Annotated in this window: 40 protein-coding genes; 28 read left to right on the top strand and 12 right to left on the bottom strand. The window is 65.4% G+C overall.

The window, feature by feature from the left end; genetic code table 11:
* Positions 1-142: 142 nt before the first annotated feature.
* Positions 143-1,210, bottom strand: a complete 1,068-nt coding sequence (locus tag BO1_RS33970; protein WP_028221376.1) for a porin — start codon at positions 1,208-1,210, stop codon at positions 143-145.
* Positions 1,211-1,681: 471 nt separating this feature from the next.
* The gene (locus BO1_RS33965) at positions 1,682-2,563 is read right to left on the bottom strand and encodes a LysR family transcriptional regulator (RefSeq protein ID WP_028221375.1); all 882 of its coding nucleotides are present in this window, start codon (positions 2,561-2,563) and stop codon (positions 1,682-1,684) included.
* A 169-nt stretch (positions 2,564-2,732) separates the two neighbouring features.
* Between BO1_RS33965 and BO1_RS33955 the strand changes: the two genes are divergently transcribed.
* The 8 genes from BO1_RS33955 (at position 2,733) to metE (ending at position 10,332) form a co-directional block, all read left to right on the top strand.
* Positions 2,733-3,479 carry an SDR family NAD(P)-dependent oxidoreductase gene (locus BO1_RS33955; protein WP_028221374.1) on the top strand — a complete coding sequence of 249 codons (747 nt, stop codon included), beginning with the start codon at positions 2,733-2,735 and terminating at the stop codon, positions 3,477-3,479.
* Positions 3,480-3,543: 64 nt separating this feature from the next.
* Positions 3,544-3,690 carry a hypothetical protein gene (locus BO1_RS59675; protein WP_156992542.1) on the top strand — a complete coding sequence of 49 codons (147 nt, stop codon included), beginning with the start codon at positions 3,544-3,546 and terminating at the stop codon, positions 3,688-3,690.
* Positions 3,691-3,734: 44 nt separating this feature from the next.
* A complete protein-coding gene (locus BO1_RS33950; RefSeq protein ID WP_028221373.1) occupies positions 3,735-4,481 on the top strand; it encodes an SDR family NAD(P)-dependent oxidoreductase in 747 nt (248 codons plus the stop codon).
* 211 nt (positions 4,482-4,692) lie between these two features.
* Positions 4,693-5,538, top strand: coding sequence for an alpha/beta fold hydrolase (locus BO1_RS33945; RefSeq protein WP_028221372.1), 846 nt, complete (start codon positions 4,693-4,695; stop codon positions 5,536-5,538).
* Between the two features lie 53 nt (positions 5,539-5,591).
* The gene (locus BO1_RS33940) at positions 5,592-6,353 is read left to right on the top strand and encodes an SDR family NAD(P)-dependent oxidoreductase (RefSeq protein ID WP_043287697.1); all 762 of its coding nucleotides are present in this window, start codon (positions 5,592-5,594) and stop codon (positions 6,351-6,353) included.
* Between the two features lie 16 nt (positions 6,354-6,369).
* The gene (locus tag BO1_RS33935) at positions 6,370-6,852 is read left to right on the top strand and encodes a hypothetical protein (protein ID WP_028221370.1); all 483 of its coding nucleotides are present in this window, start codon (positions 6,370-6,372) and stop codon (positions 6,850-6,852) included.
* Positions 6,853-7,111: 259 nt separating this feature from the next.
* Positions 7,112-7,681 (top strand): cytochrome b, encoded by a 570-nt coding sequence (locus BO1_RS53855; protein WP_043287695.1) that lies wholly within the window; start codon positions 7,112-7,114, stop codon positions 7,679-7,681.
* A 341-nt stretch (positions 7,682-8,022) separates the two neighbouring features.
* Positions 8,023-10,332 (top strand): 5-methyltetrahydropteroyltriglutamate--homocysteine S-methyltransferase, encoded by a 2,310-nt coding sequence (gene metE / locus BO1_RS33920; protein ID WP_028221369.1) that lies wholly within the window; start codon positions 8,023-8,025, stop codon positions 10,330-10,332.
* Positions 10,333-10,378: 46 nt separating this feature from the next.
* On the opposite strand, the gene BO1_RS33915 is transcribed toward metE, so the two are convergent.
* Both BO1_RS33915 and BO1_RS33910 read right to left on the bottom strand, forming a co-directional pair.
* On the bottom strand, positions 10,379-11,335 hold the full coding sequence (locus BO1_RS33915; protein ID WP_028221368.1) for an alpha/beta hydrolase: 957 nt from the start codon (positions 11,333-11,335) through the stop codon (positions 10,379-10,381).
* A gap of 11 nt (positions 11,336-11,346) precedes the next feature.
* Positions 11,347-12,930, bottom strand: a complete 1,584-nt coding sequence (locus BO1_RS33910) for a BCCT family transporter (RefSeq protein ID WP_281179223.1) — start codon at positions 12,928-12,930, stop codon at positions 11,347-11,349.
* Between the two features lie 276 nt (positions 12,931-13,206).
* Between BO1_RS33910 and BO1_RS61465 the strand changes: the two genes are divergently transcribed.
* A complete protein-coding gene (locus BO1_RS61465; RefSeq protein ID WP_043287692.1) occupies positions 13,207-14,166 on the top strand; it encodes an AraC family transcriptional regulator in 960 nt (319 codons plus the stop codon).
* Between the two features lie 14 nt (positions 14,167-14,180).
* On the opposite strand, the gene BO1_RS33900 is transcribed toward BO1_RS61465, so the two are convergent.
* Positions 14,181-14,954 (bottom strand): SDR family oxidoreductase, encoded by a 774-nt coding sequence (locus tag BO1_RS33900; RefSeq protein ID WP_028221366.1) that lies wholly within the window; start codon positions 14,952-14,954, stop codon positions 14,181-14,183.
* A gap of 181 nt (positions 14,955-15,135) precedes the next feature.
* Between BO1_RS33900 and BO1_RS33895 the strand changes: the two genes are divergently transcribed.
* The 8 genes from BO1_RS33895 to BO1_RS33860 all read left to right on the top strand — a co-directional run bounded on the left by BO1_RS33895 (position 15,136) and on the right by BO1_RS33860 (position 28,290).
* The gene (locus BO1_RS33895; protein ID WP_028221365.1) at positions 15,136-16,053 is read left to right on the top strand and encodes a LysR family transcriptional regulator; all 918 of its coding nucleotides are present in this window, start codon (positions 15,136-15,138) and stop codon (positions 16,051-16,053) included.
* 198 nt (positions 16,054-16,251) lie between these two features.
* Positions 16,252-16,725 (top strand): VOC family protein, encoded by a 474-nt coding sequence (locus tag BO1_RS33890; protein WP_028221364.1) that lies wholly within the window; start codon positions 16,252-16,254, stop codon positions 16,723-16,725.
* Positions 16,726-17,285: 560 nt separating this feature from the next.
* Complete coding sequence (locus BO1_RS53845; protein ID WP_084688403.1) at positions 17,286-18,638, top strand: efflux RND transporter periplasmic adaptor subunit; 1,353 nt, start codon at positions 17,286-17,288, stop codon at positions 18,636-18,638.
* An 18-nt stretch (positions 18,639-18,656) separates the two neighbouring features.
* Positions 18,657-21,821 carry an efflux RND transporter permease subunit gene (locus BO1_RS33880; RefSeq protein WP_028221363.1) on the top strand — a complete coding sequence of 1,055 codons (3,165 nt, stop codon included), beginning with the start codon at positions 18,657-18,659 and terminating at the stop codon, positions 21,819-21,821.
* Positions 21,818-25,132: an efflux RND transporter permease subunit gene (locus BO1_RS33875; RefSeq protein ID WP_028221362.1), complete on the top strand. Its 3,315-nt coding sequence runs from the start codon at positions 21,818-21,820 to the stop codon at positions 25,130-25,132. The genes BO1_RS33880 and BO1_RS33875 overlap by 4 nt, the downstream gene beginning before the upstream one ends.
* Positions 25,129-26,769: an efflux transporter outer membrane subunit gene (locus BO1_RS33870; RefSeq protein ID WP_084688401.1), complete on the top strand. Its 1,641-nt coding sequence runs from the start codon at positions 25,129-25,131 to the stop codon at positions 26,767-26,769. The genes BO1_RS33875 and BO1_RS33870 overlap by 4 nt, the downstream gene beginning before the upstream one ends.
* 60 nt (positions 26,770-26,829) lie before the next feature.
* Positions 26,830-26,976 (top strand): hypothetical protein, encoded by a 147-nt coding sequence (locus BO1_RS59670; RefSeq protein ID WP_156992540.1) that lies wholly within the window; start codon positions 26,830-26,832, stop codon positions 26,974-26,976.
* A gap of 123 nt (positions 26,977-27,099) precedes the next feature.
* A complete protein-coding gene (locus tag BO1_RS33860; RefSeq protein ID WP_028221360.1) occupies positions 27,100-28,290 on the top strand; it encodes a BamA/TamA family outer membrane protein in 1,191 nt (396 codons plus the stop codon).
* A gap of 91 nt (positions 28,291-28,381) precedes the next feature.
* Here the strand turns inward: BO1_RS33860 and BO1_RS33855 are convergent, their stop codons facing one another.
* Positions 28,382-29,035: an oxygen-insensitive NAD(P)H-dependent nitroreductase NfsB gene (locus tag BO1_RS33855; RefSeq protein ID WP_028221359.1), complete on the bottom strand. Its 654-nt coding sequence runs from the start codon at positions 29,033-29,035 to the stop codon at positions 28,382-28,384.
* Positions 29,036-29,253: 218 nt separating this feature from the next.
* Here BO1_RS33855 and BO1_RS33850 point away from each other — a divergent pair, with 218 nt between their 5' ends.
* From BO1_RS33850 to BO1_RS33835, 4 genes are all read left to right on the top strand, one after another.
* Entirely contained in the window at positions 29,254-29,673 is a 420-nt protein-coding gene (locus BO1_RS33850; RefSeq protein WP_028221358.1) for a secondary thiamine-phosphate synthase enzyme YjbQ, read from the top strand.
* Positions 29,674-29,852: 179 nt separating this feature from the next.
* Entirely contained in the window at positions 29,853-30,566 is a 714-nt protein-coding gene (locus BO1_RS33845) for a dienelactone hydrolase family protein (RefSeq protein ID WP_028221357.1), read from the top strand.
* Positions 30,567-30,783: 217 nt separating this feature from the next.
* A complete protein-coding gene (locus BO1_RS33840) occupies positions 30,784-32,082 on the top strand; it encodes a TAXI family TRAP transporter solute-binding subunit (RefSeq protein ID WP_028221356.1) in 1,299 nt (432 codons plus the stop codon).
* 290 nt (positions 32,083-32,372) lie between these two features.
* A complete protein-coding gene (locus BO1_RS33835) occupies positions 32,373-33,077 on the top strand; it encodes a glutathione S-transferase N-terminal domain-containing protein (protein WP_028221355.1) in 705 nt (234 codons plus the stop codon).
* A gap of 97 nt (positions 33,078-33,174) precedes the next feature.
* Here the strand turns inward: BO1_RS33835 and BO1_RS33830 are convergent, their stop codons facing one another.
* Together BO1_RS33830 and BO1_RS33825 are read right to left on the bottom strand one after the other, a co-directional pair.
* Positions 33,175-33,906 (bottom strand): DUF4410 domain-containing protein, encoded by a 732-nt coding sequence (locus BO1_RS33830; RefSeq protein ID WP_156992538.1) that lies wholly within the window; start codon positions 33,904-33,906, stop codon positions 33,175-33,177.
* 99 nt (positions 33,907-34,005) lie between these two features.
* Complete coding sequence (locus BO1_RS33825) at positions 34,006-34,644, bottom strand: HAD family hydrolase (RefSeq protein ID WP_043287688.1); 639 nt, start codon at positions 34,642-34,644, stop codon at positions 34,006-34,008.
* Positions 34,645-34,826: 182 nt separating this feature from the next.
* Here BO1_RS33825 and BO1_RS33820 point away from each other — a divergent pair, with 182 nt between their 5' ends.
* Positions 34,827-35,105: a hypothetical protein gene (locus BO1_RS33820; RefSeq protein WP_028221352.1), complete on the top strand. Its 279-nt coding sequence runs from the start codon at positions 34,827-34,829 to the stop codon at positions 35,103-35,105.
* A 103-nt stretch (positions 35,106-35,208) separates the two neighbouring features.
* Here the strand turns inward: BO1_RS33820 and peaD are convergent, their stop codons facing one another.
* The 4 genes from peaD to peaA form a co-directional block, all read right to left on the bottom strand.
* Complete coding sequence (peaD, locus tag BO1_RS33815; protein WP_028221351.1) at positions 35,209-36,339, bottom strand: quinohemoprotein amine dehydrogenase subunit beta; 1,131 nt, start codon at positions 36,337-36,339, stop codon at positions 35,209-35,211.
* A 29-nt stretch (positions 36,340-36,368) separates the two neighbouring features.
* Positions 36,369-36,692 carry a quinohemoprotein amine dehydrogenase subunit gamma gene (gene qhpC, locus BO1_RS33810; RefSeq protein WP_028221350.1) on the bottom strand — a complete coding sequence of 108 codons (324 nt, stop codon included), beginning with the start codon at positions 36,690-36,692 and terminating at the stop codon, positions 36,369-36,371.
* A 1-nt stretch (position 36,693) separates the two neighbouring features.
* Complete coding sequence (gene peaB / locus BO1_RS33805; RefSeq protein ID WP_028221349.1) at positions 36,694-38,142, bottom strand: quinohemoprotein amine dehydrogenase maturation protein; 1,449 nt, start codon at positions 38,140-38,142, stop codon at positions 36,694-36,696.
* Between the two features lie 72 nt (positions 38,143-38,214).
* Positions 38,215-39,813 carry a quinohemoprotein amine dehydrogenase subunit alpha gene (gene peaA / locus BO1_RS33800; RefSeq protein ID WP_052409702.1) on the bottom strand — a complete coding sequence of 533 codons (1,599 nt, stop codon included), beginning with the start codon at positions 39,811-39,813 and terminating at the stop codon, positions 38,215-38,217.
* A gap of 411 nt (positions 39,814-40,224) precedes the next feature.
* On the opposite strand from peaA, the gene BO1_RS33795 reads away from it, so the two are divergent.
* From BO1_RS33795 to qhpG, 6 genes are all read left to right on the top strand, one after another.
* Positions 40,225-41,718, top strand: a complete 1,494-nt coding sequence (locus BO1_RS33795; protein ID WP_028221347.1) for an aldehyde dehydrogenase family protein — start codon at positions 40,225-40,227, stop codon at positions 41,716-41,718.
* Between the two features lie 80 nt (positions 41,719-41,798).
* Complete coding sequence (locus BO1_RS33790) at positions 41,799-42,122, top strand: high-potential iron-sulfur protein (RefSeq protein WP_043287686.1); 324 nt, start codon at positions 41,799-41,801, stop codon at positions 42,120-42,122.
* 314 nt (positions 42,123-42,436) lie between these two features.
* Entirely contained in the window at positions 42,437-44,383 is a 1,947-nt protein-coding gene (locus BO1_RS33785) for a sigma-54-dependent Fis family transcriptional regulator (RefSeq protein WP_218002841.1), read from the top strand.
* Positions 44,384-44,417: 34 nt separating this feature from the next.
* The gene (locus BO1_RS33780) at positions 44,418-46,157 is read left to right on the top strand and encodes an ABC transporter ATP-binding protein (RefSeq protein ID WP_028221344.1); all 1,740 of its coding nucleotides are present in this window, start codon (positions 44,418-44,420) and stop codon (positions 46,155-46,157) included.
* Positions 46,147-46,860, top strand: a complete 714-nt coding sequence (qhpE, locus tag BO1_RS33775; RefSeq protein WP_028221343.1) for a subtilisin-like serine protease QhpE — start codon at positions 46,147-46,149, stop codon at positions 46,858-46,860. The genes BO1_RS33780 and qhpE overlap by 11 nt, the downstream gene beginning before the upstream one ends.
* The gene (gene qhpG, locus BO1_RS33770) at positions 46,857-48,173 is read left to right on the top strand and encodes a flavin-dependent monooxygenase QhpG (RefSeq protein ID WP_028221342.1); all 1,317 of its coding nucleotides are present in this window, start codon (positions 46,857-46,859) and stop codon (positions 48,171-48,173) included. The genes qhpE and qhpG overlap by 4 nt, the downstream gene beginning before the upstream one ends.
* The last annotated feature ends 122 nt before the right edge of the window (positions 48,174-48,295 follow it).

Here is a 48,295-nt window from a genome sequence, read left to right as displayed (position 1 = left end):
TACTTTTCTTTGCGGCTGCAAAGAAAAGTAGGTGCCGCCCCGCACAGGGGCAACGCCTGCGGCCCGCCGCGAATACAAGTTAAGGCCAACGCCCCCAGGATCCACACCCAACCAAAGGAATCACAATTCCAAAAACTCTAACTTAGAACAGCGTCCTGATCCCTGCACGGGCTGCGGCCTCGTGCCCGTTCGACGACGCCGGAAGCGTCAGGAACGCCGCATGAGCACCGCCGTTCACGCTCTGAAACGACGCGCTGACATAAACATCCGTTCTCTTAGACAGGAAGTAGTCCAGAATAAAGGCAACATCATGCCAGGTCGACGGCGACATTCTCGTCAGCGAATAACCCGCACTGGCCGCCAAAGTCGGCGTAATCTGAAAGACTTCATTGATCTCATAGCTGCGCATAGTCGCCGAAGCGCCTGGCGTCGAGATCCTGGTGTCGGTAAAGAGCGCACGCGTCGAAGACGAGCCCAGCGTCACGCTGCCGGCCACCTCGATGTTGCGCATATTGCTTGCCACGAACGTGCCGGACGGAAACGACGGACCCAGCGTGGTGCCGATTTGCGCGGCCGGCGCGAGCGTCATGTCGTGGACGTTGTTATACGCAAACGCGAGCCCCACTATCGCGCCGGAATATTGCGCGCCTGCCGCGACCACACGTCCGTTGCCGCCACCCGACGAATCGGCGCCGAACGCATAGAGCGCCCCAACATTGAAGCCACCGAACGGCGACACCGAATACTTCACCGAGTTGTTGATCCGCAGCGAGCCGCCAAGGTGATCGTAGTCGCCCGGATGGAACGCGTAGGCGCCGATTCTTGAGCCGAGCGAGTACTGCGTCACGTAATCCCAGACGAAGTCGTACTGCCGGCCGAACGTGAGCGAACCCCACTTCGTATTGCTCAAGCCCGCGAACGCCTGCCGTCCGAACATCAGCCCGCTTTGCGAATCGGCTCCCGTATTCAGCGAAAAACCATTCTCGAGCGTGAAGATCGCCTTGGTGCCGCCGCCCAGATCTTCCTTGCCCTGAAACCCGAAACGGCTTGGCTGGATGATGCCGTCGTTGGCAATCACCTCGCTCTTGCCGCCGGCATTCGACACATAGCTAATCCCTGCGTCTATCAATCCGTACAACGTGACCGTACTTTGTGCGTGCGCAAGGCACGGCATCGCCAGCGCAACCGCTATTGCGAGCTGCTTTTTCATTGAGAGTCTCCGTGAATTTTTTTATGTCCGGCGTCATGTCGTATGCGCCCGGTGTGTCGTCGATCCGATGCCGCCGATATCGCGGCCAGAGGCGTCGACGCCCTGGCGCAAAGGTCGGAACGAGCTTGAACGTATGGTCTTCAGCGACCTTGAGGATCGCGTGGCGTTTTCTGTGGGCGTGAATTCACTCTACGAGCAGGTGAAAAGCCCTTCAAGGCGAATTCCAGATTCGTCCGGTAGCCGGACAAGATAGCGAGGTCATCGCAACGTCGATCTGCGGCACCCGCAGCAAATTCGGGCAGCTCTGATGCGCCGGGCTGCAAACAGCGACGAAGCACCGTCGCTGCGCCCTGCCGGAGAATTTTTCAGGTCCCGAAAGGCGCTATCTATAGATGAATTTATTGCTTCGTTTAGCTTATTAATTCTCGTGGGAATTTTCCTGAAAATGATCCTGCCCGACGCGTCGCGCGCCTATTGCCGGATCTGATCGATGCGCGACAGAAAGGTCGCGAGGATCGGCGAGCGGTTGTTGCGGTTATAGCCGACCACCAGCTCGATCGTCGGCGCTTCGCCCTTGAGTGGCCGGCTTGTCACCGACCAGGGCAGGAGTTTCTCGGCATAGGCGGGCAGCAATGCAACGCCTCTCGTCGATGCAATCAGCGACATCGCCATCGTCAGGTTGTGGACGCGATGCGCCGGTTCGATCGCGAGGTCGTTTGCATTCAGATAGTTTTCGATCGCGCGGCGCATGGGCCCAGCCACGTCTGAGCCGCCGATGAACAGCTCACTCGCCAGTTCGTGCACGTCGATCTCGTCGAAGGCCGCCAGGCGATGATCGCTCGGCATCAGCACGACAAAACGCTCGCGCGCGACCGTCACGTACTCGAGGTCGGGACGGTTGGCTTCGGCACGCATGAACGCAACGTCCAACCGGCCCGTAGACAAGCCCTCCGCCAGATCGGGGGAATGCTCGCTCGACACCGTCATCTCGAGCGTCTGCAGATCGTTCGCGAGCACACGCGACGCTTCAGCAAGCCAGGTCACTTCCTGGCCGCTCAGGAAGCCAACCGCAAACGTCGGCTTCGACGGCCGCGCTGCCCGCCGCGCGGCCTCGCACGCCGCGTCCACCTGCGCCAGGGCCAGCCGCGCGTGGTCGAGAAATGCCTTGCCGGCATCGGTCAGCTCGATGCCACGCGCGCTGCGCACGAACAGTTGCGCACCCACTTCGTACTCGAGGTCGCGGATCTGTCGGCTCAGGGACGGCTGGGACGTGTACAGCCGGCGCTCCGCCGCGACGGTCAGGCTGCCCTCTTCCGCCACAGCCACGAAATAACGCAGGTGACGCAGTTCCATGCGCGCAGTCCCTCACCGGTAGCCATGCCTCTCAGGTATGGCTACCAGCTTACAAAGTCTTTTTCTCCCGGGCAAGCGGCAACTATCGTTCGGTTCCATCAGCGGGACGAAAACGTCTTTCACCTCATCTCTCACCTCAACGTCAGCCATCTGCTGGAAGGACCCGATCATGAAGACCCTCACCGGAAAGACCGCGCTCGTGACGGGCGCTTCCCGTGGCATCGGACGTGCCGCTGCGCTGGCGCTCGCGCAGGCCGGGGCTCAGGTCATCGTTCACTATGGCCGCGGCTCACGTGAGGCCGAGGCCGTCGTCGCCGAAATCGCTGCGGCGGGCAGCCGTGCCCATGCCATCCAGGCAGACCTCGCGGATCCAGACGGGCCGCACAGGCTCGCGCGGCAGGTCCGGGCCATCGTCGGCGAACGGCTCGACATCCTCGTTGCCAACGCGGGCATCGCGAAGGCCGCCACGCTCGAGGAAACCGGCGTCGCCGACTTCGACGAACTGTTCGCCGTCAACGTTCGCGCTCCGTATTTTCTCGTTCAGCAACTGCTGCCGATCATGTGCAAGGGCAGCAGCGTCACGCTGCTTTCGTCGCTCGCGGCCCGTGCGGTTGTTGGCGAGCTGTCGGCCTACGCGGCCACGAAGGGCGCCGTGGAGACGTTCGTGCGCCACTTCGCGGCCGACCTGGGGCCGCGTGGCATCCGCGTGAACGCGGTCGCGCCCGGCGTCGTGCAAACCGACATGTCGAGCTTCACGCGCACCGACGCAGGCCGCGCCATGACGCTCGGCCTGCAGGCCATCAAACGGCTCGCGGAACCCGAGGACATCGCCGCGGCGATCGCCTTCCTGGCGTCCGACCAGGCCAGATGGACGACTGGCACGACGCTTCGTGTGGATGGCGGCTCGAAGCTGTAAACGCGCCGACCGCGATCCTGCCATTTCGGCCCCCCAAATCGATGCACCCAAACCGGAATCCATCATGACGCAAGCCACCCCAATCCACTCCGCACCCGCCCCAAACTGGCTCGCGGTTGTTTCGGTCGCACTCAGCGCGACCGTGTTCTGCATAACTGAATTCCTTCTCGTCGGCCGGCTGCGATACACCGGCGACACCGTTCCCGATTGATCGAATTTCATGCACAGGATTCCTGACCAACCAGGAGAATCAACATGAATCACTCACCCGTCGTACTCATCACCGGCGCACTGTCCGGTATTGGCCGCGCCACAGCCCTGGCTTTCGCACGCGACAAGGCGCGCGTCGTACTTGCCGGTCGCAAGGCGGAAGTCGGCGAGAAGCTCGCGGAAGAATTGCGCGCAACGGGTATCGAAGCCGAGTTCATCCAGGCAGACGTTCGCTACGAAGAACAGGTCGAAGCGCTCGTCGAGCGGACCGTCGCTCGCTTCGGTCGACTCGACATCGCCGTCAACGCGGCCGGCGTAGAGGGCGAATCAGGCCCGCTCACGGCGCAAACACCCGAGCGCTATGCCGCCGTCTTCGATGCCAACGTGCTCGGCACCCTGCTCGCGATGAAGCACGAACTGCGCGTGATGACGGCGCAACAAGGCGGCAGCATCGTCAACGTGTCGTCGACGATGGGTCTGCGCGGTGCGGCCGGCATGTCCCTGTACGCCGCCAGCAAACATGCTATCGAAGGCCTTACGAAGTCCGCGGCGCTGGAAGTGGCTGCGTCCGGGGTACGGGTCAACGCCGTCGCGCCCGGCCCCATCGACACGGAGATGCTCACGCGACTGACCGGCAGCAGCGAGCGCAAGGCCGTCATGCTCTCGGGCGTCCCGCTCAAACGCGCCGGAACGCCCGAGGAAATCGCCGAGGCCATCGTCTTCGTCGGATCGGGCAAGGCCAGCTACATGACCGGCGAAATCCTGCGCGTCAACGGCGGCAGGACCGCCTGAGCACGCGGGATGCCTGTCCCATATCTGCGAGGCATGGTCGCTTGCCTACAAAGTCTTTTTCCTGTTGCCGGCGAGCGCATACATTACCCATCAGCAGGCAGCGCCGCACGAGATCCTCAGGCGCGTAAGCGAAGTGAAATAACAGTACCCCATGCATCTCAGACATACCGGAAAGCGAATCCCTCAACTCACATCTGCAAGGACGACGATCATGACCCACCATACCCACCACAGCGCGCCGACGCAGTACGTCGAGGCAAACGGCATCCGCTTCGCCTTTCGCCGCTTCGGCAATCCCACGGGCGTTCCGCTCGTCATGAACATCCACTTCACCGGCACCATGGATCACTGGGATCCCGCCGTGACCGATGGCCTGGCCGCAGGACGTGAGGTGATCCTCTTCAACAACGCCGGCATTTCGAGCAGCTCGGGCAGCGTTCCCGAGTCGATCGAGGAAATGGCCGCCAATGCGGCCGCGTTCATCCGTGCGCTCGGCCTCGAGCAGGTCGATGTGCTGGGTTTCTCGATGGGAGGCCTGATTGCCCAGACGCTCGCCATTGCGCAGCCCACGCTGGTTCGCCGCTTGATCCTCGTTGGCACCGGCCCGCGCAGCGGAGAAGCCATGGCCTCGCTGACGCCCGAAGCCGAGGAAATCTTCGGCGCGACCTATGCCGAACCGGACCATCTCTGGCTGCGCGTGCATTTTTCGCCCTCCGAAGCCAGCCAGGCGGCCGGGCATGCGTTTCTCGAACGCTTGCGCCGTCGCACGGAAGGCCGCGATCCGGCCGTCAACGATACCGTGGCGCCGGCCCAGCTCGTCGCACTCGCCAAATGGGGCAAGCCGCAAGCTAACCCGTACGCCTACCTGCAGGCACTCGGCCAGCCGACCCTGGTGGTGAATGGCGACAACGACGTGATCATCTACACGCTCAACTCGGTGATCCTGCGCCAGCACATTCCGAATGCGCAGCTCGTCATCTATCCGGATGCCAATCACGGTTCGCTCTATCAATACCCCGAGCGCTTCGTGGCAGACGTTTCCCGTTTCCTTTCCTGAGCCGTAAGCCGAGACACCCACATTTTTGACGTGCAACTCAAGGAGAATTAATCGTGAGAACTAATCTTAATGGCAAGACCGCACTCGTCACCGGCGCTTCGCGTGGCATCGGCCGCGCCACCGCCCTCGCCCTGGCCGCAGCAGGCGCACGCGTGCTCGTCCATTTCAGCAGCGCCGAACCGGCTGCGGACGCCGTGGTCGAGACAATCCGAGCGTCGGGCGGTTCGGCCGAGAAGGTCGCGGCAGACCTGAGCACGGCGAACGGCCCGCACGAACTGGCGCGCCAGGTACGCGAACTGGTAGGCGAACTGGTAGGCGAGCGCCTGGACATACTCGTTGCGAATGCGGGCATCTCGAAGGCCTCGCCTATTGCGGAAACGACGGTCGACGACTTCGACCGCCTGTTCGCCGTCAACGTGCGCGCACCGTACTTCCTGGTCCAGCAACTGCTGCCTGTGCTGGGCGAAGGCAGCAGCGTGGTTCTGCTGTCCTCGCTTGCGGCCCGCAGTCCGGTTGGCAACCTGTCCGCCTACGCCGCGAGCAAGGGCGCGGTCGACACCCTGGTCAAGCACTTCGCCGCATCGCTGGGCGAGCGCGGCATCCGCGTGAACGCCGTCGCGCCGGGGGTGGTCGAGACCGACATGTCGAACTTCGCCAAAACCGATGCCGGGCGAGACTACACGCTCGGCATGCAGGCCCTCAAGCGCGTGGCGCAGCCCGACGACATCGCAGGCGCGGCCCTGTTCCTCGCATCCGACGCGGCGCGTTGGGTGACGGGCGACACGCTGCGTGTCGACGGCGGCTCGAAGCTATGACACCTGGGAGACGGCCATGAACCATGCAGCCTGCCCGAACGTTCCCGCGCGGCGCGGCGGGAGCACCGCTCGACACACGCGTGTCGCGCTCGCGCGCCGGGCCAGCTTCTGGGTCTCGGCTGGCGTGGTCGCGCATACCCTCTGGACCAGCGCGGCGCCGGCGATGACCTACCGGCTCTACGCCAGCGAATGGCATCTCACGCCGACGACCACGGCCGAAATCTTCGCCATCTACCCGGTCGTGGTCGTCAGCGTGCTGATCCTGTTCGGCGGAACTATGACGCTCTTCCTGTCTGCGACCGCAATAACGGGCGCCGGTTATAGCCTGCTGTTTCTGAGCGCCCTGGAAGTCATCAACGGCGCAACCTCCGTCGAACGACGAGGCGGCACCCTGTCGGCGCTGTATCTCCTCGGTTATCTGGCCGTCGGCCTACTCGCACCGGAAGCGGGGAGCGCCTCGCGCGTCGCAAACGACGTCAACGCAAGCTCGATGAAATAGGTCCTAAAGCAAAACGTAAATGCAAATAGCAGTCATTCGCATCTTTATTGACGGAAGGAGGGCAAGCCGGTACGATGCGGCGCAGATCGACGGGGCGATCCCACGCTAATCACACGCGGTTCGGGTGATGAGTGAGCCATGCACGGAACGCACGCCGAAGCTTCGACATGGGCTGAAGAACCTGGATTAGAAGATGCGCGCGAACCGGATGCCGCCAGCGACAATGCAATGCAGTCCACACACGGGCGAGGGGCTCTGCATGGCCTCGTCCAATGATCGTTCGGGCAGGCTCGGCTTCAATCGGCTACAGCGGCGCCCCGCCCGCGACCGCTACGACGACCTTGCGCGATTTTTTCATTGGACGTTTGCCGCCTGCATCGTCTACGCGAGCGTGGCGGGCTATACGCTCACCCGCATCGCCAATGGCCCCGTGCATCATTTCCTGTCCCAACTGAACATGTCGATCGGGACGGTGCTCATCGTCCTGTTTCCGTTTCGAGCGGGCTGGAAGCTGGTTCGTGCCGAACCTCGCGCGATGCACGGTGTGTCGGCCCGGCAGCAATCGCTCGCGCATGGTGTGCACGGCGTGCTCTACCTCACGATGTTTGCCGTGCTCGCAAGCGGCTTCTTGATGGTCCCGAACGGCTATACGTTCCTTGGCCTGTTTGAGATTCACACGCCGTTCCAGAAAGGCCCGCTAACCGACGCATTATTCGCGGTGCACCGCGCAAGTTGCGCGCTGCTGGCAGGACTGGTCGTGCTGCATGTGCTCGCGGTCGTCAAGCACCAGTGGATCGCGCGTAATGATGTGTTGCGCAGGATGCTTTAAGGCAAGTACACCTTGACTGCCAGCGACGCGGCGGCAAAGCGCGCCTCGATCACCCCCGCACCCGCGGCGCCACCCAGCTCGACTCCCTCGCGAACTGCACGAACGACCTCAGTTAATCAACCGCTGCATCGGCCTCCCGCGTGCCCAGGAAAATCTGCCTGGCAATGCCCTCCTTGCCGAGCTGGTGGATGCGCTCGAGCATGATCCGGGAGCCTGATCCAATCAATGAAGAAAGCTAATGGATGGATGAAATAATGCCATTATATTTCATCATCCGATAGCTCTATCATCGCTGCCACTACCGCTGGTTTTCTGCACTTTTCTCCTGGATGGCAGCACAGATGGTCACCACACACAACCTCGGCTTCCCGCGCATTGGCGCAAATCGCGAACTCAAGTTCGGCCTCGAACGCTACTGGAAGGGCGAGTCCTCGCGCGACGAGCTCAAGGCGCTAGGCGCACAACTGCGCGCGCGTCACTGGGACAATCAAAAGGCACTCGATTTCGTGCCCGTCGGCGACTTCGCGTTCTACGACCAGGTGCTCGACATGAGTTTCACGCTCGGCAATCTGCCCGAGCGCGTGCAGGGCTTTCATGGCGACAAGCTCGACAACTATTTCCGCGTCGCGCGCGGCCGCTCGGCGCAAGGCGCCGAAGACCATGCGGCTTGCTGCGGCGGCGTTGCCGCCGGTGAAATGACGAAGTGGTTCGACACGAACTATCACTACATCGTCCCCGAGTTCACGGCCGACACGCAGTTCAATCTCGATACCTCGCGTCTCATCGAGCAACTGCGCGAAGCACGCGCGCAGGGCGTGAAGGCGAAGCCCGTGATCGTCGGGCCCATCACCTATTTGTGGCTGGGCAAGGCCAAGGACGACTCGGACAAGCTCGCCCTGCTGCCGCGCATCATGCCGGTGTACCGCGCGCTGCTCGACTACTTCTGCATCATGGGCGTCGAGTGGGTGCAGATCGACGAGCCTGTTCTCGCCACCGAGCTCGACCCGGCATGGCGCAAGGCGTTTGAAACGGCCTACGAAGGCTTCGAAGAGCGCCGCGTCAAGCTGCTGCTCACGACCTACTTCGGCCAACTCCAGCAGAATCTCGACCTCGCTTGCAGCTTGCCGGTCGACGGCCTGCACATCGACGCCATCAACGCCCGCGAAGAACTCGCGCTGGCCGCGCAGAAGCTGCCCGCGCAGAGCGTGCTCTCGGTGGGCGCGATCAACGGCCGCAACATCTGGAAGACCGACCTGAGCGCCACGCTCGAATGGCTCGAACCGCTGGCGCAGCAACTGGGCGATCGTCTGTGGCTGGCGCCGTCGTGCTCGCTGCTGCACGTGCCCGTCGATCTCGCGAGCGAAGAGAAGCTCGATGCCGAAATCCGCTCGTGCCTCGCCTTCGCCCTGCAAAAGCTCGACGAGCTGAACGTGCTCGCCACCGCGCTCAATCACGGCCGCGACAAGGTTGCCGATGCACTGGCAGCCAACGCCGCCGCCATCGAAGCGCGCCGCCACTCGCCGCGCGTGAACAACCCGGCGGTGAAGGCCGCGCTCGCACGCGTCGACGCAACGCTCGGCAATCGCCAGCACTCCTATGCACAACGCGCGCCGAAACAGGCCGCGCTCCTGAACCTGCCCGCGTACCCGACCACGACGATCGGCTCGTTCCCGCAGACCGCGGAAATCCGCCAGGCGCGGAGCCAGTTCAAGAGCGGCGCGCTCGACAACGCGGGCTACCAGGCGGCGATGCGCGCCGAGATCGAGCGCAGCGTGCGCGAGCAGGAAAAGCTGGGCCTCGACGTGCTCGTGCATGGCGAAGCCGAGCGCAACGACATGGTCGAGTACTTCGGCGAGCAGCTCGACGGCTATGCATTCAGCCAGTTCGGCTGGGTGCAGTCGTATGGCTCGCGCTGCGTGAAGCCGCCCATCCTGTTCGGCGACATCAGCCGTCCGAAGGCCATGACGGTCGAGTGGATCGCCTACGCACAGTCGCTCACGACCAAGCCGATGAAGGGCATGCTCACCGGTCCGGTGACGATCCTCAACTGGTCGTTCGTGCGCGACGACCAGCCGCGCTCGGTGTCGTGCTACCAGCTCGCGCTGGCGATCCGCGAGGAAGTGCTCGATCTCGAGAAGGCTGGCGTGCGCGTGATCCAGATCGACGAAGCCGCGCTGCGCGAAGGCTTGCCGCTGCGGCGCGCGCAGTGGGGCGAGTATCTGCGCTGGGCTGTCGAATCGTTCCGCATCACGGCCAACGGCGTGAGCGACGAAACGCAGATCCATACGCACATGTGCTATTCGGAGTTCAACGACATCATCGCGTCTATTGCCGATATGGACGCCGACGTCATCACGATCGAGACCTCGCGCTCGGACATGGAGCTGCTCGACGCGTTCGACAACTTCAAGTATCCGAACGAAATCGGGCCGGGCGTGTACGACATCCACTCGCCGAACATCCCGACTGAGGAGCACATCGTGCAGCTCATGCGCAAGGCCGCCGGGCGCATTCCCGCCGAGCGCCTGTGGGTGAATCCGGACTGCGGACTGAAGACGCGCCAGTGGCAGGAAGTGATTCCCGCGCTGACCAATATGGTCGCGGCGGCGAGGACGCTGCGCCAATACGCGGCGCTTGAAGGAAGGGAGTGAGCGCCTTCCCCAGCAAGGCGCTCGCCGCAACGTGCTGCTGCTCGCCCTAAGCTCTCGGGCTTGCGAGCATCGCCGCTATTGCCTTGACAAAGGCCTCATACAACCGGGCGGTCTCGGGACAGCGCGCCATCGCACGCATGCAGCCATGCAGCAAGCCACGGCCGAGATGAAACTGCGCAGGAACGCCCGCCGCGCGCAAGCGCTCGGCATACAGCTGTCCGTCGTCACGCAAAGGATCGAACTCGGCTACCGCCACGAACGCCGGCGGCAAGCCGCCCAGCGACGGCGCCGCCAGCGGTGCGAGACGCGGGTCGTTGTGGCTGGCCGGATCGGGCGCGTAGACGCGCAGGAAATACGCCACATCGGCAGTGCTCAACAACGGCGCGTCGGCATTGTCACGGAAGGACGGAAGACTGTGATCCGTGCCCAGCCCAGGGTAAATCAGCGCTTGCCCAAGCGGCGCCCCACCGCCCATCCGCGCGATCTCCAGACACAAAGCCGCCGCCAGATTGCCGCCCGCGCTGTCGCCTGCGACCACCACGCGGGACGTATCGATTCCCCACGCCTCGCCCTGCGACTGCAGATGCCGCCACGCCGCCAGGCAGTCGTCAAATGCAGCCGGAAATACATGCTCGGGCGCCAGACGGTAGTCCACCACTACGACCACTGCGGACAAATCGCGCGCCAGCGGCGCCGTGATGAACTCGTGCGAATCCAGACCGCCCACGACCCAGCCGCCGCCGTGCAGATACAACACGCAGGGCCAGCCCTGCGCGGGCGCCTCGCCCAACGGACGATAGATGCGAACCGGAATGTGCCGGTCCGACCCGGCAATGGCCTGCTCTTCAATGGCGAGTCCTGCGTCGCGCTCCGGCGTGAAGTATCGGCACAGCGCATCGTAAGCATCCCGCATGGCCTTCACGCTGTCGTCCGCGGCAACGAAGCGGCCGCTCGTCGCCACAAACTCGCGCATCGCGTCGCTGAGTGGGTAGTGCTTTTGCATGATGTCCTCGCTCAGCCGACCAGTTGCTTGTCGGTCGCCACCGTGTCCGGGGACGCGTTGCGCTCTTCGATCAGGTGTCCCGGCACGTGGCCGTAGTCCTCGCGCAGCCACTTGAGCAGGCCGTACGCCTTGAGCAGCAACACGACAAGGAACGGAATGGCCGTCACGATCACCGCTGTCTTCATGGTATTGAGCGGCGCTTTGGAGAAGATCATCGCCAGCGGCACCAGCGTGAGCATGATGCACCAGAACAGCCGGTCGGCAGGCGCGGGGTCTTCGCCTTCGGCCAGGTCGCGGGTGCAGGTGGCCGACACCGCGTAGCCCACGGCGTCCATGTGCGCCGCGAGGAAGATCGCCATCACGAACAGGAAGAACGTCATCACAATGCGGCCGGCCGGCAGTTGGTCGAGCAGCATGCTGATCGCCAGTTCGCCGCCCTGGTGGCTCAACACGCCCGGCACGTTGACAACGTTAGTCATGAAATTGTGCAGGCTGTAGTTCTCGAGCACGCCGAATACGAACCACACGCCTACGCAGCCGCCCAGCAGCATCGCGAGAATGACTTCCCGAATGGTGCGTCCGCGCGAGACGCGGGTCACGAACAGCGCCACACCCGGCGCATAGGAGATCCACCAGAGCCAATAGAAGACCGTCCATTCGCGCGTGAACTTGCCGTCGCCCATGGGATCGGTGAACAGGCTCATGTCCACGAAATTGGTCAACATCAGCCCGAGGCTCGAGAGCGTATTGCTGGTGATGAACTGAGTCGGGCCCGCAAGATAGATGTAGAACGTCAACGCCACCACGCCCCAGCACACCATATGGCTGAGCCGCTTCATGCCGCCGTCCATGCCCACCCACGAACTGAGCGTGAATAGCACCGACACCGCGAGAATGATGATCACCTGCGTCGTGAACGTGTCCGGAAGGCCGGTCAGCGTGGCCAGCAGCCTGGAGAAGGTCGTGGCGGTGAGCACCAGCGAAATGGTCAGGGCGCCGAACATGCACAGCATGAACAGCAAGTCGATCAAGCGGCCGACCGGACCGCTCGCGCGGCAGCCCGTAATTGCCTCGATCACGGAGGCGAGGCCCAGCCCCTTGTTCTTGCGCACGTGGAAGTGATAGCACATGGCCACGGCGCCAACCGCGTAGATCGCCCAGGCGCTCAATCCGGAATGGAAGAACGAATAGGCGACGCTGAATTTGAGCGCCTGCTGCGACTCGGGCGGCAGGTTCAATCCCGGCGTCTGATAGTAGTACGCCCAGTCGAGAAAGCCCCAGTACAACGACGAGGACCCCAGACCGGAGAGGATGAACATGAAAATCCACGAGAGCGTCGAGTACTCCGGCGCGCCCTCGCCCAGCCGGATCTTGCCGTACTTGCTGAAGGCCAGCCCGATCACGAAGATCGACGAACAAAATGCAAACAGCAGCACCGGCGATGCAAAGATCGTGGTGCACCAGTACAGGACCTGCTCCGCGCCGGCGATCGATTGTTTGGGAAAGGCCGCCAGCCCTCCCACCGACAAGAAGATGATCGACAGGCTGATCAGGGTGAGCGGCATATCGCGCCGGCTGGATCGGGTATTGCCCAAGGTGTCTCCTTTATTCGAGGCTTGCGCGTGTCGTGCTGCCTTGTGGGTGTCCGCAAGAATTCGGAGGCTAGTATCCCGCAAGACATTTCGGCTATAGACAGGCGATTCGTGAAGCCTTGCAACACGAATCGTGAAGAATGCGCGGTGCATGGCGGCCGTGTGCCAGCGGCGCAATCTCCGCCCGAACCCATGGGCATGACGCCTCGCTCGAACCGCCCCTGAAGTCGTGCTAGCTTAGTGCCTGTTCACGCCCACCCGAACCGCCCGCACGCTCCCATGCCTGAAGCCGCCCCGCCGCCCCTGACCGACGCCCCGGGTCTCTCCCGCGCCCTCGCCCGCCACTACCCGCGCGGCCTGCACATCGAGCCGCACTCGCATGCCTGGGCTCAGGTCCTTTATGCCGTTTCGGGCGTCATGTGGGTCGAAACGGGCCGCGAAGCGCTCGTCGTGCCGCCGCAGCGCGCGGTCTGGCTGCCGCCCGGTACGCCGCACGCGATCCATATGATGAGCGCCGTCGAGATGCGCAATCTCTATCTCCACGAGCGCGACATCGGCCATCTGAGCAAGCAATGTGAGGTGTTCCAGATCGATGGCTTGCTGCGCGAGCTGATCAAGACCATCGCCGAATGCGAGCATGAACGCGGCGAGGCGTGGCTCACCGCCGCCTCGCACCTCGCGGCGATGGAGCTCGCTCATGCGAGGCGCTCGTCGCTGCGGATTCCGCTGCCGGATGCCACCGGCATAGCGGGCGTAGCGGGCACATCGGGCACATCGGGCACATCGGGCACATCGGGCACATCGGGCACATCGGGCACATCGGGCACATCGGGCACATCAGGCGTATCCGGCACAAGCGGCGCAGCCGGTGCCGCCGACCGGCGCCTCGCCATGCTGTGCCGCGCGGTGATCGACAATCCGTCGAACGAGATCGCCTTCGAGCAGCACGCCGCGCAGGTGGGCGCGAGCGTGCGCACGCTCGCGCGCCTCTTCACGCGCGAGCTGGGCGTGGGCTTTGCGCAATGGCGGCGCCAGGTGCAGCTCGCAATTGCGGTGTCGCGGCTCGCCGAAGGTCAGTCCGTGAGTGCCGTGGCACGCGAGCTCGGCTATCTGCCCAGCAGCTTCAGCGACATGTTCCGGCGCGAACTGGGCGTGCCGCCCAGCGAATACGGCCCCGAGGAAACGCTCGGGCACGCCGTTGGCCATGGCAGCGGCGCCGACACCGTCCCAGCGCACTAGCCACGCAAACGCCCTTATTTCGTGGTGTACCCGCCATTGATGAGGATGGTCTGCCCCGTGATCCACCAGCCGTCGCTCACGAGATGGCGGATGAACGGAACGACATCCTCGATATCGGTCAGTCCCGTCTTCGAGAACTTCGAGAGCGCCGCGGCCGTCTTGTGATAGGCCACCGCGTCCTCGCCTTCGGCGGGATAGAAGAACGGCGTATCCATCGGGCCGGGGCCGACCGCCGTCACCGAAATTCCGCGTTCGCCGAACTCCTTCGCGGCCGCGCGCGTGAAGTGCTCGACGGGCGCCTTGGTGCCCGCATAGGCCGCGTAGAGCGGCGTAAACGCGCCCAGCAGCGAAGTCACGAGCGTGACGATCTTGCCGTTGTCGTTGACGTGCCGGCCCGCTTCACGCAGAAAGAAGAAAGCGGTTTTCGAATTCACGGCGGCCATTTCGTCATACTCGGCCTCGGTGATCTCCGTGAACGGCTTCTTCAACACCTTGCCCACCGTGTTGATCGCGATGTCCGGACGCCCGACCGCCGCAACGGCGTCCGCGAACAGCTTCTCGACCGCGCCCGCGCTCGTGAGATCCGCCTGGAGCGTGAGCGCCTCGGCACCGGCCTGCTTGACCGCAGCGGCTGTTTCCTCGGCGGCGGCTTTCGTGCTGGCGCTGTTGTAATGAATCACGACCGCCTTCGCACCCTGTGCAGCCAGATCCCTGGCGATGAGGCCGCCGAGATTCTTGGCGCCGCCGGCGATCAGCACGGTCTTGCCCTTGATGTCATGGTTCGCCATCTCTACTCTCCGAAACGGGTCGGCTGCCCGGCGCAGCCACCTCTGCGGCACATGATAAAGTTCGACTTATCGTCTATAAAGGCCCTGTTTCTGACCAGATCGGTCAGAAATTTCGACCAATTTCCACCCCCTCGCTGCGCCGCTTCCGCCCCATCGAACGCGCGCCGGCCGGCTGGCAACCATGGACCGCATCGACCTTTTTCGTGTGTTCACCCGCGTCGTCGAATGCGCGAACTTCACGCGTGCCGCACAGACGCTCGGCATGCCCCGATCTTCCGTCTCGGCAGCCATTCAGGAACTGGAGAACCGGGTGGGCACGCGCCTGCTGAACCGCACCACGCGCAAGGTCACGACGACCCAGGACGGCGCGGCCCTCTACGACCGGTGTCTGCGGCTGATCGCCGACATGGAGGAAACCGAGAACCTGTTCCGCGAAGCGAGCTTCACACCCGGCGGCACATTGCGTGTCGACATGCCCGACCGCATAGGACGCCTGATCGTTGCGCCCGCGCTGCCCGACTTCCTCGATGCCTGGCCGCAAATCGACGTCGAGCTCGGCACCACCGATCGCGCGGTCGATCTGGTCGAGGCGCGCATCGATTGCGCGCTGCGCGTTGGCAAGCTCAGCGACTCCGGCCTGATTGCGCGTCCGATTGGCGAGCTCACGCTCATCAACGTCGCGAGCCCCGCGTGGCTCGCGCGGCACGGCGTCCCGCACCGTCCCGACGACCTCGCGAGCCATGCGCCAATCGGCTATGCGTCGCCCTCGAGCGGGCGGCTCGCGCCGTGGGAATGGGTCGATGGCGAGACGATCAGGACACTCGAGACCAACGGCCGCGTGACGGTCAACAACGCCGAGACCTACATCGCCTGTTGCCTCGCGGGACTCGGGCTCATCCAGATCCCGGCCTACGACGTCGAGGCCCATATTCGCGCGGGCGAGCTCGTCGAAGTGCTGCCGCAATATCGCGCCGCACCCATGCCGGTTACGCTGCTCTACCCGCACCGCCAGCATCTGTCCCGCCGCTTTCAGGTATTCGCCGACTGGCTCGTGAATCTCGTGAAACGCGAGTGCTGCACGCATGGCAAGGGCGATTGAGCCGCGTGCATATGCGCATGCCGATATGGCGCCTGCCGCGCGCCCGCTACGCGATTAGTCAATCGGGGTCATACCCGCGGCAGCTAATTTCATAAAAGAGCGGGATTTTTCGTCCTGCAGTGTCTATTTTGTTAGTCTTCGTCCGTCGTTCGAATGGCGCCAAGCGGCTCGCCCGCGAATTTCGACAGGAGATCCCTCATGACGATTCAAAAGATCACGCCTTTTCTCTGGTATTCCACGCAAGCCGAAGAGGCTGCGGCTTTCTACACGAAAATCTTTCCGGATTCGCGCATCGTCCGGGTCACCCCGGTGCCCAGCGCCGGAGCCACCAAGGTCGTCGACTTCGTGCTGTTTGGGCAGCCGTTCTTTGCCATGAGCTCCGGGCAGCCCGAGGCGTTCAACCTCTCGATCTCCCTCATGGTCAATTGCGCCGATCAGGCCGAGCTCGACCGCTATTGGAATGCGCTGCTCGAAGGCGGCGGCGCGCCGCTCGAATGTGGCTGGCTCAAAGACCGCTTCGGTATCGCATGGCAGATCGTGCCCGACGATCTCATGCGCATGATGGCCGACGCCGACCCGGTGAAGGCCGCTCGCGTGGCCAACGCGATGATGTCGATGGTGAAGTTCGATGTGGCCGCACTGAAAGCGGCTTATGCGGGCACGGCGGGCTGAATAGCCGCTGCCTCCTCCTCGCGCGCTCGAGCCGGTGAGCGCCTGAACCGGCGCAACGCCAACCCACGACCGTCGCAACGGCGGTCCGGCGTCAGGGCACGCATGCCCCTTCTTACCCCCTCTGAATGCACGTCCGATATTGCGGCAACGCAGGGATTCGCGTCGGTCGAAAGCAATTTGCAAGGATTGCCAGGTAGCGTGCGCACTGCATGTTGCCGCCGCTTTCCATCGCTTACCGCTATTTCACACAAGCGAGTCATATGTAACGTCGAATGACGAAAGCCGGCCCATGTAACGCGGCTAAATCTTTCAATTACCTGACGTTTCGAAATTAGCGCGCGAGTTGGTTAGACTGCAAGTTTCCGGCATGCGCGGTCCGGCCCTCGAAGCCGGAACGCGTTCAGCAACGGCTGCAAACAACAACCACGAGTATGCGTATGCGAACCGACGACAACCGGCACGGCGCCCTGGCGGCCCCGCCGAAGTGTTCCGCACATAGCCCCCGCACCCGCGCGAGCATGCGCGCTGCATTGATCGTCGGCACCCTCTGAGAGACTGGTATGAGCGACACGCCAAACCACCCCGCTGCCCCGCAAGCCCCCACGCCGCCCAAGGCGCCCGACGCCCCGCCGCCGCGAAAACGGCGCGGCCGCTGGATCCTCGCGCTGATCGTGCTGGCGCTCATCGCGCTCGTGGTCGTGCATGTGCTGCGCGGCAAGAAGCCCGTGCGCGCCGCCGCCCCGCAGGTCGTGACCGTTGCGCCCGCCACGCTCGGTGCGATGCCGGTGACGCTCGACGCGCTCGGCACGGTCACGCCGGTCGCCACCGTCACGGTGCTGCCGCAGCTGAGCGGCTATCTGACCGAAGTGGGCTACCGCGAAGGCCAGGACGTCGTGAAAGGCCAGTTCCTCGCGCAGATCGATCCGCGTCAGTACGAGATCAGCAAGGAGCAGGCCGAGGCGCAGCTCGCCAAGGACCGCGCCTCGCTCGCGCAGGCGCGCGCCGACCTCGAGCGCTACGCACAGCTGCACGCGAAACAGTCGATCGCCGAGCAGACTTATACCGACCAGCAGTTTCTCGTCGCCCAGGACGAGGCGGCCGTGAAGTCCGACATTGCCAACATCAAGCAATTCGAGCTCGACCTCATCTACTGCCGTATCACCGCGCCCGTGTCCGGGCGCGTGGGCCTGCGCCTCGTCGATCCGGGCAACTACGTGACGGCGTCGAGCTCCACCGGCATCGCCGTCATCACGCAGATGAAGCCCACCACGGTGCAGTTCACGGTGCCGCAGAATTCGCTCTCGGACGTGCTGCAGCGTGTCAACGCGGGCGCGCAGTTGCCGATCACGGTCTACAGCAGCGACAACACCAAGGAGCTCGCCACCGGCACGCTCTACGCGATCAGCAACCAGATGGCCACGGCCACCGGCACGGTCACGCTGCGCGCGAGCGTGCCCAACGACGACGAGGCGCTGTTCCCCAACGAGTTCGTGAACGTGAAGCTGCTCGTGGACACGATGGATAACGCCGTGCTCGTGCCCACGCCCGCCGTGCAGAGCGGCGCGCCAGGCGACTATGTGTATCTCGTGAACGCCGACAACACGGTGTCCGTCCACAAGGTCACGCTGGGCCCGAGCGACGGCCAGCACACGGTGATCGTCGCGGGCCTCGCGGCGGGTCAGCGCGTGGTGACCGACGGGCTCGACCGCCTCAACGACGGCGCGAAGATCCAGCCCTCCTCGGGCAACCCTCGTGCAGCCGGCGCGGCCAGCGGCGCCCATGGCGCGAGCGCGGCACGCATGGGCAATGCCTCGCATGCCCACGCAAGACGGCTGCCGAGCGCCTCCGGGGCGAGCGCCGCGGGCGCCGCCGCGCAACCCGCCTCTGAACCCACCGGCGCGCAGGCGTCCTGATCCGCACCCCTTGCGCCGATGAATATCTCGCGTCTCTTCATTCTGCGGCCCGTCGCGACTTCGTTGCTGATGATCGCGATGGTGCTGGTCGGCCTCGTGGCGATGAAGTTCCTGCCGGTGTCGTCGCTGCCCTCGGTCGACTATCCGACCATTCAGGTGCAGACCTTCTACCCCGGGGCGAGCCCGAACGTCATGGCCACCACGGTCACGGCGCCGCTCGAAGTGCAATTGGGCGAAATACCGGGCCTGCAGCAGATGGTCTCGTACAGCTCCGAGGGCGCCTCGGTCATCACGCTGCAGTTCGACCTCTCGCTGAACCTCGACGTGGCCGAGCAGAACGTGCAGCAGGCCATCAACGCGGCCAACAGCTACCTGCCGAGCGGCCTGCCCGCGCCGCCCACCTACGCGAAGGTCAATCCCGCCGACCAGCCGATTCTCACGCTCGCGGTGACCTCGAAGTCGATGTCGCTCACGCAGTTGCAGGACGCGGCCAACAACCGGCTCGCCACCAAGATCTCCGAAGTGCCGGGCGTGGGCCTCGTGAGCACCGCGGGCGGCAACGTGCCCGCCGTGCGCGTGGAAGCCGACCCGCAAAAGCTCGCCGCCTACGGCCTGAATCTCGACGACCTGCGCACGCTGCTCGCCAACGTGAACATCAGCGCGCCGAAGGGCAACTTCGACGGCCCCGAGCTCGACTACACGATCAACTCCAACGACCAGATCTCGGACCCGAAGGACTACGAAGACACGGTTATCGCCTACCAGAACGGCGCACCCGTGTTCATGCGCGACGTCGCGCGCGTGTCCACGGCGGCCCAGGATGTCGAGCGTGGCGCGTGGTACAACAAAGCGCCCGCCATCGTGCTGAACGTGCAGCGCCAGCCGGGCGCGAACGTGATCGCCACGGTCAACCAGATCATGCGCCAGCTGCCGCAGCTCGAAGCCACGCTGCCCGCCGGCATGCAAGTCACGGTGGTCTCCAACAGCGTGGGCGTGATCCAGTCCTCGGTCAACGACGCGGCCTTCGAGCTCGTGCTCGCGGTGGCGCTGGTGGTGGCCGTGATCTTCGTGTTCCTGCGCAATCTGCCCGCCACGATCATTCCGAGCATCTCGGTGCCGGTCTCGTTGATCGGCACGCTCGCGCTCATGTACGAGCTCGGCTACTCGATCGACAATCTCTCGCTGATGGCGCTCATCATCGCGACGGGCTTCGTGGTGGACGACTCGATCGTGATGATCGAGAACATCGTGCGCTATCTGGAGGAAGGCGACAAACCCTTGCAGGCGGCACTCAAGGGCGCGGGGCAGATCGGCTTCACCATCCTTTCTCTGACGGTCTCGCTGATTGCCGTGCTGATTCCGCTGCTCTTCATGGGCGGCGTGATCGGGCGGCTCTTCAGCGAATTCGCGGTCACGCTCGCGGTCACCATCGTGCTCTCCGCGGTGGTCTCGCTTACCGTCGTGCCGATGATGTGCGCGCGCATCCTGCGCGCCCAGGCCGAGCGGCATCCGAGCCGCTTCGAGCGCATCAGCGAGGGGCTCTTCAACAAGACGCTCAACGCCTACGAGCGCGGCCTGCGCTGGGTGCTCGACCACCAGACGCTCACGCTCGTCGTGGCGGTGGTGACTGTGGCGCTCACGGGATTCCTTTACGTGGTGATACCCAAGGGCCTCTTCCCCGTGCAGGACGTGGGCGTGATCCAGGGTATCAGCGTGGCCGACAACTCGGTCTCGTATGAGGCGATGGTGCGGCGCCAGTCGGCGCTCGCCGAGGAAATTCTCAAGGATCCCGATGTGGTTTCGCTCACCTCGTACGTGGGCATCGACGGCATCAACAACACGCTCAACAACGGGCGCTTCCTCATCAACCTGAAGCCACACGACGACCGCTCCGAAACCGCCGGGGAGATCGCGCGGCGCATCCAGCAGTCGGTGGCGAAGGTGCCGGGCATCCGCCTCTACCTGCAGCCCGAGCAGGACCTCACGCTCGACACCACGGTCTCGCGCAACCAGTACAACTTCGTGCTGCGCGGCCCGAGCCAGGACGCGTTCGAGCAATACGTGCCCGCGCTCGTCGCGCGCATGAAGCAGATTCGCTCGATTGCCGACGTCACGAGCGACCTGAACACCGACGGCCTTTCCGTGAACGTGGAGGTGAACCGCCAGCTCGCGGCGCGCTACGGCATCACGGCGGCGACCATCGACAACGCGCTCTACGACGCGCTCGGCCAGCGCATCGTCTCGACCATCTTCGAGCAGTCGGACCAGTACCGCGTGATTCTCGTGGCCAAGCCCGAGTCGCTGCCCACGGTCGATTCGATCGGCGAGATCTATCTGCCGAGCCAGACCGCGGAGTCAGGCCAGGTGCCGCTCAAGGGCATCGCGACCATCACCATCACGCGCTCGCCGCTGATGATCAGCCACCTCGCGCAGTTCCCCTCGGTGACGATCTCGTTCAATCTCGCCGATGGCGCGTCGCTCTCCGCCGCCGTGACCGACATTCGCAAGGCCGAGGCCGCCGTGAAGCTGCCGCCTTCGATCACCTCGTCGTTCCAGGGCGCGGCGCAGGCGTTCGAGGACTCGCTCTCGAGCGAGGTCTATCTCCTGATTGCGGCCATCGTGGCCGTGTATATCGTGCTGGGCGTGCTTTACGAGAGCTATATCCATCCGGTGACGATTCTCTCGACGCTGCCTTCGGCCGGCATCGGCGCCCTGCTCGCGCTGATGATGGCGGGCAAGGACCTCGACGTGATCGGCATCATCGGCATCGTGCTCCTGATCGGCATTGTGAAAAAGAACGCCATCATGATGGTGGACTTCGCGCTCGAAGCCGAACGCGTGCACGGCAAGCCGCCGCGCGAGGCGATCTTCGAGGCTTCGCTGCTGCGCTTCAGGCCGATTCTCATGACCACGCTCGCCGCCATGCTCGGCGCGCTGCCCATGCTGCTCGGCACCGGCACGGGCTCGGAGCTGCGCCGCCCGCTCGGCCTCGCGATCATCGGCGGCCTCACGGTGTCGCAACTGCTCACGCTCTTCACGACGCCGGTGATCTATCTGTTCTTCGACCGGCTCGCCGAACGCTTCGGCCGCAAGCGCAATCGTGATCAAGCCAGCGGCACCGATGGCGATGCGGGTCCCGGTCCTGGCGCCAGCGCACCGCCCGCGCCCGAGGGCACGCCGTGAACCTCTCGGCGCTCTTCATCCGGCGGCCGGTCGCGACCTCGCTGCTCGCGATCGCGATCCTGCTTGCCGGCACGCTGGCCTTTTTCCGGCTGCCGGTGGCGCCGCTGCCCAATATCGCCTATCCGGTGATCGTGGTGCAGGCGAACATGGCGGGCGCGAGCCCCGAGACGATGGCCTCCACGGTGGCCGAGCCGCTCGAGCGGCGTCTGGGCACCATCGCCGACGTGAGCCAGCTCACCTCGATCAACAATGTGGGGTCCTCACTGATCGTGGTGGTGTTCGGCCTGAATCGCGACATCAACGGCGCGGCGCGCGACGTGGAAGCGGCCATCCAGGCCGCCCGCGCCGACCTGCCCACCACGCTGCGCAGCAACCCCACCTACCGGCAGTACAACCCCGCGAGCGCGCCGATCATGGTGCTCGCACTCACCTCCGAGACGCTCACCAAGGCGCAGCTCTACGACTCCGCCGATTCCGTGATCATGCAGCAGCTCTCGCAGGTGGACGGCGTGGGGCAGATCACGCTGGGCGGCGGCGCGCTGCCCTCGGTGCGCGTGGAGCTGGAGCCCAGCAAGCTCAATAGCTACGGCATCGGGCTCGAAGACGTGCGCGCCGCCATTGGCGCGGCCAACGCGGACAGCGCGAAAGGCCACATCGACCAGGGCGCCCAGCGCTTCGTGGTGACCTCGAACGACCAGATCAGCAACGCCGCGCCGTACCGCGACGTGATCATCGCCTACCGCAACGACGCGCCCGTGTACCTGCGCGACGTGGGCACGGTCAACGACTCGAACGAAAACATCCGCAACGCCGGCCTCTTCAACGGCGAGTCGGCGGTGCTCGTGATCGTCTATCCGATGCCGGGCAGCAACGTCGTGAAGACCGTGCAGCAGATCCAGGCGCGCCTGCCCTCGATCGAGGCGGCGCTGCCCGGCACGATCAAGGTGCACGTGGCGATCGACCGCTCGGAGTCGGTACGCGCATCGGTGGCCGACACCGAGCGCACGCTCTTTATCGCCGTGCTGCTCGTGATCGGCGTGGTGTTCGTGTTCCTGCTCTCGCCGCGTGCCACGCTCATTCCCGCCGTGGCGCTGCCGCTGTCCATCGTGGGCACGTTCGGGCCGATGTACCTGCTCGGCTACAGCATCGACTCGCTCTCGCTGATGGCGCTCACCATCGGCACCGGCTTCGTCGTGGACGACGCCGTGGTGGTGCTCGAAAACATCGTGCGCCATATCGAGGCCGGGCTCGACCCGAAGGAGGCCGCGTTGCGCGGCGCGGGCGAAGTGGGCTTCACGGTGCTTTCGATGAGCCTCTCGCTGATTGCCGTGTTCCTGCCGATCCTGCTGATGCCGGGCATCGTCGGCCTGCTGTTTCACGAGTTCGCGATGACGCTCTCGATCGCGATCGTCATCTCGCTCGTGGTCTCGCTCACGGTCACGCCCACCATGTGCGCCTATGTGCTCGCGCGCCAGCGCAAGGAGCGCGAGCCTTCGCGCGTGGGCCAGTGGATCAATGCGCAGTTCGACCACTTCAAGCAGTTTTATTCGCGTACGCTCGATGTCGCGCTCAATCATGCGCGCCTCACGATCTTCATTTTGTTCGCGCTGCTGATCGGCAATGTGTTTCTCGCGCGCCTGCTCTCCGGCACCTTCTTTCCCGAGCAGGACACGGGCATTCTGATCGGGCAGATCATCGCCGATCAGAGCATCTCGTTCACGGCGATGGAGCAGAAGCTCGCGCAGTTGCAGGGCATCGTGCAGAAGGACCCCGCGGTGGCCTCGGTCGCGGGCTTCACGGGTGGGCGCGCACTGAACTCGGCCACCGTCTTTATCCAGCTCAAGCCACTCGCGCAGCGCAAGCTTTCCGCCACCGAAGTCGTGAACCGTCTGCGGCCCAAGCTCAACGCGGTCTCGGGCGCGCGCCTGTTCCTGCAGGCTCAGCAGGACTTGCAGATCGGCGGACGGCAGTCGGCGGCCGAATACCAGTACACGCTCACGAGCGACGACGCCGATGCGCTCTTCAAATGGGTGCCCAAGCTCATCACGGAGCTCAACAAGTATCACACCACGCTCACCGACGTGAACTCGGACCTGCAGCAAAACGGCCTGCAGTCTTATGTCACCATGAACCGCGCGACGGCCAAGCGCTACGGCTTCGACCCGAACCAGATCGACAGCGTGCTCTACGACGCGTTTGGCCAGCGCACCGTCTCGACCATCTACAACCCCATCAACCAGTATTTCGTGGTGATGGAGGTGGCCCCGCAATACTGGCAATATCCGCAGTCGTTCAACCGCATCTATCTGAGCACGGCGGCCGGCAACGCGAGCGGCGCCGCTTCCACGCAGATGTCGGGCAGCACGATTTCGGGCGTCACACCCTTTAGCGCGATCACGGCCACCAGCACCACGGCCAGCAACACCAATGCGAACAACGCGAACGCCGTGGCCAACCAGCAGAACAACTCGATCGCCAACAGCAAGGGCGGCAGCTCGAGCGGCAGCGCGGACAGCACCGCCGCCGAGACCATGGTGCCCGTGACCGCGCTGATGAACTGGACCACGAGCCACACGGCCACCCAGGTCAATCACCAGAGCGGCCAGGTGGCCGGCACGATCTCGTTCAATCTGCCTCAGGGCGGCTCGCTCTCCGAGGCCGGCAAGATCATCGAGCAGGCGCAGCGCGACATCGGCATGCCGGCCTCGATCCACGGTGAGTTCGCGGGCGCGGCGCAGGCCTATGCGCAGTCGATGGGCACGGTGCCGCTGCTGATTCTCGCAGCGCTCGCCGTCGTCTATATCGTGCTGGGCGTGCTTTACGAAAACACCATCCACCCGCTCACGATTCTTTCCACGCTGCCTTCGGCCGGCATCGGCGCCATTCTGGCCATGCTGATCTTTGGTACGCCGTTCTCGGTGATCGCGATGATCGGCATCATCCTGCTGATCGGTATCGTGAAGAAGAACGGCATCATGATGGTGGACGTCGCCATCCAGCTGCAACGCAACGAAGGCAAGAACGCGCGTGACGCGATTCACGAGGCCGCCGTGGTGCGGCTGCGGCCGATCATGATGACGACCTTCGCCGCCGTGCTGGGCGCCGTGCCGCTCGCCGTGGGCATCGGCCAGGGCGCCTCGCTGCGCCAGCCGCTCGGTGTGACCGTGATGGGCGGCCTGCTGCTCTCGCAGCTCTTCACCCTGTACACCACACCCGTGATTTATCTGTTCCTCGACCGCCTGCGCGCACGACTCGCACGCTGGGCAACACGCCTGCCCTGGAACCGCCAGGCCGATGAGAGCGCACCATGAAGACGATTCACCGCCCGGGGCGGCGCAATGCCTCGCTTGACCATCCGCGCAAATCCGCGCCAGCCGTGCCCTCCCTGCGAGCGGCCGGCCGATTGCTGCCGCTCGCGTTCGCGGCATCCCTCACGTTGCTCGCGAGCGGCTGCATGGTGGGCCCCGACTACCATCGCCCGCAGGTGGCAGTGCCCACGCAATGGAAGGAGTTGCCCGGCTGGACCCAGGCCGAGCCCGCCGCCGCCGAAAGCCCGAAGGGCGACTGGTGGACGGCCTTCCAGGACCCGCTGCTCGACGAACTCGAGCCGCTCGTGCCCGTGTCGAACCAGACCGTGCGGCAGAGCTATGCGAATTACCAGGAGGCGCTGGCCGAGGTCCGCGTCGCGCGCGCGAGCCTCTTCCCCACACTGGGTGTGACCGGCTCCGCCACGCGCGAACGCTCGTCCACCTCCTCGGTGAGCGGCTTCAGCGGCAGTAGTGCGGTCGTCGTGAATTCGGGCTCGCTCGAGGCGAACGTAAGCTGGGAACCGGACTTCTGGGGCAAGGTGCGCCGCCAGGTCGAGGAGCAATCGGCCACCGCGCAGGCGAGCGAAGCGACGCTCGCCAATGCTCAGCTATCCGAACAGATTGCGCTCGCCAACGCCGTGATCGACTTGCGCGTGACCGACGCCGATATCGACCTGCTCACGCAAACGGTGGATGCCTACAAGGCTTCGCTGCGCGTGGTGGGCAACCAGGACAGCGCGGGCACGGTGCCGCCCTCCGACCTCATCACGGCGCGCACGCAACTGGAGAACGCGCAGGCCAGCCTGATCGCGCTGGGTGTCTCGCGGGCGCAATACGAGCATGCGATCGCGGTGCTGGTGGGCCGCAATCCCGAGGACATGACGATCCCGCACAACGCCAGGCTCCCGGTCCTGCCGGTGATTCCCGCGGGCGTGCCCTCCACGCTGCTGCAGCGGCGCCCCGACATCGCCACCGCAGAGCGCCAGATGGCCTCGGCGAATGCGGCCATCGGCGTGGCCGTGGCCGCGTACTACCCGGACATCTCGCTCTCCGCGCTCGACGGCTTCACGCAGGCGCCGCTTTCGGGCCTGCTGCACATCAGCAACTACGTATGGTCGCTCGGGGCGAGCGCGACGGAGACGATCTTCGACGGCGGCGCGCGGAGCGGCGACGTAGCGGCAGCACGCGCGAGCTACGACGCAGCGGTGGCGAACTATCGCGGCACCGTGCTCACGGCATTCCAGAACGTCGAGAACGATCTCGCGGGCCTGCGCTTTCTCGCGCAGCAAAACGAGCGGCTGGACGCCGCGGTGCGCGACTCGATCCGCGGCACGCAGATCACGCTGAACGAGTATGAGGCGGGCACGGTCGATTACACGACCGTGGTCACGGCGCAAGCCACGCAATTGAGCACGCAGCAAAGCGCGCTCAGCGTGCAGCAACAGCGGCTGCTCGACTCGGCGGCGCTGATCGGCGATCTGGGCGGCGGCTGGACGGGTGTGCTGCACGACCCGCACCATCCCGATCGCGCCGATGCAAACACGGTGGCGAGTCAAAGCCCAGGCGCGAACGCAGCCGCCGCGCCGAACGCCACCAACGACACGACAAGTCACCCGCAAACCTCAGCGCCGAGTCCCTGACGGCAAGCGTCCGGGCGCAAGGCCCTCGCGCACGACCGGTGTCCGCGCAACGGCGCGGCGGTGGGCGCAACCGCCGGCGTGGTCGCGGGCGGCGTGCGTGCGCGCCGTGAGCACGCGGCCGAAGCGCAGGCCCAGCAGCAAGCGCAAGGCGCCGAGCTCTCCACGTACTGGCGCGCGTTCGGCGCATGCATGCAAAGCAAAAGCTAAACTGGCCAGTAAGCAAACGGCCCGTGCGCCGCGAGGCGCGCGGCGCTCATCCAGTCGCGTAGTGCAGCTCTTCGCAGCGGGCGTCGCCAACCCACCGGCAAGCCACTGGAGATCGTCGCAACGATGACACGCAAACGGCCCGCGAAGCCCGCCCTCCTCGCGCCAGCTCTCGCACTCGCTCTCGTGGCGCACGCCGCGCACGGTGCAGACGATGCTTCGTGGCTCGCCAAGTATCGCGACCCGCAGGACGGCAGCTTCGACATGAGCGACGCGTTGCTCAATCACAAGGGCGTGTTACCGGTGCCGGACATCATCACCGAACCGGCCGTAGGCTACGGACTCGGGCTCGCCCTGCTCTATTTCAAGGCACCCGGGCGCGCACAGGCCGATCCAGCCGACGGCGCCAGCGACGCCGCCGCGCAGGACACCGCCAACGACGGCGCCCCGAGGATGGCACCGCCCAACATCACGGGCCTGGGCGGCTTCATGACCGGCACGCATAGCTGGGGCGTGGGCTTCCTGCACTTCCACACATGGGACGACGACCGCATCCGCTACCTGGGCGCCGTCGGCAAGGTCAATCTGCACCTGAACTACTACGGACCGCTGGGCAATGCGAACGCCTATCAGCTGAGCGGCGTGGCCGTGGTCCAGCAGGTGTTATTCAGGATTGCAAATAGTCCATGGTACGTTGGCCCACGCTATACGTTCTTCGATTCCGCGACCCGCTTCGGCCCCGTGCTGCCGAACAGCATCCAGAACTTCGAACGCGATGTGCGCGTGGGCAAGGGCGGCATCGTGGTGGACTACGACACGCGCGACAACATGTTCTACGCAAGCCGCGGCACCTACGCGGAGTTCGAGGCCGACTTCGCGCGCGGCGGCTTCGGCAGCTCGAACGCGTTCGACATGCAGACCCTCAAGGCCTATCACTGGATTCCGCTCGCGCCGCGCTGGGTGCTCGGCCTGCGCATGGACACCGGGTTTTCGCAGGGCGATATTCCGTTTTTTGCGCAGCCCTATGTGAGCCTGCGCGGTGTCTCCGACGCAAAATACCAGGACCGCAACCAGCTCACTGGCGAAGTCGAGCTACGCTGGAACGTCACGCCACGCTGGGCGCTGCTGGGCTTCGGCGGAGCCGGCAAAGCCTATGGCAACCTGCATTCGTTCAGCGACGCACCCACGGCCTTTGGCTTCGGAACCGGCTTTCGCTATCTGATCGCACGCAAGCTCGGCCTTTCGATGGGCATCGACGTTGCGCACGGGCCGGGGCAGAACGCGTTCTATATTCAGGTGGGCAGCGCGTGGCGATGAGTGCGCGCCTGTGCGGCGCCGCTACGCCACGCGACACCATGCGATGCCACGCGCGCCGAACCCTGCGGCCCCGCGCGCGCAGCGCCGGCGCTTACGCCAGCTCGCTAAAGACGGCCGCCGTGGACAGGCGCGACTTCGGCAGCTTCGCGTTGAAATCGTCGCCGCTGCGGTAACCGAGTCCGATCACGACCAGCGAAGTGAGGCCCTTCGCGGCGAGCCCCAGTTCTTCATCGAGCGCCTTCGAGTCGAAGCCTTCCATCGGACAGGCGTCGATCTCGAGCGTCGATGCGCCAATCAGCAGCGTGCCGAGCGCGAGGTATGCCTGCTTCTCCATCCATGCGGGCAGATCGGCGCGCTCGCGGTGCAGGTTCACGTAGAAGGCGCGCGTGTTCTGCTGTCCCACCTTGGCCTCGGCATTCGCGAAGCGGCCATCGGCCTCTTCCTGCGCGAGCACGGCGTTCAGATGGGCTTCGTCCATATCGGTGCGTACGCACAGAACGAGGACGTGCGAGGCGCGCATCACCTTCGGCTCGTTGTAGGTGTAGCCAGGCTGCATGGACTTCGCAACGCGCGCGCGGGCGGCATCGCTCCCGGCCACCACGAAGTGCCAGGGCTGCGAGTTCACCGAAGAAGGGCTGAAGCGGATCAGCTCCTTCAGTTCGTCGATCACAGCGGCGGGAATCTTGCGTGCGGAATCGAAAGCTTTGGTGGCGTGGCGGGCTTTTGCGAAGCGGGTAAGGTTCAACGGCATACTCCAGTGTCGGCCGCCACAGCGGCGGCAAGGCCGGTATCCTACCAGCATGTGCAGCGTACCGTGCGGACGCGAATTATCCCGAAATCCGCTTCAACTGTGCACTTGCACAGTTGAAGCGGACAGCGCCGCGCCCGTCCGCCCTGCTTCGCGCCTCACCCGCTTTGCCGCTTTCAGGCCGGCAAGCCACATCGACACCGGAGGACCCCACCATGCGCCAGGCCATTCATCATCTGCACGTTCATGCGCGCTCGCGCGGACTGGTCGAGTTCACCCTGCAAGTGCGCGCATTCGTGCGCGAAACCGGCATCGGCACCGGGCTCTTGACGCTGTTCTGCCGCCACACCTCGGCATCGCTCTTGATCCAGGAGAACGCCGATCCCTCGGTGCGCCGCGACCTCGAGCGCTATTTCGACGCACTCGCGCCCGAAGACCCGCAGCGCTACGAGCACGACACCGAAGGCCCCGACGACATGCCCGCGCATCTGCGCACCGCGCTCACGCACACGCAGCTTTCGATTCCCGTCGAGCGCGGCGAGCCGGTGCTGGGCACCTGGCAGGGCATCTATCTGTTCGAGCACCGTCGGCACGCGCAGGCGCGCGAGATCGTCCTGCATCTGATCGGCGAGTGAGCCGGGGCGCAGCTCGCTGCTCACCCGGCGCAACGCAAGCATTGCGTCACGGGCCGGCGAGCAAAGCGCTCGCGCAGGCGCTATGCTACGGGCTGCACGTTTCGCGGCAGCCCGCACCCATCCGCACCAATTTGCACCAGCGCGCTGCAACCGATCAACCGCAACATCGAGGCACACCCATGAAAGACTTCTCCGGCTCCATGATCAGCTTCAACCGCCCCGACGGCAAAACGCTCGAGGGCTATCTCGCCAGGCCCGCCAAGACCGAAGGCGCACCCGCCATCGTCGTGATCCAGGAATGGTGGGGCTTGAACGACCAAATCCGTGGCGTGGCCGAGCGCCTCGCGCAAGCGGGCTACTACGCGCTCGTGCCCGATCTCTACCGCGGCAAGAGCACCGTCGAAGAAGAAGAGGCGAATCACTTGATGACGGGCCTCGACTTCGCCGATGCCGCCTCGCAGGACATCCGCGGCGCCGTCGACTACCTGAAGACGCTGACCGACCGCGTCGGCGTGACGGGCTACTGCATGGGCGGCGCGCTCACGCTGCTCGCCGCGAACATGATCCCCGGTCTCGCGGGCGCCGTGGTGTGGTACGGCTTCCCGCCGCTCGAATACCTCGACGCGAGCAAGATCACCGCGCCGGTGCTCGGCCATTGGGGCACGCAGGACGCCTTCTTCAAGAGCGAGACCGTCGACGAGCTCGAAAAGAAACTGCGTGACGGCGGCGTGAACGTCGAATTTCACCGCTACCTCGCCTACCACAGTTTCGCGAACGAAACGGCCGTGGGCCCGGGCCGCATCTCGCACACGCAGTTCGATCCGGTCTGGTCGGAGCGCGCGTGGGACCGCACGCTCACGTTCTGGGGCCGCACGCTGTGGGCGCAGCGCTAAGCGCAGCCGCCTCGTACACCCGGCCTTCGTGCTGAGATGACACACGGCGCACGCCTTCACGGCGTGCGCCGCCAAGCCGCTCTATCCGCGGGTATCGCAAGCCTGTCCACGAGATGAGGATCATGGCGCGCCGCGATCCTCCGTTTGGCAAAACCTGGACAAGTGGCTAACGATGCCCAAACACAAACCCGCATTGCAGCGCAGCCAGAAAGCGCCCATGACCCGGGCGAGGCGGCGCTTTCTGATCGTCGCCGCAATCATTCTGTTAGCTTCGTTTGCCTGGGTGGCAGCGATCGTGGTCGCACCCGCGTTCCAGCGCACCATCGTCATGACCAGCGGCGCGGACAACGGGATCTATCGCGGCTTTGCGGATCGCTACGCGCCCGTCCTGAAGCGCGCGGGCATCAAGCTTGTGATCCGCAGTTCTTCCGGTTCGATAGAGAATTACGAGCGGCTGAGGGACCCCAACAGCGCCTACCAGGTCGGGTTCATCCAGTCGGGCACCACCAGTCCAAAAGAAACCGACAATCTGCGCACGATTGCCGCCGTGTCGTACGAACCGATCTGGGTGTTCTATCGCGGCGACACCACGGTCGACCGCCTCTCGCAACTGCGCGGCAAGAAGATTTCGACAGGCGTGCCCGGCAGCGGCCTGCTCAACGTTGCACAGGTCTTGCTCGGCTATAGCGACGTCACGAGCCAGAACTCCACACTGCTGCAAATGGATGCCCCCGCGGCTTATCAGGCGCTCGAGAGCGGCCGGATCGACGCGGCCTTCTTCATTGGCCGGCCCGACGCCGAGATGCAGAAGACCCTGCTGAACAGCAATCTGAAGCTCATGAGTTTCTCGCAGGCCGATGCGCTGGTTCAGAAATACCCGGCGCTTTCAAAAATTGTTTTGCCGCGCGGCGCCACGAATGTCGCTGAAGACCTGCCACGCGCCGATGTCACGCTGCTCGCGGCAACGGCACTGCTCGTAGCGAAAGACACCTTGCATCCGGCGCTCATCTATTTGCTGCTCGACGCGGCCCACGCCGTCCACAGCGGCGAAGATTACTTCACACCACACGGCACGTTCCCGAACCTGAACACGGAAGAATTCCCGATCTCCGACGAAAGCGTGCGCTACTTCAAATCCGGCCAGCCGTTCCTGTACCGCAATTTGCCGTTCTGGCTCGCGAGCCTGATTGAACGACGGCTGCTGATCCTCGTGCCATTCGCGGCGCTCCTGTTCGGCTTGCTTCAGGCCTTGCCGCGCATGCTCGAAGCGCGGATGAAAAAGCGGCTCGTGGTCTGGTATCGCGAGATCAAGGCGCTGGAAGACGAAGTGTGGAACAGCCGCGAGCCGACCCGCGCACAGATTGCGCAATGGAGCGAAGAGATCGAAAACATCGACGCCAACGCGAGCCGGATACGGATTCCCTATCGTTACTTTCAGGACGTCTATGCCCTCAAGCAGGCAATTGGCGTCGTGCGGGACCGGATCGCGCATGCCGCGAATCGGGCGCAGGGATAGAGAGACGTCGGCACGCGCGCGATCTTTTCATCCGTGTTGCGGCCATATCGTGGACTTTTACTTCGCTATCCCTGGCAAATTCATGCTAGTCACCCGCTGCTCACCCGCTGATCATCGATAGCGACGCCTGGCACGGCCGAGGCATTCGCGGCGCGCCGGCCGCATTTCCACTAAACTGTTCCGCCTGAGCGCCGCCCTCGCGGCGTGGCCCGCATGGCGGGCATGCCGTTTGCCATGCCCTGCCGTGCCTGCACGCCGGGCACGATCCGCACCCCGTTACAGGACTTCGCATGAACGATCTCTCCGCCTTCCCCATTTCCGGCAAATGGCCCGCGCAACATCCCGAGCGCATCCAGCTCTATTCGCTGCCCACGCCCAACGGCGTCAAGGTGTCGATCATGCTCGAAGAAACGGGCCTGCCCTACGAGCCGCATCTGGTCCGCTTCGACACCAACGACCAGATGTCGCCGGAATTCCTCTCGCTCAATCCCAACAACAAGATTCCCGCGATCATCGATCCCAACGGACCCGATGGCGCACCGCTCCCGCTCTTCGAATCGGGCGCGATCCTGATCTACCTCGGCGACAAGAGCGGCCAGCTCCTCGCGCGCGAAGGCCGCGAGCGCTATGAGACGATCCAGTGGCTGATGTTCCAGATGGGCGGCATCGGGCCGATGTTCGGCCAGGTGGGCTTCTTCAACAAGTTCGCCGGCAAGGACTACGAGGACAAGCGCCCGCGCGAGCGCTATGTGGCCGAGTCGCGGCGCCTGCTCAACGTGCTCGACCAGCAGCTCGCGGGCCGCAAGTGGATCATGGGCGAGCACTACACGATTGCCGACATCGCCACGTTCCCGTGGGTGCGCAACCTCATCGGCTTCTACGAGGCGGCCGATCTGGTCGGCTTCAACGACTTCCGTCACGTCGCGCGCGCGCTCGACGCCTTCCTCGCGCGTCCGGCCGTCAAGCGCGGGCTGGAGATTCCGGCGCGCGGCTGATACGCGCGCACGGTGTATCGAGGGCGCTCAGCGCATCTCGCGCGCCGCGGCCGATGAATACTAGACGGGTATTGCGGCAGCCACCCCGGCGCCCATCTCAATGGGCGGCCTTCACACGCGCCACCACGGCGTTCGAGACCTCGCCAGCCGCACGCTCGACGCTCATGCGTTGCTCGCCGCGTGCGACCACGAACTTGGCGGCGGCCACGTAGGGATTGAGCGCGATGGCGGCGGCGGCCCCCGGCTTGCTCTGGCTCGAGTGCGTCTCGATCTCCTGATACATCGGCGCGGGCGCCTGCTTCGAGAGATCGTCGACGGCAACGGCCAGGTCGATCTCGCTCGCGCCCGCGCCGAAGCCCACGATCGAGCGCCGCAGACGATTGCCTTCATCGACGTCGAGGAATACGCCACGCACGAGCCAGCCCTGGGTGGGCGGCGCGGCGCCGGCCGGCAGGCGCCGCGCATCGAAGCCCGCCTTGCGCAGGTCCGCGACCAGCGTCTCCGCCATCTGGTCGACGATCTTGCGGGCGCGCGCCTGCGGGTCGTCGCGATGCGCGAACGGCCTGGGCAGCAGGCCACCCGCGAAGCGCCGCGCGTTGTCCACCGGATTCTGGTCGGTCGTGACGTTGGCCGCGTCGAGTTCGAAATCGCTCACATAGACCACCGGCGCCTGCACGGGTACCGTCGCGGGCGCGTTCGACACTGAATTCGGCACTGAATTCGGCACCGCATTCGCGCCCGCCTGCGCGAACGCCACCGGGGCTCCCAAGCCAAGCCCCATGCCCACGCATATCGCGGCGAACACATACACTTCCCGGCACACTTTCATCGCAGACTCACTCTCGAACAGACCGCGCCCATCATAATCGCCACGCGCCGCGCGCTCTTGCTGGGTGGCCGCCACGCGGCTTCGTGCGCCTTCATGGATTCAGCCGTCGATCACGCCAAAACGCTGCAGGTCTTGCGCAAGCGTTTCGACATCGACGAAGCGGCAGGCGTGCAGGCCGGCGTCGAGCGCGCCTTGCACGTTCGCCTCGCCATCGTCGATGAAGAGCGTTGCGCGCGGTGCGACGCCCAGTTGCGCGAGACAGCCGAGATAGGCCTGTGCCGCGGGCTTCACCGCCCCAAACGATGCCGACGCATAGACACGCTCGCCGAACAGCTCCGCTACCGGCGGATTCAGATAGTCGAGGTGGTCGGTGACGAGGCGGCAGTTGTTGGTCAGCACGGCAATCCGGCAGCGCCGCGCCGTGCGCCCGGCCAGTGCGATGGCCGCGTCGTTGGGCGTGATGGAGGCGTGCCGCGCCGTCAGCCAGGTCTCGCGGTCCATGGCGCAGCCGAGCAGTTCGCCGAGCGCGCGCAGATAGACCTCGGGGGCCAGCTCGCCCGCGTCGGCGCGCGCTTCGAGCCCCGAGCCCCAGATCGCCTCGCGCACGGCCTCGGGCGTCGTGCCGGTCAGCGCCGCGAGCCGCGCGGCGCGCGCCTCGCGGTCGTAATGGGAAAGCACGCCCTCCATGTCGAAGAGGACCACGTCGATTGCCGCTGCCGTCGCTGCCGCCGCTGTCATGTGCCGCTCCCGCCTCGCGAACCCCGCAGCCGATGATACTGCCATGCGGCTGGCGCGAACACGCCGTTCGTGCGCCAATGTCCGCGCGCGCACGTTACTTGCGGTTTGCTTGCGCCGACACTGTGCATGTGCACGGGATCGTGCCCCGAAAACGCCAGGCGAATGCGGTTACACTGCAGCCTATGGAAGAATGCCGTTACTGCGGAAAGACACGCGACGAATGGGATTGCCACGGGCCGGCCTGCCGTGGCGCGATTGCGCGTGCGCTGCGGCGCCAGCGCCAGGGGCTGCCGATGGTGGCCAACGTGATCCGCAACGAAATTCCCGAGAATGCCAGCACTGGCGAGGTCATCCATGTCCTCTCGCGCCAGCGCATGCGCGCGCGTCGCGGCAACGAGGAGCGGCGCGAGCGCAAGGCGCTTGAAAGCGCCGACGAAACGGGTGGCACGACCCACCGCTAAGCCGGCCGCCTCGCCGTCATGAGGGCCGCCGCTCGGCGGCCCTCATCTTTTCTGCGGCGCAGGCTTCGCACCCGCACCCTCTACACCGCTCTCCGTGCGGAAATCAGCGCGTGAAAATCTGCGCCGTCGTGATCGCCATGTCGCCGCCGGGCACGGGAATGTCCTTGAGCTTCTCGAGCGTATCCGCGTCGTACACGGCAACGGTATTGAACGTGCCCGCCAGATAGATCTTCTTGCCCGCTTTATCGATCGTCAGGCAGTAGTACGAATGATCGAGCGGCACGCTCTTGAGCAGCTTTTCGTCCTTGACATCGTACTTCGCGAGCCGGTTGAGCACCCCGTACATGATATTGGGGTCCTTCGGCGAGATGCCTCCCGAAAAATAGATCTCCGTGAACGGCGCAAAGTCCTTGAGCGTCGTCTTGCCCGTGGCGAGGTCGATGTCGATGTACCCGTACATCGTCTGCGCCTTGTCCGGGTCCTTCTTTTCATCCGGGAAGCGGTCGGCCGTATAGAGCAGATTGAACGTGTGCTGCGGGCGCTGCTGGGGCCACACGTAGAGCACGTCGGGCTCGCCATGCAGCGGGCGTTTCCAGTCGCGCAGCGGCGCGGCCACGTCGACTTTGCCGGTGTGGACGTTCATGCGGTAGACCGCCGGGCCGATGATGAAGAGCGAACCGTCGTCGGCGGCCTGCATCATGGTGGTCTGGCGCGGCGCCGGGAACGTGCGCACCGGCTTCGCCTCGAGCCCGCCATCGGTCGACCACACCTCGAGGCGCGGCGCCTGCACTTCGTAGCTGTCGCGGTTCATCTTCGTCGGATTGACGACGCTGTAGATCTCCTTGCCGTCCGGGCTCAGCGCGATCGAGAACATCGCCCGCGCGCGCTCGTCCCACGACTGCGAGAGCGCCGCATGGAACACCGTCTTGCACGAGTCCAGATCGATGCCGTAGAGGTCGCCGTAGTGATTGTTGAGCACATAGGCGCGCTTCTTGTCCGGGCTGATCTGCATCGTGCCCGGCCCGTACGCGTCAGGCAGCGAGCAGGTCTTGTAGACCGTTTCGGTTGCCGTGTCGATCACGCTCAGGTTGTTCGGATAGTTCGTGACCGCGAGATACTCGTGGCCGCTTTCGAGCGGCGTGTCCGGCGCCGCCGCCGCAAGCGTGGAGAGCGTCGTGAAGGCGCCCAGCACGGCGGCGAGCGCGGCCCGGTACGTGTGCTTCCTCAATGCCATGACATGTCCTTTTAGTCGATCCGTATAATTTAGTTATCCTTCGGGAAGACGCTGCCGAGATGGCGCCAGTCCTTGCCCGAATCCGCGGCCGTCTTGTTCCAGTCCTGGTACGTGCTCATCATGTCCGGCACCTGCGCGGGCCACCAGCACGGGTCGGAGCAGCCGTAGAGGTCGGCTTCCATCGGCTGGCACAGCGAGGCCACGCCGCCGAACACGTCCACTTCCCAGCCGGGGTCGGTGGTGGCCGTGCAGCCCGCCACCGACGTCATCGCGACGACTTCCTCCAGGCGGTCTTCAGCCGCAGCCTGCTCGAGCTGCTTCGCCTTGTTGTTGAGCGGCTTCAAATGTTTCATGTCAGTGTGCCTTGCGCGGAGTGATGTGGTTGTCGATGAACGCCGGGTTGGCCGCCATGATGCGGGCATAGATTTCGATGCCGAAATCGACCCAGTCGCGCATCAGCTCGCAGTAGTGGTAAGTGGGGTGCTGCGGGTCGCCGTAGCGCGCGTAGCTCTCGTGATAGCAGCCGCCCGAGCACAGGTTGCGGATGCGGCAGCTCTCGCAGCCCGTGCCGCTGCGGTCGAGCCGCTCGGAGAGAAAGTCCGTGAGCCGCTCCGTGTCCACGCCCTCGTGCACGTTGCCGAAGGTGGGCAGCGTCGATCCCGTGAAGCGGTGGCACAGGTTCAGATCGCCCTTGTGATCGACGGCGAGCATCTTCAGGCCCGCGCCGCAAGGCAGCGACTTCTTGTGCCCTTCGTGGATATCGGTGATGAGCTGGTGCAGGTTAGAAAATCCAATGTTGCGATTCTCCAGCGCCGCGTGCAGATAGCGGCGGCCCAGCGCCTTCATGTTCTCGAACACGCGCGTGAGCTCTTCAGGCTGCATATTGAAGGTGTCGAGCTGGCCCGACGTCACGGGCGCGAAGCCCACCTCCGCAAAACCCAATTCGTTGATGAGGTGATCCCAGATGCCCGCGATATCGGTCACGCCGCTCGTGAGCGTCACGCGCGCGCCCACGGGCCGGCTGCGATAGCGCTTGAGCAGCATCTCCACCTTGCGGCGGACCACGTCATACGTACCCGCGCCGCCCACGGTGCGCCGGTTGAGATCGTGAATCGAGCGCGGCCCGTCCATGCTCACCGAAAGGCCGAAGCGATGCGCGTCGAGCCAGTCGACGATCTCCTCGGTCAGCAGCGTGGCATTGGTCGTCATCACGAAGTCGACCTGCTTGCCGAGCGCGCCGAAGCGCAGCTCGCAATACTCGACCATGCACTCGATCAGCTTGCGGTTGCTGAGCGGTTCGCCGCCGAAGAACACCACGGTATAGCGCGATTCGTCGGGCGATTCCTTGAGCAGCATCTCCACGGACGCCTTCGCCGTCTCCATGTCCATGCGGCGCCCCGCTGACGGCGTATCGAGATCCTCCTTGTAGCAGTACGTACAGCTCAGATTGCAGCCCGTATTCACGTTGAGCACGACGGTGTTGATCGCCGTGCGCTCCACGCGCTTCACGGCAATATCGGGCGAGAGCGGCGAGCCGTCGCTCACCACTTCGAGCGCGAGCAACTCGCGCAGCGTCTCGCTCACCTCGTTCGCCTTGTTCACATCGTGCGCCGCGGACTTGCCCGCGAGCCGCGCGAACAATTCTTCCGCCGTGCAACTGCTCTCGCGCAGCGCGTCGATGATGTCCGCCGTCACCTTGTCGGCGGCGAACAGCGAGCTGCTCGGGATATGGAACATCAGGCGCTCGTGGTCCACCTGCACCTCGTGCACATTGCGCTCCACCACGTTCAACATGGCGCTCATCTCACTCTCCTTGCATTCGATCCAGACCGGCTTCGGCCTTTAAATAGCCTTGATTCTCGCGAGCGTCATGCATCAGGGAATCGGCGGATTGTTCCAGCGCTGCACCCCGACGATCATGTGCGCCTTGCCCGATACGCTCTGGCCGCCATCGGTCACGGTCGCAATCACGTTGAGATTGCCGGTGTTGTTCGTGGACATCCGGCGTTCCGGATTCGGGCCTGCGCCGCCGGGCGTGAAGATGCCGGTCGAGGCCTGCATCGCGCCCGCGAACTTCACGTCGTGGTCTTCCTTCGCCTGGTCGTTGAACGGCTCGACCGACCATTGCGCCGGCACCACGCCGATGCGGAACGGCTTGCCCGCCGCGTCCACGCCCCACGCCTGCGCGTCGAAGCGGCCCTCGACCTTCGGCACCGAGCCGCCGTTGCCGCCGATACGCGCCACCGCGTATTCAGGCACGACCTTCACTTCCTTGATCTGCTGATAGACGGAGAAGTCCGCGAGCTGCGCGCCGCCCACGCTCACCGCGCGCGGGCCCACCGCGCTATCGGCGCTGGCCTTCACGCGCACGCGGATCGCCTGGGGCGAGCGCGAGACCACCGATGTCACCGCCACGCCAGGCCCGAAGTCCGGCGTGCCCTGGAGGTTGGTGCCCACCACGGTCACCTCGGCTTGCGTGCCGGCCTTGATATACTCGGGCTGCACGGCGAGAATGCGCGCCGTGCCGGCCTTCGCCGCCATGAAGTCGAGACCGCGCTCCGTATGCGCATCGTCGAACATGCGGCCCTTCATCTCGCCATCCGTGGCCGCCAGCACCTGGCGCATTTCAACGCCCTGCACCTTGATGCTCGCGCGCCATTCGTAGCCGTCGTAGAGCATCGCCGAGCCGTTGCCGTCGAGCGCGCTGCCGTCGGCATAGCGGCCCTTGAGCGACACCTTGAACGTGTCGTTCGCGCCACCTGTCACGCTCATCACGCCGTACGCGTCGCCGCGTCCGGGCATGTGGCCGCTGAAGGTCCAGTTGCCTACGAACGTCGATGCAGCCGGACGGTTCTTTTGCCAGTCCGTCCAGTCCTTGCTGTCATACGGGTATTGCTTCGCGAGCATCGGCGCGATGTCCTTGAGCGCCACTTGCAGCCACTCGCGGTCGCGGCCCATCGCCGAGTATTCGATCGACGGCCATTGCCCGAGGTGGAAATTCACGAGCTTGTCCCACTCCTCGACCGGGCGCCGCTGCAATACGGGCCGCGCCGCCGAGTGGCAACGCGCGCACATCTGCTTGAATTCCTCGCTGCCGATGGTCTCCTGCGTATTCAGGCGCTGCTCGAGCGCATAGCGCGCGTCGGCCGTTTCCGAGGGCGCGAGGCCCTGGCGGTCGGACAGATATTTCACGAGGATCTGCCGGTCCGCGTCGCTGATGACGAGGCCATGCATGGTCTGCATGCGAGCGATCGTCATGAGCCAGCCCTCGGGCGTCTTGCGCTGATGGCTGATGCGGCTCCACGAATCCTTCGACTCGGCGGTATGGCACGCCGCGCAGGTGTGGCTGATGATCGTGAGCGCGTCGTGCTGCTGCGCGTCCACCTGCGCGTGCGCCGCCGTCGCGAACGCGAGCGGCGCGGCCAAGCCCGCGATGCTCAACAAGGTACTGCGTCGAATGAAAGTCTTGAACAAGGCCTCGCTCCTTTACCGGGTTCCATTTCGCCGTTCATCGCCGTTTGTATATCTCTCGTGCATCAGGCGGCTCGATTATTCGGGTGGCGATAAAGCATGGGTCGTGCCAATCACGCAAAACGCCGTGCGAGAACGATTTGAGCCCCTGAAACAAGGGTTTTTCTGCAACCCGGGAATCGGGTAAATCCCAATGCAAAAAATAATTCGTTTGCGCAGGTCGGCACGCCAGCGCATCGATCGCCTATTCGGCCGTGTGCCATTCTCGTCTCGCGTCTCATGCGAATTCTCAAAATGAGAAACGTTGCGCGCGAGATGACCTTCGCTTCGATATGCGGCGCAGGGTTTGCAGCGGCTGGTATGGAAGCTGCTTAGCGCTCTTTCTCAGCCAACCCAAAGAGCGAGGATCATCTCATGCAGGCTCCGCTGTCTCTACTCCCGCAAACCCAGGCGTTCATCGAGCGCGCACCGACCATGCTGATCGGCGACGCATGGGTCCATGCCGCCAGCGGCGCGAACATGCCCGTGCACAACCCGGCCACGGGCGCGCATCTCGCCGACGTGCCGAAGTCCGGCGCGGAAGACGTGGACCGCGCCGTGCGCGCGGCACGCCAGGCCTTCGACGATTCCGCGTGGAGCCGCATGCGCCCACGCGAGCGCCAGAATCTGCTGTGGCGTCTCGCCGATCTAGTCGAGCGCGACGCGCAGATGCTCGCCGAGCTCGAATGCGTGAACAACGGCAAGAGCGCCCAGGTGGCGCGCGTGATGGACGTGCAGCTCTCCATCGACTTCCTGCGCTACATGGCCGGCTTTGCGACGAAGATCGAAGGCTCGACCGTCGATGTCTCCATGCCGCTCATGCCCGAGGGCCAGTTCCATGGCTACACGCGCCGCGAAGCCGTGGGCGTGGTGGGCGCGATCGTCGCGTGGAATTTCCCGCTGCTGCTTGCGTGCTGGAAGCTCGGCCCCGCGCTCGCCACGGGCTGCACGGTCGTGCTCAAGCCCGCCGACGAAACGCCGCTCTCCGCGCTCAGGCTCGCGGAGCTCGCGCTCGAAGCGGGCTACCCGCCGGGCGTCTTCAACGTGGTGACGGGCACGGGCGCCGAAGCGGGCGCCGCGCTCTCGCATCATCCGGACGTGGACAAGCTCACGTTCACGGGCTCGACCGAAGTGGGCAAGCTCATCGGCAAGGCGGCCATGGAGTCGATGACGCGCATCACGCTCGAGCTGGGCGGCAAGTCGCCCACCATCGTGCTCGACGACGCGGACCCGGCCGCCGCCGCGGCGGGCGCCGCCACGGCCATCTTCTTCAATCAGGGCCAGGTGTGCTGCGCGGGCTCGCGCCTGTATGTGCAGCGCAAGCGCTTCGACAACATCGTCGGCGACATTGCCTCGATCGCGAGCCGCATGAAGCTCGGCAACGGGCTCGATCCGAGCGTCGAGATGGGGCCGCTGATCTCGCAGAAGCAGCAGCAGCGCGTGATGGGCTACATCGAGCGCGGACGCGCGGCGGGCGCGCAGCTCGCCTGCGGCGGCGAGCAGTACGGCCCGGGCTACTTCGTGAAGCCCACCGTGATCGTCGATGCGGATCAGAAAGGCCCGCTCGTGCAGGAGGAGATTTTCGGGCCGGTGCTCGTGGCCATTCCGTTCGACACGATCGACGACGCGCTGCGCCTCGCCAACGACACGCGCTACGGCCTGGGCGCGAGCATCTGGACCAACAACCTCGCGGCCGCCCACCGCATGATCCCGAAGATCAAGTCCGGCTCGGTGTGGGTCAACTGCCATAGCGCGCTCGATCCGTCGCTGCCGTTCGGCGGCTACCGCATGTCGGGCCTCGGCCGCGAAATGGGCGCCGCCGCCATCGAGCACTACACCGAAATCAAGTCCGTGCTCATGAGCATCTGACGAATGCACGCCACCGCTCGCGCGCGTCACGCCGCGAGCGGCGGCACGCACTCCGCTTTCTCCCCACACAACGAAGCACCATGAATCAGACGACACTCACACGCCGTGCATTCGTGATTACCACGATTGGCGCGGCCGCCTCCCTCGTGCTTCAGCGCAACGCGTGCGCCGAAGCGCCCCTGCTCATCGATAGCGACGCGCCGGCGAAGGCGCTCGGCTATCACGCCGACGCCGCGCACGTGGACAAGGCCCAGTTCGCGCGCTATGCAGCGGGCCAGGACTGCGGCAACTGCTCGTTCTATCAGGGCAAGCCGGGCGACGCCGCGGGCGCGTGCCCGCTCTTCGGCGGCAAGCGCGTTGCGGCCGCCGGCTGGTGCAACGCGTACAACAAACGCGCGGGCTAGCCGCACGAGAAGTCTCGCGCGATGGATCAGCGAGACACCCGTGCGCCGCGCCGAACGTAAGCAAACGACCTTGCGCGGCGCGTCCATCGCAGCGCGCTGGCGCTCCCCTTCGCACCCTAACCAGCGCGCATGCATGCTGGCAAATCACGCGGCAGAACACGGGCAAACCCCGACGGAACACCCGATGCAGCCGCGCGATATGCGTTGTTCACCGGATGGATTCGCCCCGGCATCTGTGCGAGATTAGGCGGGCTTTTTTTCACACGCGGCACCGATGCAAGTGGCGAACCGCGATCACTCTAAAGGGGGACAGCTTGCAAGACTTCTTTCCTCCCGGCGCGGCGATTCCGGACCGGTTGCAAACCACCCATCTGATCCGCGAGCGCCTGCGCGCCGAAGGTCATCTGCCCGAAGGCTATCTGCGCAGCGAGATCGACGCCTCGTGGCGCCGCTCGCTCGCGCACGGCGTGCGCGGCCATGACGACGCGCTCGTGAGCCTGCGCGAATTCGGCAACCTCGACGACCTGCACGCGGCCAACCGCATGCTGCTCGACGCCGCGGCGCCCGAGCTCGATTTCCTCGAAGAACGCTGCGGACGCGAGGGCCTCGTGATACTCGCCGATGCCGATGCAACGATCCTGCGCGTGGAAGGCGACGCGGCGGCGCTCGCCGACCTCGGCATCTTCGACGTCTCGCCGGGCGCGACCTGGACCGAGTCGCTGCGCGGCACGAACGCGCTCGGCACGGCGCTCGTCGAAGGCCGGCCCGTGGCGATCGACAGCGGCGAGCATTTCATTGGCCGCCTGAGCCGCTTCTCGTGCTGTTCGCTGCCGCTTACCGATCCGCATGGCAACGTGATCGGCGTGCTCGACCTCACGCGCGACGGCCAGTTGCCGATCCTGCACGACACGCCTTCGATGCTGATCGGCGCAGCCGCCAATCACATCGAAACGCGCCTGTTCGAAGCGTTCTTTCCCGAGCTGTTCGTGCTGGCGTTTCATCCGCGCCGCCCCTATCTCGACTCGACCTGGAGCGGCGTGCTCGCCGTGCGCGACGACGGCGAGATCGTCGCGGCCAATGCGCAGGCTTGCGACCTGCTTCGACTGTCGCGCAGCGAGCTCGTGGGCCGGCGCTGCGAAGGCCCGCGCGACCTGCCGTTCACCGCGCTGCTCGATACGGCTGGCGCGCTGCGCGTGGCCGCGCTGCCGGGCGAGTTCGCGTTTCGCGTATTGCGCGCGCCGCGCCGTGCCGCTACGCGCGTCGACAGCGCCCGCTCCGCGCAAGCATTCGTGCCGGGCGCGGCTGTCCGCACGCAAGCGCAAACCGCAAACACGGAAGGCCTCGCGAAGCTCGCGGGCCGCCAGAGCCGCCTGCTGCGCGCGCTGCAAATGGCGCGTCAGGGCCTCAACAATGGCTTGCCCGTGCTCGTGCAGGGCGAGACCGGCACCGGCAAGGAAGTGATCGCGCGCGGCCTGCACGACGCCAGCGCACGCGCGGGCAAGCCGTTCGTGGCCGTGAATTGCGCATCGATACCCGAGGGCCTCATCGAATCGGAGTTGTTCGGCTATCGCGACGGCGCGTTCACGGGCGCGCGCAAGGGCGGCATGACCGGGCGCCTGATGCAGGCCAACGGCGGCACGCTCTTTCTCGACGAAATCGGCGACATGCCGCTGCACTTGCAGGCGCGCCTGCTACGCGTGCTCCAGGAGCGCAAGGTCGCGCCGCTCGGCGCGGGCGAGGAGCAGTCCATCGACATTGCCGTGATCTGCGCGACGCACCGCAATCTGCAAACGATGGTGCGCGAAAAGGGCTTCCGCGAAGACCTCTATTACCGCATCCACGGCGTGAGCGTGCATCTGCCCGCGCTGCGCGAGCGCGACGACGTGGACCTGATCGTCGAGTCGCTGCTGGCGCGTCTGGGTGCTTCGCAAGTGGGCATCAGCGCCGAGCTGGCCGACGTGTTCCGCACGCACGCGTGGCCCGGCAATATCCGCCAGCTCGAAATGGTGTTGCGCACCGCGCTGGCCGTGCGCGCCGACGACGAATACGAACTCGGCCTCGATCACCTGTGCGACGGGTTCATAGACGGCGCGTGCCCCACTACGCCCGGCGCGGGCCCTCATGGACTGATCCGCAAGCACGAGGACGAACTGATCCGCGAAAGCCTCGCGCGCCACGAGGGCAACGTCGCGGCCGCCGCGCAGACGCTCGGCATCAGCCGCGCGACGCTCTATCGCAAGCTCAAGCGGTTGCACCCATGATGCGTCCGAAATTCGTTCGACCTGCTAATCGACCATGCTGAGTCTGCTGCTACGTTTTATCAGGACCGACGACCGCGCACGGCTGCGCGAATCGATGGCATGGCTGTACGGCTTCGTGCGCCCGCACCGGCTTGCGATTGCGGGCCTGCTTGCGCTTTCGGTGGGCGCGTCCTTTGTCGCGCTCGTGCAGCCGTGGATCACGAAAGAGATGATCGACCGCGGCCTGCTTGGCCGTAACTACCCCGTGCTGCTCGCGCTCGCGGCCGCGATGGTGCTCGCCGGCATCGCGGGCACGTTGTTCGGCGGCGTCAACCGCTATCTGCACACGCGGCTTTCCGGGCGCGTGCTGTTCGCGCTGCGCGGCGCCGTGTACACACATCTGCAAAAGCTGCCGCCGTCGTTCTACGGCAGGCGGCGCATCGGTGACCTGCTCTCGCGGCTCGATGGCGATGTCGCCGAGATCCAGCGCTTCGCGCTCGACGCACTCTTCTCCGCCGTCTCCAGCGTGATCGGGCTGATTGGCTCCGTGGCGCTGCTGCTCACGCTATCCGCCAAGCTGTCCCTGCTGGTCGCGGTGCTGATTCCGTTCGAGGCGTTGTGGCTGCGCCATATGCGCCGCAAGGTCGAGCGCGACGCGCGCAGCCTGCGCGAGAGCGCCGCCGATCTCTCGTCGTTTCTCGTCGAGACGCTGCCCGCGATGAAATTCATCCAGGCATCGGGCCAGCAGGACGCCGAGCGCCGCCGCCTCGATGGCCTGGGCGACCGCTACATGGAGCGGCTGCTCAAGCTGCAGCTGACCGAATTTTTCACGCAGTCGGTGCCGGGCCTCTTCACTTCGTTTTCGCGCACGGGCGCGTTCCTGCTCGGCGGCTACTGGGTCGTCAAGGGCACGTGGCAGCTCGGTTCGCTGATTGCGTTCACGACCTACCTGGGCATGGCGGTCGGCCCCGTGAAGAGTTTGCTCGGCCTCTACGTCGCGCTGCAACGCATGACCGTGAGCCTCGGGCGCGTGGTCGAGCTGCAACGCGAGCCCGTCATGGTGACCCCACCGGCACGGCCCGCCCCCTCGCCGGCCAGTAGCGACCTCGCGTTCGAAGACGTCTGGTTCGCCCACGACGCGCGCACGCAAGGCATCCTGCGCGGCGTCTCGGCCGTGCTCCCCGCGGGCAGCAAGATCGCGCTGAGCGGCGCCTCGGGTGTGGGCAAGTCCACGCTCATCGACCTCATGCAGCGCTTCTACGATCCGCAGCAAGGGACGCTGCGCCTGGGCGGCGTGGATCTGCGCGAGCTCGATCTCGCCGAGCTGCGCCGCCGCATCGCGGTCGTGAGCCAGGACATCGTGCTGTTCCGCGGCAGCCTCGCCGACAACGTGCGCTACAGCGCACCGCACGCGAGCCGCGCGCAGATCGTGGAAGCGATACACGCCGCGCAGCTCGACGAGCTCGTGGCGACGCTTCCCGAGGGCATCGACAGTCTCGTCGGCGAGCGCGGGCAGCAGCTTTCGGGCGGCCAGAAGCAGCGCATCGCGATCGCCCGTGCCTTGCTGCAAGACCCGTCGATTCTCGTGCTCGACGAAGCGACCTCGGCCGTGGACGAGGCCACCGAGCGCCAGGTGATCGCGCAGATCGACGCGCTCTTTCACGCGCGCACGCGCGTGCTCATCAGCCATCGCGCGTCCACGCTCGCGCACGCCGATCTGCATTTCGATCTTGCCGAAGGACGCCTGCAGCGCCGCCCCAATGCGTACGAGGAGTGTGCCGCCCATGTCTCATGAACTGCGCGTCGGCATTGTGGATAGCGGATACGGTGGCGCTCAGGTGGCGTCGGTGGACGCCGCGCTCGGCTTCGCGCCTGGCGAAGATCTGTGCGTGCATGAGCGCGTCGCCACGCCCGACAAACTCGGCCACGGCAGCGCCGTGCTCGCGCACATCCTGCACGCCGCGCCCGGCGCGCGGTTCTGTGTCGCGCAAGTCTTTCACGAGCGCCCGGTCACGAGCGCCGCGCAAATCGCCTCGGCCGTGCGCTGGCTGATCGCGCAGCGCGTGCGCATCATCAATCTGAGCCTCGGCGTGCGCGCCGATCGGAGCACGTTGCGCGAAGCGTGCGCCGAGGCCGTGGAAGCCGGCATCGTGGTCTGCGCATCGAGCCCCGCGCAAGGCGCGGGCGTGTTTCCCGCCAGCTATCCGGGCGTCGTGCGCGTGACCGGCGACGCCCGTTGCGCCGCGCATCAGTGGTCCTGGCTCGACACGGCGCAGGCCGATTTCGGCGCGGTGGTGAAGGGGCAGACTCAACACATGCCTGGCATGGCTAACGAACGTGGCGCGCCCGCGGGCGCGAGCATCGCCACCGCCGCGCTCAGCGGCCACATCGCGGCCCGCCTCATGCTCGACCCCGCAGCGGACCGCGATGCGCTGCTCGCGCATCTGCGTGCGCATGCGGCTTTCATCGGCGCCGAACGGCGCTCGATCGCATCATGAAAGCCCCGCATATCGTCGTGCTCGGAGCGGGGCCCGCGGGCGCGGCCGTGGCGCGCGCGCTGGCCACGCTTGGCTACGCGGTGACCGTGGTGAGCGACCGGCGCCGCTTCGACGCCGTGGAAGGCCTGTCGCTACGCGTGCTCGAGGGCCTGCGCCGCGCGGGCCTCTTGCGTGCCGCCGTGTGCGCCGAAGGGCCGTGCGCGCGCACGACGCTCTGGAACGGCATCACGCAAACGGTCAACGCCGAGTTTCTGGTCGACCGGCACGCCTTCGACGCTGCGCTGCGCGAAGACTTGCGCGAAGCGGGCGTCGAGGTCGTCGAGGCGATGGTGCGTTCGGTGCAATCGACACCGCAAACGCATGACCTGATGATCGAGACCTCCGATGGGCCGCTCTCGCTGAATGCCGACTTTCTCGTCGAAGCACGTGGGCGGCTCGCGCCGCTCATGCGCGACGCCACGCGCGGCCCGCAAACGCTGAGCCTCCTGAACGTCTGGCAAGGTGCGCCGGCGGCGGCCGCCTCGGCCGTGGAAAGTCTGCAGGACGGCTGGGCCTGGATGGCGCGCCTGCCCGACGGCCGCTGCTACTGGCAGATGACACTCGACGTCGCGAGCGCGGAGTTGCCGCAACGCGATGAGCTGCTCGCGTTCTGCGCGCGCATGCGGCACTCGCCGCTCGCGAGCGCGTTCTTTGCCGGCGAGACCGGCGAGCAGGCACGGCTCTATGCGCGCAGCAGCACGGCCACGCTATGCGGGCGCACCGGGACGCGCAACTGGCTGCGTGTGGGCGATGCGGCGATGGCCGTCGATCCGCTCTCGGGTAACGGCATCTTTCAGTCGCTCTCGTCGGCGTTGCAGGCGCCCGCCGTGATTCATACGCTCATTAGCCGGCCCGAGCGCGCCGAGCTGGCGCTGCGGTTTCATCAGCAGCGTATCGAGCATCTGTTTCTGCGCTTTGCGCGCACGGGGCGCGATTTCTATGCGCTCGAGCAGCGCTTTGGGGCGGCGCCGTTCTGGCAGGCCCGCAGTAGCTGGCCCGATGATGTGCCCACTCATCAGGTGCCCGATTTCGGGCAGCTTACGATCGCTCGTGCGCCGGTGATTGATGGTGATGTGATCGGCGAGGCCGATGTGGTTGTGAGTCCGGATCAGCCGCTGGGCGTCTGGCATCTTCAAGGCGTGCCGCTTGCGCCGATTGTCGAGAAACTCAAGCATGAGAGTGCGCAGGAGACGCTCAAGTCGCTTGATGCGGATACTGCCCGGATGATTCGGCAGTGGCTCGTGGCGCAGGGATATCCGCAGGCATTTGTTTGAGTGCGTCTTGCGACTGCTGGATTTTGTTTTCGGTTGTTTTTAGGTTGTGACTTAACTTGTTTTCGCGGCGGGCCGCATGCGTTGCCCCTGTGCGGGGCGGCACCTACTTTTCTTTGCAGCCG

It is taken from the genome of Paraburkholderia oxyphila NBRC 105797 (genome assembly GCF_000685075.1).
GTDB lineage: Bacteria > Pseudomonadota > Gammaproteobacteria > Burkholderiales > Burkholderiaceae > Paraburkholderia > Paraburkholderia oxyphila.
Note: the sequence above shows the minus strand (reverse complement) of the source record. Positions and strands in the feature narration are given on the sequence as shown.

Coding starts and splice junctions, on each gene's coding strand:
- BO1_RS33970 (WP_028221376.1), bottom strand. CDS start 1,210: ATGAAAAAGCAGCTCGCAATAGCGGTTGCGCTGGCGATGCCGTGCCTT.
- BO1_RS33965 (WP_028221375.1), bottom strand. CDS start 2,563: ATGGAACTGCGTCACCTGCGTTATTTCGTGGCTGTGGCGGAAGAGGGC.
- BO1_RS33955 (WP_028221374.1), top strand. CDS start 2,733: ATGAAGACCCTCACCGGAAAGACCGCGCTCGTGACGGGCGCTTCCCGT.
- BO1_RS59675 (WP_156992542.1), top strand. CDS start 3,544: ATGACGCAAGCCACCCCAATCCACTCCGCACCCGCCCCAAACTGGCTC.
- BO1_RS33950 (WP_028221373.1), top strand. CDS start 3,735: ATGAATCACTCACCCGTCGTACTCATCACCGGCGCACTGTCCGGTATT.
- BO1_RS33945 (WP_028221372.1), top strand. CDS start 4,693: ATGACCCACCATACCCACCACAGCGCGCCGACGCAGTACGTCGAGGCA.
- BO1_RS33935 (WP_028221370.1), top strand. CDS start 6,370: ATGAACCATGCAGCCTGCCCGAACGTTCCCGCGCGGCGCGGCGGGAGC.
- BO1_RS53855 (WP_043287695.1), top strand. CDS start 7,112: ATGGCCTCGTCCAATGATCGTTCGGGCAGGCTCGGCTTCAATCGGCTA.
- metE (WP_028221369.1), top strand. CDS start 8,023: ATGGTCACCACACACAACCTCGGCTTCCCGCGCATTGGCGCAAATCGC.
- BO1_RS33915 (WP_028221368.1), bottom strand. CDS start 11,335: ATGCAAAAGCACTACCCACTCAGCGACGCGATGCGCGAGTTTGTGGCG.
- BO1_RS61465 (WP_043287692.1), top strand. CDS start 13,207: ATGCCTGAAGCCGCCCCGCCGCCCCTGACCGACGCCCCGGGTCTCTCC.
- BO1_RS33900 (WP_028221366.1), bottom strand. CDS start 14,954: ATGGCGAACCATGACATCAAGGGCAAGACCGTGCTGATCGCCGGCGGC.
- BO1_RS33895 (WP_028221365.1), top strand. CDS start 15,136: ATGGACCGCATCGACCTTTTTCGTGTGTTCACCCGCGTCGTCGAATGC.
- BO1_RS33890 (WP_028221364.1), top strand. CDS start 16,252: ATGACGATTCAAAAGATCACGCCTTTTCTCTGGTATTCCACGCAAGCC.
- BO1_RS53845 (WP_084688403.1), top strand. CDS start 17,286: ATGAGCGACACGCCAAACCACCCCGCTGCCCCGCAAGCCCCCACGCCG.
- BO1_RS33880 (WP_028221363.1), top strand. CDS start 18,657: ATGAATATCTCGCGTCTCTTCATTCTGCGGCCCGTCGCGACTTCGTTG.
- BO1_RS33870 (WP_084688401.1), top strand. CDS start 25,129: ATGAAGACGATTCACCGCCCGGGGCGGCGCAATGCCTCGCTTGACCAT.
- BO1_RS33860 (WP_028221360.1), top strand. CDS start 27,100: ATGACACGCAAACGGCCCGCGAAGCCCGCCCTCCTCGCGCCAGCTCTC.
- BO1_RS33850 (WP_028221358.1), top strand. CDS start 29,254: ATGCGCCAGGCCATTCATCATCTGCACGTTCATGCGCGCTCGCGCGGA.
- BO1_RS33845 (WP_028221357.1), top strand. CDS start 29,853: ATGAAAGACTTCTCCGGCTCCATGATCAGCTTCAACCGCCCCGACGGC.
- BO1_RS33840 (WP_028221356.1), top strand. CDS start 30,784: ATGACCCGGGCGAGGCGGCGCTTTCTGATCGTCGCCGCAATCATTCTG.
- BO1_RS33835 (WP_028221355.1), top strand. CDS start 32,373: ATGAACGATCTCTCCGCCTTCCCCATTTCCGGCAAATGGCCCGCGCAA.
- BO1_RS33830 (WP_156992538.1), bottom strand. CDS start 33,906: ATGAAAGTGTGCCGGGAAGTGTATGTGTTCGCCGCGATATGCGTGGGC.
- BO1_RS33825 (WP_043287688.1), bottom strand. CDS start 34,644: ATGACAGCGGCGGCAGCGACGGCAGCGGCAATCGACGTGGTCCTCTTC.
- BO1_RS33820 (WP_028221352.1), top strand. CDS start 34,827: ATGGAAGAATGCCGTTACTGCGGAAAGACACGCGACGAATGGGATTGC.
- peaD (WP_028221351.1), bottom strand. CDS start 36,339: ATGGCATTGAGGAAGCACACGTACCGGGCCGCGCTCGCCGCCGTGCTG.
- qhpC (WP_028221350.1), bottom strand. CDS start 36,692: ATGAAACATTTGAAGCCGCTCAACAACAAGGCGAAGCAGCTCGAGCAG.
- peaB (WP_028221349.1), bottom strand. CDS start 38,142: ATGAGCGCCATGTTGAACGTGGTGGAGCGCAATGTGCACGAGGTGCAG.
- BO1_RS33795 (WP_028221347.1), top strand. CDS start 40,225: ATGCAGGCTCCGCTGTCTCTACTCCCGCAAACCCAGGCGTTCATCGAG.
- BO1_RS33790 (WP_043287686.1), top strand. CDS start 41,799: ATGAATCAGACGACACTCACACGCCGTGCATTCGTGATTACCACGATT.
- BO1_RS33780 (WP_028221344.1), top strand. CDS start 44,418: ATGCTGAGTCTGCTGCTACGTTTTATCAGGACCGACGACCGCGCACGG.
- qhpE (WP_028221343.1), top strand. CDS start 46,147: ATGTCTCATGAACTGCGCGTCGGCATTGTGGATAGCGGATACGGTGGC.
- qhpG (WP_028221342.1), top strand. CDS start 46,857: ATGAAAGCCCCGCATATCGTCGTGCTCGGAGCGGGGCCCGCGGGCGCG.